Annotated in this window: 55 protein-coding genes and 2 riboswitches (1 of these 57 running past the window's edge); of the genes, 41 read left to right on the top strand and 14 right to left on the bottom strand. The window is 42.1% G+C overall.

Translation table 11 applies throughout. The features are described 5' to 3' along the window. Window positions 1-296: 296 nt before the first annotated feature. From ACFQ4X_RS15075 to ACFQ4X_RS15060, 4 genes are all read left to right on the top strand, one after another. Complete coding sequence (locus ACFQ4X_RS15075) at window positions 297-443, top strand: lmo0937 family membrane protein (protein ID WP_139343027.1); 147 nt, start codon at window positions 297-299, stop codon at window positions 441-443. A gap of 487 nt (window positions 444-930) precedes the next feature. Further along, the gene (locus ACFQ4X_RS15070) at window positions 931-2604 is read left to right on the top strand and encodes a M4 family metallopeptidase (RefSeq protein WP_379836487.1); all 1674 of its coding nucleotides are present in this window, start codon (window positions 931-933) and stop codon (window positions 2602-2604) included. A gap of 124 nt (window positions 2605-2728) precedes the next feature. Continuing rightward, window positions 2729-3442 (top strand): DUF421 domain-containing protein, encoded by a 714-nt coding sequence (locus ACFQ4X_RS15065; RefSeq protein WP_379836485.1) that lies wholly within the window; start codon window positions 2729-2731, stop codon window positions 3440-3442. 1 nt (window position 3443) lies between these two features. Continuing rightward, window positions 3444-4148 (top strand): YetF domain-containing protein, encoded by a 705-nt coding sequence (locus ACFQ4X_RS15060; protein WP_379836483.1) that lies wholly within the window; start codon window positions 3444-3446, stop codon window positions 4146-4148. Between the two features lie 33 nt (window positions 4149-4181). Here the strand turns inward: ACFQ4X_RS15060 and ACFQ4X_RS15055 are convergent, their stop codons facing one another. After that, complete coding sequence (locus tag ACFQ4X_RS15055; RefSeq protein ID WP_379836481.1) at window positions 4182-4796, bottom strand: RsiV family protein; 615 nt, start codon at window positions 4794-4796, stop codon at window positions 4182-4184. Window positions 4797-4995: 199 nt separating this feature from the next. On the opposite strand from ACFQ4X_RS15055, the gene spoIID reads away from it, so the two are divergent. The 9 genes from spoIID to ACFQ4X_RS15010 all read left to right on the top strand — a co-directional run bounded on the left by spoIID (window position 4996) and on the right by ACFQ4X_RS15010 (window position 14416). Beyond that, window positions 4996-6021, top strand: coding sequence for a stage II sporulation protein D (gene spoIID / locus ACFQ4X_RS15050; protein WP_379836479.1), 1026 nt, complete (start codon window positions 4996-4998; stop codon window positions 6019-6021). 294 nt (window positions 6022-6315) lie between these two features. After that, on the top strand, window positions 6316-7275 hold the full coding sequence (locus ACFQ4X_RS15045; RefSeq protein ID WP_379836477.1) for a peptidoglycan DD-metalloendopeptidase family protein: 960 nt from the start codon (window positions 6316-6318) through the stop codon (window positions 7273-7275). Window positions 7276-7847: 572 nt separating this feature from the next. Continuing rightward, the gene (gene spoIIID / locus ACFQ4X_RS15040; protein ID WP_026677325.1) at window positions 7848-8114 is read left to right on the top strand and encodes a sporulation transcriptional regulator SpoIIID; all 267 of its coding nucleotides are present in this window, start codon (window positions 7848-7850) and stop codon (window positions 8112-8114) included. A gap of 194 nt (window positions 8115-8308) precedes the next feature. Further along, window positions 8309-9310 carry a rod shape-determining protein gene (locus ACFQ4X_RS15035; RefSeq protein WP_130293169.1) on the top strand — a complete coding sequence of 334 codons (1002 nt, stop codon included), beginning with the start codon at window positions 8309-8311 and terminating at the stop codon, window positions 9308-9310. A 369-nt stretch (window positions 9311-9679) separates the two neighbouring features. Then, window positions 9680-10501, top strand: coding sequence for a flagellar hook-basal body protein (locus ACFQ4X_RS15030; RefSeq protein WP_379836474.1), 822 nt, complete (start codon window positions 9680-9682; stop codon window positions 10499-10501). 11 nt (window positions 10502-10512) lie between these two features. Next, window positions 10513-11340, top strand: coding sequence for a flagellar hook-basal body protein (locus tag ACFQ4X_RS15025; RefSeq protein ID WP_379836472.1), 828 nt, complete (start codon window positions 10513-10515; stop codon window positions 11338-11340). A 15-nt stretch (window positions 11341-11355) separates the two neighbouring features. Next, complete coding sequence (locus ACFQ4X_RS15020; protein WP_379836470.1) at window positions 11356-11652, top strand: DNA-directed RNA polymerase subunit beta; 297 nt, start codon at window positions 11356-11358, stop codon at window positions 11650-11652. Between the two features lie 344 nt (window positions 11653-11996). Beyond that, complete coding sequence (gene fabZ / locus ACFQ4X_RS15015) at window positions 11997-12422, top strand: 3-hydroxyacyl-ACP dehydratase FabZ (protein WP_066244840.1); 426 nt, start codon at window positions 11997-11999, stop codon at window positions 12420-12422. Between the two features lie 275 nt (window positions 12423-12697). Next, window positions 12698-14416 (top strand): methyl-accepting chemotaxis protein, encoded by a 1719-nt coding sequence (locus tag ACFQ4X_RS15010; RefSeq protein ID WP_379836467.1) that lies wholly within the window; start codon window positions 12698-12700, stop codon window positions 14414-14416. A 127-nt stretch (window positions 14417-14543) separates the two neighbouring features. Here the strand turns inward: ACFQ4X_RS15010 and ACFQ4X_RS15005 are convergent, their stop codons facing one another. After that, window positions 14544-15578: a class I SAM-dependent methyltransferase gene (locus ACFQ4X_RS15005; RefSeq protein ID WP_379836465.1), complete on the bottom strand. Its 1035-nt coding sequence runs from the start codon at window positions 15576-15578 to the stop codon at window positions 14544-14546. 124 nt (window positions 15579-15702) lie between these two features. Between ACFQ4X_RS15005 and ACFQ4X_RS15000 the strand changes: the two genes are divergently transcribed. From ACFQ4X_RS15000 to ACFQ4X_RS14990, 3 genes are all read left to right on the top strand, one after another. Then, entirely contained in the window at window positions 15703-16299 is a 597-nt protein-coding gene (locus ACFQ4X_RS15000) for an SGNH/GDSL hydrolase family protein (protein WP_379836463.1), read from the top strand. A gap of 20 nt (window positions 16300-16319) precedes the next feature. Further along, window positions 16320-16796, top strand: a complete 477-nt coding sequence (locus ACFQ4X_RS14995; protein ID WP_379836461.1) for a GNAT family N-acetyltransferase — start codon at window positions 16320-16322, stop codon at window positions 16794-16796. Between the two features lie 174 nt (window positions 16797-16970). Then, entirely contained in the window at window positions 16971-17174 is a 204-nt protein-coding gene (locus ACFQ4X_RS14990; protein WP_379836459.1) for a hypothetical protein, read from the top strand. Window positions 17175-17402: 228 nt separating this feature from the next. Here the strand turns inward: ACFQ4X_RS14990 and ACFQ4X_RS14985 are convergent, their stop codons facing one another. Then, the gene (locus ACFQ4X_RS14985; protein ID WP_379836457.1) at window positions 17403-18596 is read right to left on the bottom strand and encodes a DUF5667 domain-containing protein; all 1194 of its coding nucleotides are present in this window, start codon (window positions 18594-18596) and stop codon (window positions 17403-17405) included. 82 nt (window positions 18597-18678) lie between these two features. After that, window positions 18679-18764: riboswitch (cyclic di-GMP riboswitch) on the bottom strand. Between the two features lie 286 nt (window positions 18765-19050). On the opposite strand from ACFQ4X_RS14985, the gene ACFQ4X_RS14980 reads away from it, so the two are divergent. The 3 genes from ACFQ4X_RS14980 to ACFQ4X_RS14970 all read left to right on the top strand — a co-directional run bounded on the left by ACFQ4X_RS14980 (window position 19051) and on the right by ACFQ4X_RS14970 (window position 24988). Next, complete coding sequence (locus ACFQ4X_RS14980) at window positions 19051-23346, top strand: alpha-amylase family glycosyl hydrolase (protein ID WP_379837182.1); 4296 nt, start codon at window positions 19051-19053, stop codon at window positions 23344-23346. Window positions 23347-23479: 133 nt separating this feature from the next. Continuing rightward, window positions 23480-24379: a stalk domain-containing protein gene (locus tag ACFQ4X_RS14975; protein WP_379836455.1), complete on the top strand. Its 900-nt coding sequence runs from the start codon at window positions 23480-23482 to the stop codon at window positions 24377-24379. Window positions 24380-24469: 90 nt separating this feature from the next. Next, window positions 24470-24988, top strand: a complete 519-nt coding sequence (locus tag ACFQ4X_RS14970; RefSeq protein WP_379836453.1) for a DUF6843 domain-containing protein — start codon at window positions 24470-24472, stop codon at window positions 24986-24988. 52 nt (window positions 24989-25040) lie between these two features. On the opposite strand, the gene ACFQ4X_RS14965 is transcribed toward ACFQ4X_RS14970, so the two are convergent. After that, window positions 25041-25310 carry a hypothetical protein gene (locus ACFQ4X_RS14965; protein ID WP_379836451.1) on the bottom strand — a complete coding sequence of 90 codons (270 nt, stop codon included), beginning with the start codon at window positions 25308-25310 and terminating at the stop codon, window positions 25041-25043. A gap of 198 nt (window positions 25311-25508) precedes the next feature. Here ACFQ4X_RS14965 and ACFQ4X_RS14960 point away from each other — a divergent pair, with 198 nt between their 5' ends. Both ACFQ4X_RS14960 and ACFQ4X_RS14955 read left to right on the top strand, forming a co-directional pair. Beyond that, window positions 25509-26807, top strand: a complete 1299-nt coding sequence (locus ACFQ4X_RS14960) for a YjiH family protein (protein WP_379836449.1) — start codon at window positions 25509-25511, stop codon at window positions 26805-26807. A 166-nt stretch (window positions 26808-26973) separates the two neighbouring features. After that, window positions 26974-29295, top strand: coding sequence for an Ig-like domain-containing protein (locus ACFQ4X_RS14955; RefSeq protein ID WP_379836447.1), 2322 nt, complete (start codon window positions 26974-26976; stop codon window positions 29293-29295). Window positions 29296-29352: 57 nt separating this feature from the next. Here the strand turns inward: ACFQ4X_RS14955 and ACFQ4X_RS14950 are convergent, their stop codons facing one another. Next, a complete protein-coding gene (locus ACFQ4X_RS14950; RefSeq protein WP_379836445.1) occupies window positions 29353-30282 on the bottom strand; it encodes a DMT family transporter in 930 nt (309 codons plus the stop codon). A 126-nt stretch (window positions 30283-30408) separates the two neighbouring features. Here ACFQ4X_RS14950 and ACFQ4X_RS14945 point away from each other — a divergent pair, with 126 nt between their 5' ends. From ACFQ4X_RS14945 to ACFQ4X_RS14935, 3 genes are all read left to right on the top strand, one after another. Further along, on the top strand, window positions 30409-31413 hold the full coding sequence (locus tag ACFQ4X_RS14945) for a DMT family transporter (protein ID WP_379836443.1): 1005 nt from the start codon (window positions 30409-30411) through the stop codon (window positions 31411-31413). A 141-nt stretch (window positions 31414-31554) separates the two neighbouring features. Beyond that, window positions 31555-32505, top strand: coding sequence for an ABC transporter ATP-binding protein (locus tag ACFQ4X_RS14940; protein ID WP_379836441.1), 951 nt, complete (start codon window positions 31555-31557; stop codon window positions 32503-32505). Next, on the top strand, window positions 32477-33436 hold the full coding sequence (locus tag ACFQ4X_RS14935; protein WP_379836439.1) for an ABC transporter permease: 960 nt from the start codon (window positions 32477-32479) through the stop codon (window positions 33434-33436). The genes ACFQ4X_RS14940 and ACFQ4X_RS14935 overlap by 29 nt, the downstream gene beginning before the upstream one ends. Window positions 33437-33726: 290 nt before the next feature. On the opposite strand, the gene aceA is transcribed toward ACFQ4X_RS14935, so the two are convergent. From aceA to yhfH, 3 genes are all read right to left on the bottom strand, one after another. Then, a complete protein-coding gene (gene aceA, locus ACFQ4X_RS14930) occupies window positions 33727-35013 on the bottom strand; it encodes an isocitrate lyase (protein ID WP_379836436.1) in 1287 nt (428 codons plus the stop codon). A gap of 43 nt (window positions 35014-35056) precedes the next feature. Next, entirely contained in the window at window positions 35057-36658 is a 1602-nt protein-coding gene (gene aceB / locus ACFQ4X_RS14925; protein ID WP_379836434.1) for a malate synthase A, read from the bottom strand. A 71-nt stretch (window positions 36659-36729) separates the two neighbouring features. Beyond that, window positions 36730-36861 (bottom strand): protein YhfH, encoded by a 132-nt coding sequence (gene yhfH, locus ACFQ4X_RS14920; RefSeq protein ID WP_077360517.1) that lies wholly within the window; start codon window positions 36859-36861, stop codon window positions 36730-36732. A 277-nt stretch (window positions 36862-37138) separates the two neighbouring features. Here yhfH and ACFQ4X_RS14915 point away from each other — a divergent pair, with 277 nt between their 5' ends. The 12 genes from ACFQ4X_RS14915 (at window position 37139) to ACFQ4X_RS14860 (ending at window position 48836) form a co-directional block, all read left to right on the top strand. After that, window positions 37139-37588 (top strand): Lrp/AsnC family transcriptional regulator, encoded by a 450-nt coding sequence (locus tag ACFQ4X_RS14915; RefSeq protein WP_066293718.1) that lies wholly within the window; start codon window positions 37139-37141, stop codon window positions 37586-37588. Between the two features lie 496 nt (window positions 37589-38084). Beyond that, window positions 38085-39026 (top strand): nickel ABC transporter permease, encoded by a 942-nt coding sequence (gene nikB / locus ACFQ4X_RS14910; RefSeq protein ID WP_379836431.1) that lies wholly within the window; start codon window positions 38085-38087, stop codon window positions 39024-39026. Between the two features lie 18 nt (window positions 39027-39044). Beyond that, window positions 39045-39941 carry an ABC transporter permease gene (locus ACFQ4X_RS14905; protein WP_379836429.1) on the top strand — a complete coding sequence of 299 codons (897 nt, stop codon included), beginning with the start codon at window positions 39045-39047 and terminating at the stop codon, window positions 39939-39941. Between the two features lie 16 nt (window positions 39942-39957). Further along, complete coding sequence (locus ACFQ4X_RS14900; RefSeq protein ID WP_379836427.1) at window positions 39958-41487, top strand: glutathione ABC transporter substrate-binding protein; 1530 nt, start codon at window positions 39958-39960, stop codon at window positions 41485-41487. A gap of 8 nt (window positions 41488-41495) precedes the next feature. Continuing rightward, window positions 41496-42500, top strand: a complete 1005-nt coding sequence (locus ACFQ4X_RS14895; protein WP_379836425.1) for an ABC transporter ATP-binding protein — start codon at window positions 41496-41498, stop codon at window positions 42498-42500. Continuing rightward, window positions 42472-43446, top strand: a complete 975-nt coding sequence (locus ACFQ4X_RS14890; RefSeq protein ID WP_379836423.1) for an ABC transporter ATP-binding protein — start codon at window positions 42472-42474, stop codon at window positions 43444-43446. The genes ACFQ4X_RS14895 and ACFQ4X_RS14890 overlap by 29 nt, the downstream gene beginning before the upstream one ends. 5 nt (window positions 43447-43451) lie before the next feature. Next, the gene (locus tag ACFQ4X_RS14885; protein WP_379836421.1) at window positions 43452-45104 is read left to right on the top strand and encodes a gamma-glutamyltransferase family protein; all 1653 of its coding nucleotides are present in this window, start codon (window positions 43452-43454) and stop codon (window positions 45102-45104) included. A 42-nt stretch (window positions 45105-45146) separates the two neighbouring features. Beyond that, entirely contained in the window at window positions 45147-45728 is a 582-nt protein-coding gene (locus ACFQ4X_RS14880; RefSeq protein ID WP_379836419.1) for a chromate transporter, read from the top strand. Further along, the gene (locus ACFQ4X_RS14875; RefSeq protein WP_379836417.1) at window positions 45725-46255 is read left to right on the top strand and encodes a chromate transporter; all 531 of its coding nucleotides are present in this window, start codon (window positions 45725-45727) and stop codon (window positions 46253-46255) included. Before ACFQ4X_RS14880 ends, ACFQ4X_RS14875 begins: the two co-directional genes overlap by 4 nt. Before the next feature lie 320 nt (window positions 46256-46575). Continuing rightward, window positions 46576-47538: a DMT family transporter gene (locus tag ACFQ4X_RS14870; protein WP_379836415.1), complete on the top strand. Its 963-nt coding sequence runs from the start codon at window positions 46576-46578 to the stop codon at window positions 47536-47538. Window positions 47539-47649: 111 nt separating this feature from the next. Continuing rightward, on the top strand, window positions 47650-47907 hold the full coding sequence (locus ACFQ4X_RS14865) for a hypothetical protein (protein WP_379836413.1): 258 nt from the start codon (window positions 47650-47652) through the stop codon (window positions 47905-47907). A gap of 59 nt (window positions 47908-47966) precedes the next feature. Further along, window positions 47967-48836: an AraC family transcriptional regulator gene (locus ACFQ4X_RS14860; RefSeq protein WP_379836411.1), complete on the top strand. Its 870-nt coding sequence runs from the start codon at window positions 47967-47969 to the stop codon at window positions 48834-48836. A gap of 42 nt (window positions 48837-48878) precedes the next feature. Here ACFQ4X_RS14860 and ACFQ4X_RS14855 read toward each other — a convergent pair whose 3' ends face one another. The 3 genes from ACFQ4X_RS14855 to ACFQ4X_RS14845 form a co-directional block, all read right to left on the bottom strand. After that, window positions 48879-49574, bottom strand: coding sequence for an OmpA/MotB family protein (locus tag ACFQ4X_RS14855; protein ID WP_379836409.1), 696 nt, complete (start codon window positions 49572-49574; stop codon window positions 48879-48881). A gap of 5 nt (window positions 49575-49579) precedes the next feature. Continuing rightward, window positions 49580-51199 carry a hypothetical protein gene (locus ACFQ4X_RS14850; RefSeq protein WP_379836407.1) on the bottom strand — a complete coding sequence of 540 codons (1620 nt, stop codon included), beginning with the start codon at window positions 51197-51199 and terminating at the stop codon, window positions 49580-49582. A 164-nt stretch (window positions 51200-51363) separates the two neighbouring features. Then, window positions 51364-52035 (bottom strand): DUF975 family protein, encoded by a 672-nt coding sequence (locus tag ACFQ4X_RS14845; protein WP_379836405.1) that lies wholly within the window; start codon window positions 52033-52035, stop codon window positions 51364-51366. Window positions 52036-52189: 154 nt separating this feature from the next. Between ACFQ4X_RS14845 and ACFQ4X_RS14840 the strand changes: the two genes are divergently transcribed. After that, the gene (locus ACFQ4X_RS14840; RefSeq protein ID WP_379836403.1) at window positions 52190-52606 is read left to right on the top strand and encodes a thiol-disulfide oxidoreductase DCC family protein; all 417 of its coding nucleotides are present in this window, start codon (window positions 52190-52192) and stop codon (window positions 52604-52606) included. Between the two features lie 74 nt (window positions 52607-52680). Next, window positions 52681-53628 (top strand): nucleoside hydrolase, encoded by a 948-nt coding sequence (locus tag ACFQ4X_RS14835; protein ID WP_379836401.1) that lies wholly within the window; start codon window positions 52681-52683, stop codon window positions 53626-53628. Between the two features lie 4 nt (window positions 53629-53632). Here ACFQ4X_RS14835 and ACFQ4X_RS14830 read toward each other — a convergent pair whose 3' ends face one another. The 3 genes from ACFQ4X_RS14830 to ACFQ4X_RS14820 all read right to left on the bottom strand — a co-directional run bounded on the left by ACFQ4X_RS14830 (window position 53633) and on the right by ACFQ4X_RS14820 (window position 55109). Beyond that, window positions 53633-54070, bottom strand: a complete 438-nt coding sequence (locus ACFQ4X_RS14830) for a hypothetical protein (protein ID WP_379836399.1) — start codon at window positions 54068-54070, stop codon at window positions 53633-53635. A 127-nt stretch (window positions 54071-54197) separates the two neighbouring features. Continuing rightward, entirely contained in the window at window positions 54198-54368 is a 171-nt protein-coding gene (locus tag ACFQ4X_RS14825; RefSeq protein ID WP_083207883.1) for an aspartyl-phosphate phosphatase Spo0E family protein, read from the bottom strand. Between the two features lie 234 nt (window positions 54369-54602). After that, complete coding sequence (locus ACFQ4X_RS14820; RefSeq protein WP_379836397.1) at window positions 54603-55109, bottom strand: transposase; 507 nt, start codon at window positions 55107-55109, stop codon at window positions 54603-54605. 484 nt (window positions 55110-55593) lie between these two features. Here ACFQ4X_RS14820 and ACFQ4X_RS14815 point away from each other — a divergent pair, with 484 nt between their 5' ends. From ACFQ4X_RS14815 to ACFQ4X_RS14805, 3 genes are all read left to right on the top strand, one after another. Then, complete coding sequence (locus tag ACFQ4X_RS14815; protein ID WP_379836395.1) at window positions 55594-55881, top strand: YhdT family protein; 288 nt, start codon at window positions 55594-55596, stop codon at window positions 55879-55881. Further along, window positions 55878-57317, top strand: coding sequence for a sodium/pantothenate symporter (gene panF / locus ACFQ4X_RS14810; RefSeq protein ID WP_379836393.1), 1440 nt, complete (start codon window positions 55878-55880; stop codon window positions 57315-57317). The genes ACFQ4X_RS14815 and panF overlap by 4 nt, the downstream gene beginning before the upstream one ends. A 144-nt stretch (window positions 57318-57461) precedes the next feature. Continuing rightward, window positions 57462-57544, top strand: a riboswitch (cyclic di-GMP riboswitch). A 35-nt stretch (window positions 57545-57579) separates the two neighbouring features. Beyond that, on the top strand, window positions 57580-57671 hold the beginning of the coding sequence (locus tag ACFQ4X_RS14805; RefSeq protein ID WP_379836391.1) for a hypothetical protein. 400 nt of this gene lie beyond the right edge of the window; only the first 92 of its 492 coding nucleotides appear in the window; its start codon is at window positions 57580-57582; its stop codon lies beyond the right edge, outside the window.

Genomic DNA, 57671 nt, shown 5'->3' with positions numbered 1-57671 from the left:
GCCCATTCGTCGCTTTGCGTCATTGAATGGTCTCACCTGTCCCACTCATCCTGCAGGACAAGGAAGGCTTCGACAGCGTTACATCGCACGAAGAAAATGTGATTTTCATTTTCGAGGAGTCTCGCCCTTTCGCTCCAATTAACTTTTTCAATGAAGCATTTCTTAAGATCACTCTGTAGCAACATTCTTTTTTAGAAAAGAGCCTTTCATTTTTATTGTAAAAGCGTTTATAACAACGATGGTTCGGGAAATCTATAACTAGTTGCAAGAATACAATTTGAAAGGATGTCGAACTCATGCTTTGGACAATAGCCGCAATTTTATTAGTATTATGGCTGCTAGGTTTTCTTTTCGACGTCGCAGGCGGAATCATACATATTCTTCTCGTCATCGCTGTGATCGTCTTCCTATTGAACTTCTTTAAAGGCAGAAAAATGAAATAGCTGTTTGAAATGAAAAAGCTGGCCATGATGGCTGGCTTTTTTGTTTTAAGTGAGGTGTTAATAGCAGAATTAAGAGTATTTCGTGAAAAGCTGATCGCAAACAGTACATAATGTACTGTTTGCGATCAGTTTTTAATTTTTATTGGAATAAAAAAGGTTACATAGTGGGGTATGCGTGAAAATAAGATCTTTGTGCGTGAAACGAAGGAGGTTCGGCGTGGAACTTGGTGATTCCGTGAAACTGCACCTTGTTTGCGTGAAAACCTCTGCTTCTCGCGTGAACGTGTAACAGGTAAAAAACACGTACCGTGAAAAGTACTAAACAAAGCAACAAGGTAGTTCAAATATCCCATTTTTATAAAAATAAGCTTTCAACTGGTACATTATAATCAAAATTTTTTAAATAGTTTGAAAATAAAATAAATAATGGTAATATAAATCCACTGGCTTCAAAAAAATTACATAAGGCAAAGGGGATTGAACAGGGATGAACAATAAGAAATTAGCAGCATGGGGTTTAGCGCTGGGGTTGGCAGTGAGTCCGTTAGCAGGAGGACAAGCATCAGCAGATTCACCGGTTAACGTTTTATCGACAAAGCAATTTAATAGTTTAACGGGTACGCCATCATTCGTATCAGGTAAATTGTCTGAGGCTTCAAGCAAATCAGCTAAAGATGTGGTTCTTTCATATATTCAAAAAGAATCCCAGACTTTCAAACTCGGAAGCCAAAAAGCTGATGAAGCTTTCTCGGTAAAATCAGTAACAAAAGATGAGCTAGGGCGCCAAATGGTTCGCCTTCAGCAAACATATAAAGGAGTACCGGTTTGGGGCTCTACACAAGTAGCGCATGTGAACGATAAAGGTGAACTTCTTGTATTCTCTGGAACCGTGGTTCCGAATCTGCAGGACAAGCCAGGACTAGGGTTTGGGAAAAAGATTACTGCTTCCAAAGCAGTTGAAGCAGCAGTTTCAGATTTAGGCTTCACACCTGAATATGAAGCAGATCCAACTTCAGATTTGGTGGTTTACACACAAGGTGACGAAGCAGCTTACGCTTATCTCGTAAACCTAAACTTCTTATCTCCTGAACCAGGCAACTACAATTACTTTGTAGATGCAAAAACAGGAAAGATTCTTAACTCTTACAATGATTTAGATGAAGCGAACGGCGATCACAAAGCTCCTCCTGGAGGCGGTGGAAGTACATTAGTTGGAACAAATGCTGTAGGTTCTGGAACTGGTGTCCTTGGTGACACGAAGTCGCTAAACACATTATTATCAAACGGAACGTACTACCTGCAAGATAACACAAGAGGAGGCGGCGTATTTACGTACGATGCAAAGAATCGCCAGCAGCTTCCTGGTAGCCTTTGGGCGGATGCGGATAACCAGTTCAATGCTACATATGATCGAGCAGCTGTAGATGCTCATGCTTATGCAGGAGCAACGTACGATTATTATAAAGAAGTATTTAACCGCAACTCATATGACAATAATGGGGCAGCGCTTAAATCATCTGTCCACTACGGCCGCAACTACAACAATGCATTCTGGAACGGTCAGCAGATGGTATATGGAGATGGTGATGGAACAACATTCGTTTCACTTTCAGGCGGACTGGATGTTGTAGCGCATGAATTGACACATGCTGTTACAGACTTCTCATCTGATTTAATCTATCAAAATGAGTCAGGTGCTCTAAACGAAGCGATGTCAGATATCTTCGGAACGCTTGTGGAGCATCATGAAAATAACAACCCGGATTACGAGATCGGTGAAGACATCTACACACCAGGCACGAATGGTGACGCGCTTCGTTCCATGAGTGATCCGACGAAGTACAATGATCCTGACCACTATTCTGTTCGCTACACAGGAACAGGAGATAACGGCGGTGTACACATCAACAGTGGAATCATCAACAAAGCAGCATACTTGCTGGCAGTTGGCGGAACGCATTATGGTGTAACGGTTCCTGCCATCGGAAACGATAAAGTGGGAGCAATCTACTACAGAGCGAACACGGTTTACTTAACGGCTTCTTCTAACTTCAGCCAAGCGAGAGCGGCTCTTGTTCAAGCGGCAGCTGATCTATACGGTGCAACATCAGCTGAAGTGAATGCTGTTAAGAAATCTTACGATGCAGTCGGTGTAAACTAAATAACCGCAAAACCCTGATCTTCCACGTGAGGATCAGGGTTTTTTTATCGTGATCAATAATAAATGAAAGATTGGGAAGTTTAACATATATAGAAGAATCCATTGTTTTCTAGAAGGAAGATGAATGATGAACATTAAAGATGTTTTATTTCAAGCAGAGGATTTAAGCATAATTGAACAATTCTTTAGAACTTCCTTGCTGTATTTTTTATTATTTGCGTCAGATAAAGCAATGGGTTTTAAGCAGAATGCCATTACGACTCCTTATAATTTCATCATGGCAGCTGGAATTAGCCACATCTCGGCAACCCGTATCGTTGTTCCTGATTCGCGGCCGATCGATGCTTTTGCAATTATCATTGTTTATACGATCTTCATGCTGGTTCTTACCTATTTCGGTTATCTTAAATTTCCATCCATCGTTTCACAAACTCCAACTATTATCGTGAAGAACGGTAAAATCATTAAGAAAAATTTAAAGAAAACAAGGCTTACGCTTGATAATGTGTTTTCAATTTTAAGAGTTAAAGATTCTTTTAACCTTGAAAAAGTAAAATATTTAGTGGCGGAAACAACAGGAGATTTTAGTGTTGCGATTGACAGCAAAGAGCAGCCTGTTACAAAGTCTTCTATGGGAATACCCACAACTCCAAATGAGTTGTCTCAGCTTCTAATCTATGAAGGTAAAGTGGATAAGCGGGTGCTGGAGAAAAATAATCTAGACAGCGAGTGGATAGACCAGCAGCTAAAATTGCTTAATATTACCGCTATAAAGGATGTTTTTGTGGGGATTCTTACACCCGGGAAAACACTATACATAAACAAACAGGAGGATTAACATGCCTCAAGTTTTTGGTGAATTAAAAGACATCACATTAATGGGTTACGTGTTTAGAGCAATCCTTGTAGGGATGATCGTCTTTTTGGTTGGAAGGTTTGTGTCAAAAAGGTCCTTCAGCCAGATGACTACCTTTGACTTTGCACTGATCTGGATACTAGGGGCGCTTACTGTTTCTCCTTTATTAGATGGAGAGGTAACCTTTACACGGACGATCACCCCCATTTTAACGCTATTCTTTTGGCATACCCTTTTGAGTATGATCTCCTTAAAGAGCACATCTTTTGCCCATTTTTTTAACGGAAAGCCTCTCCTGCTTATTGATGACGGGAGAATCGTAAGGAAACATCTGAAAAGACACTTTATGAATATTGATCTCTTACTGGCAGAGCTTAGAATCAGGAAAGTATTTAACATTTCAGAAGTCAGGTATTGCATGCTGGAGCCGAACGGTCAGTTAAGCATCATGAAATACAGTGCTCATGATCCCGTTACACCATCGGATGTAGAAGCTGCTGCTCCCCCTATCGAAATTCCTTTAGTGGTAATAAATGATGGAAAACTATTTGAAGAAAATCTGAAAAAAGCAGAAGTGGACCTCACGTGGTTAAAAGAAAACTTGAAGACTCATCAAGTGGACAATATCGATTCTGTTTATCTGGCGACTGTAGATCAAAACAAAAAGTTATATGTATCGAAAAAATAAAGCAGGGTATCCAATGTCGGATACCCTCTCGTTCTACAGACTATTCACTGCCAGCTTTCCAAGCGGTCCGTTCTCATTAATAATATCCTGCAGATCGAACACCGAATTAACGAACATCGGAAAGCCAAATGCATAAGCGGTTAGGTCATACAGCTGGAAGTAGATGACGAGTGCTTTATCAGCAATGTAGTAATCTTGGTTCGGGCTGATGGTTTTGAATGGTTCAAGCGTAACGATCTGCTGCTGTTTAATTTGCTCTTTTATAATCCGGTTCAAAACTTGCACGTAGTTACTGCCTGGTTTGAAGAGATCTTTTAGTTGATATGTCCGTCCTGTTGTCAGGTCCCATGTTTGTGATTTAATATACGTCATCCCGTGTGCCGCCATTGGGGTGTAGCCGTAATTCAAAAATCCGATGCTAAGAATGTTCTTTTCGTTTGTTTTCACAGCGAATTCTCCGTACATACGGGGGCGTGCTTCAGGATTTTGCATTTGCTGGAGCTCTTGGTTGATCTGAATGATCTGCTGATTTACTTGCTGCTGGATGCGAGGGTTGATTCTGCCTTCGATCTGCGGGTAATAAATTCTCATCTGGCCAGGGGAATACGTATGTGTCCTGACGAGAACGGGAGGCTCGAAATTGTTCATGCCGCTCACCCTTTCATTGGGTCTCAGTATAATTTATGCAGCGGGCAGCTGTTGCAGACGGCTTGAAAACAAAACTTGTAAACCTAACAGAACGAGCACATTTGAATTGTAAAAATACTAGTTTTCATGTTCTAAAGGCTCAACCTTTTGTATAAGTTGTATGGTAGAAAACAAAATAGGAGGGCATTGAAACGTGAATGTGAAAATCAAGCCACTGATCTGGATTCTAGCAATTTTTGTTGCCGTAATCGTCCTGCTTCCCGCCATACTCGTGCTACCATTTTCGTCGGAGCCCCCTGAATGGAAAGAAGAGAATCAGGCAAGGCCGTCTGAGAGAATGCTAGCTTTGGAAATTCCGCACTCGGACATCGTCGTCCCTGTATTTCGCACATCAAAGGATACAGTCGAGAACATCCCGTTAGAAGAGTATGTGGCAGGAGTAGTAGCCTCTGAGATGCCGGCAGAGTTTGAGCTCGAGGCACTGAAAGCACAAGCATTAACCGCTAGAACGTTTATTGTAAAAGCTATGCTAAACCCCGGAAAAGATGATAGTTTACCAGAGGGGGCCGTCGTAACCGACACGATCATGCACCAGGTGTACAAAGGGAACGATGAACTGGAGGCACTTTGGGGAGACGATTTCAACGAAAAACTCGCAAAGATCGTAGAAGCTGTCACGGAGACAAAAGGGCAGATCTTAACGTATGAAGGAGAGCCGATCCAGGCAAGCTTCTTCTCCACAAGCAATGGATTTACCGTTAATTCAGAAGATTATTGGAAAAATAAATACCCGTACTTAAGAAGTGTAGAAAGCCCATGGGATAAGAAGTCGCCGAAGTATGTGCAGACTGTTCAGCTGCAAGTTAGAACCGTTGAGGAGAAACTGGGTGTTTCGATCAAAAAGGACGGCAAGGTTGGCAAGGTTATCGCAACAACGAGCGGAAAACGAATTGGTAAGTTCGCGATCGGGAAAAAAGAGTTTACTGGAAAAGAAATACGAGAGAAGCTGGAGCTCAGGTCAACTGATTTTCAAATGGAGAAAAAGGGCAAGCAGATCACCATCACCACAAAAGGCTATGGCCATGGAGTGGGGCTCAGCCAGTACGGAGCGAATGGAATGGCGGAGGAAGGCAAGTCGTATAAGGAAATCGTGAACTATTATTATAAGGGGATTGAAATTACAGATTACAAGCCTCTTGCTGACAAAGGGCTTGCCCTAAAGTGAATTGTGTGAGAATTGTAAGGGGTCTGTCCCGGGACAGACCCCTTCTATATAGAGAACCGCATTGTGTCATAAGACATGGTGCGGTTTTTTACTGCACTATTTCCTATATAACTTGTATCGGAGTCGATAAAACGACGTAGAAACAAGTTTAGGTTAATAGTATAAATTCAACTAAGTCTGATTGGAAAAGAATCAGCTAGTTTCATTAATGTCGAAAGAAACTTTCAAAAAAATTTCGCACTAAAGTATATATTTTCAGAATTCTGTTCAAACTTGTTGCTGAGGTGATGAAAAATGAAAGAAGAAGAAAAACAAACCAAAAAAACAGTACCGATGAAAGGTAAGAATGCTATGAAAAAACGTTGGGTTTATCCTGCAGTGTATCTTAGTTTTGCAGCAGTCATTTTAACATCTGTTCTATGGTATCAAAACGATGCGAAAAATACGGAGAATAATAATACTCCAGAAAGCGCATTAGAAGACGATGGAACAGCAGTACCAGTTTCACTTACAAAAGAAGTATTCCAAATGCCAGTCGCTGACCCTGAAGCCATTGAAGTAGTGAAGGATTTCTTTAGTTCAGACGCTACAGCCCAAGAGCAAGAAGCAGCACTAGTATTCTATAACAATATCTACTACCAAAATCGCGGTATCGATCTAGCAACAGAAGATGGTAAAGCGTTCGATGTAACCGCTGCACTAAGTGGTAATGTTGTAAAAGTTGCAAAAGACCCTGCACTAGGCTTTGTTGTAGAAGTTGAACATGACAAAGGTGTTGTAACACACTACTCATCATTAGCCTCTGTATCTGTTAAGCAAGGCGACCAAGTGAAACAAGGAGCAGTTCTTGGACAAGCTGGCGAAAATGCTTATGATAAAGACGCAAAAGTTCACGCACACTTCGAAGTCCGCAAAGATGGAGAAGCAGTGGATCCGGTAATGGCTTGGGATCAATCCGTAGCACAGCTAGCAAGCGCTGTTGAAGATTCTCGTAAAGAGATGAAGAAAGCAGAAGAGCAAAAAGCAGCTGAAGAAAAGAAAGCGGCAGAAGAGCAAAAGCCTGCTGAAGAAAAAAAGCCAGCAGCACCAAAAGCCGACGATAAAGGCGGCAAAGACACTAAAGGCACAAAAGACGGTAAAGACGGCAAAGATGCCAACGGTGAACAAGAATCATCATCTCAATCTGCAGAAGACACTGATGCTCCAGCAGAATCAGATGAAACATCAGCAGATGATTCAGGTGCAAACGAATAATTTTAAAATGGAAGCTGTCCTGAGCAAATCGGGGCAGCTTTTTCGTTTTTTAAAGAAATAATGAAGATTTTGCTCGGCAAAATGGACGATTTGAAAAGGTTTGAGCGAACAAGAGGATTCCTGAGCGGTAGTAAAGGTGTTTTGAGCGCAGCGTGAAGATTCTGAGCGTAGATCGGGAATTTTGAGCGAAAGTAAGGTCAGCTTGAGCGAACGTGTAACAGAAAAAAGAACACGTACCGTAAAACTTAAAATCCCCACCAGTTTTCTCAGCCAAACCTCCTTTCACCGATGGATTTTTCAACTGTTTATGGAGGTTTTTTCACAAAAATGGACATTTCCCCTTGTCCCAGTTGAGATTTAGGCATATAACGAAAACTTGGTTAATAAGATGTTACAAAACCTACAATAATTCAATTGAGGGTGAGCGGTGAGAAATCGTACTATGGCTGCGGTGGAAAAAGGGGAAGGGAAGCTATACTTATAAGCCGAAGATGACAACGAAACTTGTCACGTAGCTTGTTCATAGAAGTCTCTATCGCATCTCTCACATCCATTTTAGGGAGGCGAGTGGTGTGCACGATTACATCAAAGAGCGAACCATCAAGATAGGACGGTATATCGTGGAGACAAGAAAAACAGTCCGCATGATCGCAAAAGAATTCGGGGTTTCCAAAAGCACGGTGCATAAAGACCTTACCGAGCGGCTGCCTGAAATTAATCCGGATCTTGCAAATAACGTAAAAGAAATCCTCGAATACCACAAGTCCATCCGCCACTTGCGGGGTGGAGAAGCGACGCGCGTCAAATATAAAAAAGGCGCAGAGGAAGTTGTTCAATAAGTCTACGAATGATAGGGATGTAACATGACACCAAAATCATTATGTGCCTATAGGTCTGATGTCCAATAATTAATTTTTGACAATATTTCACCTTGTTCGACAAACTTGTGATATAATGATAAATTGGATAGAACTTCGATTTTTTACTAAAAATGTCATTATATTGTATGGATGTTTAACAGGGAGGATATAACATGTTTTCAAGGGACGTTGGAATTGACCTTGGTACCGCTAATGTATTGATCTATGTAAAAGGAAAAGGGATTGTGCTTGACGAACCATCCGTCGTTGCGATCGACACGAATACCGGAAAAGCACTCGCTGTTGGAGAAGAAGCCCGCCGCATGGTAGGCCGTACACCAGGCAACATCGTAGCAATTCGTCCGCTGAAAGACGGCGTAATTGCTGACTTTGAAGTAACTGAGCAAATGCTGAAACACTTTATTAATAAAATAAAAGTGAAGGGCGTGTTTGCTAAGCCAAGAATCTTGATCTGTACACCAACGAACATTACGTCCGTAGAGCAAAAAGCCATTAGAGAAGCTGCACAAAAATGCGGCGCTAAGCATATTTTTCTTGAAGAAGAGCCGAAAGTGGCTGCAATTGGGGCGGGGATGGATATCTTCCAGCCAAGCGGCAATATGGTTGTTGACATCGGTGGTGGCACAACTGACGTTGCGGTCTTGAGCATGGGCGATATTGTCACCTCCTCTTCTATTAAAATGGCTGGGGACAAGTTCGATACAGAAATTCTTCAGTACATAAAGAAAGAGTACAAGCTATTGATCGGTGAGCGCACAGCTGAAAACATCAAGCTAAACGTTGCGACGGTTTATCCTGGCGCGCGTGATGAAGAGCTTGAAATCCGCGGCCGTGACATGGTATCCGGCTTGCCGCGTACCATTACCGTTCACTCAAAAGAAATTCAAAAAGCGTTGATGGAGCCTGTGATGGTAATCGTCCAGGCAGCGAAAAGCGTGCTTGAGAAGACGCCGCCAGAATTATCTGCTGACATCATCGACCGTGGCATTATGCTGACAGGCGGAGGAGCACTTCTTCATGGAATCGACCAGCTGTTTGCAGAAGAATTGAAGGTTCCAGTACTGGTTGCCGAAGAGCCAATGAAAGCCGTAGCAAACGGAACAGGCTTAATGCTTGAACATATGGATAAGATTGCGAAAAGAAAAGTGTTTTAATAAAGGAAATGCCGCCCTGGTGGGTGGCATTTTTGGTTTTTAGGTTAGTAAAGAAGTTTGGCGAGTGCCAAGCAACCTGATTTAAAATGATGTTTAGCCAGTTATGATCCTTCAGCTTAATTTATGATCCTTCAAAATTTTTTATGGTCCTTCAACTTGATTTATGAGCCTTCAAAAATTTTTATGATCCTTCAAATTCGTTTATAGGCTTTTCGACAAAACGGTCGCTATGAATCTTCTGGTACAAATTCCTCATTTTAAAAAGGAATCCGTCATTTTTCGCAGAATCTTATTAAGAAATGTAAAAATCTGTCGATATGATCGATGAGACATTTTGTGTCCAGATTACGATTACAGGAGGAATACTCCGTGTTAAGAGGCTTTTATAATGCTGCAGCAGGAATGCTGGCACAGCAGCGCAAACAAGAAATTTTAACGAATAATATGGCGAATGCCAATACGCCTGGATATAAAGCGGACAACGCAAGTCTGCGCACGTTCCCAACGATGCTTCTTCAGCATATGGGGCAAACCGAGATCAACGGTAATAAAATTCCGAACAACCACCCGGTAGGAATACTTTCTACCGGAGTATATGTGCAAGAGACGACTCCAAACTTCATGCAAGGAGATCTCCGCGAGACAGGAATCAAAACGGATCTTGCTCTTTTACAAGGACAAGTACCGGCTGATCCTGAAACGGGACTGCCAGGCGGACTATTTTTCCGGTTGAACGTAAACGGACAAGAGCGTTTTACACGAAACGGCCATTTCTCAGTTGATGCAGAGGGCAGTTTAGTAACGCCTGAAGGACATTATGTTCTTGGAACGGATGGAGAACGAATCACGGTAACAAGCGACAACTTTACATTGAACAAGGACGGCCAGGTGATTGATAACGGTGCGGTCGCAGGACAGATTGATGTTGCCTATGTGGCGAATCCTAACAATCTGGTAAAAGAAGGATCAGGACTTTTCAGACTAGATGGAGAAGCGGCTAGCGCAATTGGCAATCCGGCAATCACGTATAACCTGCAGCAAGGGTTTGTTGAACGCTCTAACGTGAACACAGAACAGACGATGACGGAGATGCTGACGGCATACCGTGCATTTGAAGCGAATCAAAAAGTGCTTCAAGCCTATGACCGTACGATGGAAAAAGCCGCAAATGAAATTGGCCGAATCGGCTAGGGGGATCACGCATGAACCAGTCTATGATTTCAGCAGCAGTGACGATGGGACAGCTTCAGCACAAGCTGGATACCATTTCAAATAACATGGCGAACAGCACGACGAACGGCTACAAACGCCGGGAAGCACAATTTTCTGATCTGCTTTTTCAGCAGATGGAGAGTAAGGCTCTAAACCCTACAGAAGATGGGCGATTGACTCCGAACGGTATCCGGCTCGGCAGCGGCGCGCGTATTTCTTCGACAGCGGTTAGTTTAGAATCAGGAACATTGCAGCAAACGGGACGCTTGCTGGATGTGGCACTTACGCAGCCAGGGTTGTTTTTTCAGATTCAAACGACGGATAACAATGGCGGAGAAGTTGTTCAATATACTCGTGACGGTGCGTTTTATTTATCGCCGTCTGCAGGAAACCCTGATGAGATGGAACTCGTTACGTCAGAAGGGAATCGTGTGATAGGTGTGAACGGCCCGATCACGATTCCTAGTGACCATAATAAAATTACCATTGGACAAAACGGCCAAGTTTCGGTAACGTTAAATAATGGAGCGGTTGTTGAATCAGGACAGCTAGCACTTGCGAATATTATTCGTCCGCAGCTGATGCTTGCAGTCGGACATAATTTCCAAGCGCCACAAGGCATTCCATTAAATCAAGTTATTGAGGAAATAGAAGCTGGAGCAGGCAACTTTGTTCACCAGGGAGTATTGGAATCTTCCAACGTGAACATTTCTACCGAGATGACCGAACTGATTCAAACACAACGTTCATATCAATTTAACGCGCGTTCTCTTACAATTGCTGACCAGATGATGGGGTTGGTAAACGGGCTTCGCTAAATGGGGTAGGTTTGTATGACAACGAATGAAATGCATGAGCAAGAGTTAAATAAAAAAGAAAATCAAAAAACACAGCGATATCAAGAGAAAAAGAGTTCTTCTAAGGAAGAAAAGAAGAAGCTGATTCACCGTGGTACAAAGAGAAGCTTTCCGATATGGCTTCGACTTTTGCTGCTGATCTGCGGGATCGTTGTTTGTTTTGCTATCGGTACAATGGTTGGCTATGGTGTGCTCGGTGACGGAAAGCCGATGAATGTCTTTGAGAAGGAAACATGGACGCACATTATCGACCTTGTAGAAAAAGAGAAGTAAAGATATAATAATAAAACAATGGCAGGATTAAAGGGTCATTGTTTTTCTTTTGATAAAAATTAGTACCAGGTAACAATACCAAGTATAATAAAAGAAAGATAATATAAAAGGCTGTTCGTAAACTTTGTTGTATTGGAAGCAGTTGATTTCCGCTCCAGGATGCTCGCTTTCCGCGGGGCGTGCGGTGAGCCTCCTCGCGCTTTGCGCCTTTAGGAGTCTCACCTGTCCCGCTGATCCCGCAGGAGTCTCGCATCTTGCGCTCCAATCAACTTGTCAAAGAAGTATTTACGTAAAAATTACAATCTTTTAGAAAAGAACCAGAAAAAAGAAAGGTGATGTAGATCATGTTAACCATCGAAGAAATTAAAGAAATTATCCCGCATCGTTATCCATTTTTATTAATTGACCGCATCCTAGAAGTAGACGAAGGACAGCGTGCAGTCGGTATCAAAAATGTAACAGCGAATGAAGAATTTTTTAACGGCCACTTTCCAGAGTACCCAGTAATGCCAGGCGTGTTAATCGTCGAAGCTCTTGCTCAAGTAGGAGCAGTAGCTATGCTAAAAAAAGAAGAAAACCGCGGGAAGCTTGCATTTTTTGCTGGCATCGATAACTGCCGCTTTAAAAAGCAAGTCGTACCAGGCGACCAGCTTCGTCTAGAAGTTGAGATGACACGAGTACGCGGTTCGATCGGTAAAGGCAAAGGAATCGCAACGGTTGATGGACAGGTAGCATGCGAAGTAGAAATCACCTTCGCTTTAGGCAAATAAAGGGGTCTGACCCCAGACAAATACAAAACCCCCCTTTTTGTATTTGTGAAAAAGACACTCAAAAAAGGAGAACTCAGGATTCTATCCGAATCCATGAGTTCTCCTTTACTATTGAAAGTCAGTAAACTTTTCTTTTTACAAAATTTCCTCAGCACACTGCCAATAAAATCATTTTAATCCTTTTTCAAAAAAGTATTCATTTACCATCATAACCAAATAAAGTAAAATTAAGGGGTGAGTCTATTAACTAGCTAGATACAGGGAGAGAAATGCAGATGGGTAAGAGCATCAAAGTTAGAATGCTATTAGTATTTTCAGGGTTGGTTTTGCTTACAGGATTGTTAATTGGTTATTTTTCTAATCAATCATCTGAGGCATTAATAAAAGAAACGGTTAGTAACCAGTCTGAGGGGATTGTTAAGAGAGCCGTACAACTTATAAATACTGAAGAATATGAGAAGGTTTTGAAAGATGGGGAAACAGATTACTACTGGGAATTGCGAAGTCAATTAAATGATATTAGGGAAACAAATGGACTTACCTATTTATATACAATGAAAAAAGCTAAAGCAGAAGAGGGGTATACCTATTCTTATATTGTAGATGGAATGCCCGCAAACTCCGAGGATGCATCTGAAATTGGTGAAGAAGAAAAGGGTATAGAAGATTATCCTGCTATTAAACAGGCATTTAAAACAGGAAAATTAGCAATCGAAATGACTAATACAGAAGAATATGGTGCTATCATATCAGTGTATTTACCAATCAAAAAGAAATCTGGTGAAGTTATTGGGATTGTAGGTTCTGATCAGGATATTTCAAGTGTATATAAAGCGATTTCAGCAAATAAATTGAAGATGGCATTAATCGTTGCAGGGATATTAATTATTGGAATTCTAATTACAGTCATCGTAACGGTCTCTATTACAAGACCAATTCAAATACTTTCTAGAAATGCTGAGGAAATCGGCCGTGGGAATCTTACTGTAAAAATTGATTCAAAAAGAAAAGATGAAATTGGAAGGCTTACAAATTCTTTTAACAAAATGCTGCAGGACTTAAGAGGTATTATCCAGACAATCAACCAATATTCTTTGGCTTTAAACACAACATCAACTGCTCTTTCATTACAGGCAGAAGAAACCAAAGCGGCCAGTAAACAGATAGCCATTACCATGGAAGAGCTTTCAGCAGGATCAACAGCTCAACACCAAACTTTGAAAGAAAGTGTAACTGTAGTCGAAGAAATGACTAAGGGTGTTCAGCATATTGCGGGAGCAGCCGCCCAATCATCGGAGTTTTCTGTTCGTACACTTACAGAAGCGGGACATGGAAATAAAAAGCTGAAAGAAGCAATTCAACAGATGGAGAACATATCAAAGTCAGTCCATCGTTCTTCGTCATCCATTATGACATTGAAAGGACACTCTAAAGAAATTTCAAACATAATCGAAATTATAGACGGAATTTCATCACAAACGAATCTTCTTGCCTTGAATGCTGCGATTGAATCAGCACGTGCAGGGGAGTATGGGAGAGGCTTTGCAGTGGTAGCTGATGAAGTGAGAAAGCTGGCTGAGGAATCCTCCAATTCAACAGAGACGATCAGAGAGTTGATTTCCAGGATAAATCACGATACGAACCGTACATCAGAAGACATGGGTATTGTTTTAAGCGAGGTTAAAGTTGGTCTGGAATCAATTTTTGAAACAGAGAAAGTTTTCAACTCTATTTTAAATTCCGTTGAAGGGGTTGTAAGTCAAGTTCAAGAAGTTACTTCGACATCTGAGGAAATGTCCGCTTCAGCAGAAGAAGTTGCTGCATCTGCTTTGGAAACGGCGAATATTGCAGAACTTGCAGCAGCTGGTACAAGAGATGCTGCTTCTATAACATACAGACAGGATAATCATATTAAAAGTATGTCTCAGTCAATTGGACAGCTTAATGAAATGTCAGAGAAACTAAAAGAACTAACGGGGAATTTTAAACTATAAGCTAAGTGAAGGGCTGGTTCAATAATTTTTGAGCCAGCCCCAATTTGTTTGATGCAGCTTTTTATTTATTGCACGTTATAATACCATCTCTATGCATCTGCTTTCCTCCAGCCATCACTCTAATTTCTTATTTCGCCTTCGCCACAATCCCGTTATGCACTTTTATATAGCCGTGCTTCATAATATCCAGTCCGTTCTCGTACAGATAAAGCCCCATCTGCTCTAACGTCATGAGCTCCCGGTACGTATGGTTCATTACATCCGCCATGATCTCGTAATAAAGCTTGGACCGAAGCTGGGCTCGGGGTGTTGTCATCACAATATAGCCACCCGGCTTTAAGAACTTCCGGTGCCACTCCACAACCTCAGCCTTCATAGAATCAGGGAAGTGCTCAAGTAAACCGACACTCAGCACAATATCAAACTCCGCTCCAAAGGAAAGATTGCGAATGTCATCCACCACATACGATATGTTAAAATCGTCTTTAAAATAAACTTTTTCTCCGCCTGTACTAGGATTTTTCCCTAAGAACGGATAGGATTCAGGGAACTCTGCATACCTCGCATCCCGGCAGAACGCATCATAATCGACCATAACTACTTCACCGCCTGGATACATTGCAGAAAGCTGCATCGCTTCATAACCTTCAGCCGCACCTAAAAATAAAATGCGTGGCTTTTGAACATCCAGCCCTTCAAACAACGCACGTTTTCCGCGAGGATCCCAAATGCCATCCTGTACCCTGTGAACATAATTCCATAAATGAATGCGCAAATAATCTCCGAGCGCTACTTTTACTTCAGAAGGTTTGAAGCTTTTTAAACTATGAAAAAAAGCACCTTTTTTTTCGTGGATTTCAGCAGGAACATCCTTCGAAAACCACTCATGAAAAGACTGGTTGAACATCGTCCAAGAGGTATGAACAGGCAAGGTCTCGCCATGCTCCTTCTCCCAATCCAGTTTATCCTTTGAAAACGAAGTTACTTCATACGGCTTCCCGATGTCATTCCAAGAAACGGTCGACCAGTCATTCACCGTATTTACTTTTACAAACTTCTCATATTCTTTCTGATTTTTATATTGCCGCAAATCCATACGATATGACGGCATCTTTTCCGTTTGACCTAATGTAACTGGGCGATGAACAGCAGTTTCAATCATGTTCTGCCTCCTGTAAAAAGGATTTTCTATATGTATTCCAAAACGGCTGTCCAAAATCCTTTAAATCATGTTTTTTTCGCCCACATGGTAAAATAAGAGAAACAAATCGGAGGGGGAAACAGCCTTGAAAATTATTTTTATCGGTGACAGCATCACAGCTTCTAATAAAAATACAGATCCTGAAAGACTGGGGAACGGCTATGTTCGCATGATTAAAGAAGTGCTGCCAGAGGATGTAAAGGTTATCAACAAAGGCGTCAACGGGCACCGTGTTACAGACCTTGCTTTCCGGTGGGAGCGGGATGTCATTGATTTAGAGCCTGATCTTTTAACGATTTCCATTGGAATCAACGATGTGTGGAGACAGCTGGATAGCCCAGACCTTTCTCAAGTGGATGTTTCTAAATTTGAAGAAGTTTATCGTGAACTGTTGTCACAGCTTCCCGTCACCACAAAACTCATACTCATGGAACCGACGATCATAAAAGAGAACCCGCAATCTCAAGGAAATCAGATACTGATTCCGTATGTAGAAGTCGTTCGCAAGCTAGCCGTGGAGTTTGATGCAGTGCTCGTCCCAACACATGACATTTTTATCAGCCATCTAACAAAAAAACCTGACGTTTCATTAACAACAGACGGTGTACATATGAGAAAAAAAGGGGACGAACTGATGGCAAAAGCTTGGCTAAAAGCAGCAGAATCATTGATTGATCTATAAAATTGACAGGGGTTATGAATATGGGGAACGTTGCACTCACTTTTTTTGAAGAAATTCATCGTGAAGCTCTTAATGCCTTTTATCTAATAGAAGACCAAAAAAAATTTACCGCCATGCCAAGTGATGCCTTGGAACAATGTGAAGAAGATCCTAGCCGAAACCCAGTGGTTATCATGGTATCAGACGTGCCAGTAGGCTTTTTTGTTCTGCATGCAGGTGAGAATATCCGTGATTTTACCGCAAATCCTCATGCCATGGTAATCCGTGCCCTCTCAATCAATCAGTCAGAGCAGGGAAAAGGATATGCGAAAGAAGCGATGCTGCAGCTGCCAGCATTCGTTTCAACCCATTTTCCTGAAATCAATGAATTAATTTTATCGGTAAACTTTAAAAATGAACCTGCCAAAAAGCTGTACGAAAAAGCAGGATTTCAAGATCGCGGTCAGATCAAACATGGACCGGTCGGGCCTCAATATGTGCTGCATTATGATGTATAAAGTCGATTAATATTAAGCCAATATAAAGATGGTTTAGGAAGTGTAAAGTCTCCGTTATGACTTGGTAAATTCCGTCTTTTCGGGTTTTTTTCGTGATATATTCTGAGCAGGGACAAACAAATCCCATACTCATGCAAAAAATCATAATGAAAATCCGAAGGGAGCAATTTTAAGATGAGCAAAACGTTTATGGCGAAAATCGGAGCATCTCTTTTGGCAATTATGTTAATCACTGCATGTAACAACCAGGACGACAACACGGAAGAAGAAACAAACACGGAACAAACTGAAAATCAAGATGAAGAAACATCAACAGAAGAAGGTTCTACTGAAGAAACTTCAACAGATGAGGAATCAACTGAGGAGTCAGCTGAATAAGATATAAAAACGGACCAGGCCTCTACCTTCCAGAGAGGACCTGGTGTTTATTTTTTTGGAGGGAGCGGGGTTCCGGAAATGAAACCTCGTGTCGAAAATCGTGTATATATTAATTAGCATGCGATTATTCATTTTAACGTGCGATTCTAGGTCGCTAACGTGTGATTTTATAAAACAACGTGCGATTATGTGTAAAATCCCTGCCAAAAGCTTCGGCAGGGTTCATTATTATTCTTTGTTTTTGCCTTTATTCTCTTTATCTTTACCTTTTTCTTCGTCTCCACGGTCATTTTTACGATCATCATTCCCTTTTTCTTCTTTATGATCATCATTTTTTCCGCGATCTTCGTTTTTAGCTTCCTCTTTTTTAGGCTGCTCTTTCTTTGATTCTTCTTTCTTCGGCTGTTCCTTTACTGGAGGAGCTTCTTTCTTCACATCTTCTTTCTTAGGATGTTCTTTTTTGGGCTGCTCTTTTTTAGGAGCAGGAACAACAGGCTGCTGCTTTGTTTTCTTCTCTTTTACAGGTACTGCTGTTACTGAAGCAGTGTTTTCATCAGATTCTGTTGTGTCGCCAGTTGGCTCTTCCGCTTCTGGCTCCTCAGCTTCTGGCTCTTGTGCTTCAGGTGTTTCAGTTGAAGAATCTTCTTCCTCAGTAGACTCGTCATCTTCTTTATTCTGCTTCTTCTCATGTTTTGCTATTTTCTTTTCAAGCTTTCCGAAGGCTTTTGCAATATTTTTCGAAAGTGCTTCTTGCGCTTTTGGGTTATCAATCTTTTCAAGAGCAGTCATTAAAGCTACGATATTTTGAAAAAACTTTTTCTCAAGCTCAGTGGCAGTGTCTTCTTCCTCTTCAGCAGCTGCATCCTCTTCTGCAGCTTCTTCGTCAACAGTTGTTTCGTCTTCTGTGCCTTCTTCAGCAGGTGTCTCTTCAGCTGCACCATCTTCGGTTACATCTTCAGCTGTTTCTTCTCCAGAAGCTTCTTCCTCTATTTCAACAGCTTCTTCTTGCTGAGCGATCGCTTCTTCTAAAAGCTTTGTTGCGCCTTCTACATCACCATCTTGTAAAAGAACATTCGCTTCTTTAGTACGTTCAGCTGCAAAATCAGCCAAAAGTTTCGCTTCTTCATAGTCATCTGTCGTTACAGCCAGCTGGATTTTCTCCATCATGATTTTTACAAAATAAAAGAAATCTCCTGGTACTAAGTCTGGTGCTTCTTCTTCCGATGGTTCTTCATCAGCGGGCTCTTCGGATTCAGCAGGTTCCTCATCCTCTGGTGTTGTCGTCTCAGTTGTTTCCTCTGTTTGCGTTTCTTCAGCGGGTTCTTCAACTGGTGTTGCAGCACCTGTGTTAGCCAAAACGGAAGGCCCAAACCCAGTTGTTGCAAGTCCTAACGCTAAAAATGAACTTAAAATCTTCTTCACTTCATTCTCCCTTTCTTATTTAAAGAATTGGAAAACAATAAAAAGACACACTCATGCCGTTTGGCGGAGTGTGCTCCGAAAAAACGGCAGCTGGCTGGCATTGCACGGTGTGCAGAAGCCCCTTTAGCTTTGCGTCGCTACGTTTCCATAGGTTTGCCTTTATCCTTTTACGTTTCCAGTGTGCGTAATTCATGCTTTATATCGGTTAGAAGTGATTTAGTTATAAAGGTTTTAAGGAAAAATGAGAATATTTACCTATTTATTTACAGCCTTATCAGCCGAATGACGCATTTTCCAAAATAAGAAAACATGGGATAATAATTGAAATGAAAGCGCTAACTTAAATGCATTTGTGCAAACGCTTTCACTTATTTGCACAACATTTTAAAAAGGGGGATACAAAGTGAGGAAGAAACAATCGCGTTACGCAGTTTCATGGCTTTTATTATTTACAATGATTTTGCAAACGTTTGCATCTGCACTGCTCATACAGCCAGCGAAAACGACAGCTGAAGAAAGAACGGTGACACTTGTTGGGAGCCTGCAAGACGAACTTGGCGGATCTGGCGAGTGGAATCCAGCTGATCCTGCAACAAAGATGGAGCTGCAGCCAAATGGAAAGTACAAGCTTACAGGAACATTGCCTGCAGGCAGCTATGAATACAAGATCGCTATCAACGGTTCTTGGGATGAGAACTATGGCGTTGATGGAAAAGCGGGTGGTGACAACTACAAACTTACTCTCGATTCTGAAAAAGAGGTAACGTTTATGTATGACGACACGACGCATAAAGTTACAATTCCTGAGCCCCTTCCAACGGAACAGACTCCGCGTATCGTCGGCGACATCCAGCCTGATATTGGTGCTGGCGGCAACTGGTCACCAGGAGAATCCACTGCACTTTTACAAGATGAAGATTTAGACAACATTTACACATATACAACTCAAGTGCCAAAAGGAAAGCACGAGTTTAAAATTGTTCTCGGAAACAGCTGGGATGCGCCTGCATATCCAGGCGGCAACTTTGTATTAAACGTTATAAAAGACGCCGTAATTACGTTCTTTTATAACCATGACACAAAAGAAGTGTACACGAATTATGATCCGGGGTTGCCGGACGGAAGCGTGAACGGGGACAAGCTTTACCATGATACGTGGAACGAAGCATTCCGTGCACCATTTGGAGCAATCAAGGCGGGTGAAGAAGTAACACTTCGTCTTCAAACGAAAAAAGGCGATCTTACTGGCGCCAAATTATACTTACGAAACTACAACTCTGGCAGCACGACTGTAAAAGATATGGAGAACGCCGGATGGACAACCATTAATGGTGAAGAGATCGAGCTTTGGGAAGCTACGGTTACACCTGAAGAAAAAGGCATTTACGGATATAAATTTACGGCACGTGATGGAGATGCTGTAAAAGAATACGGTGAGGACACTGGGGAAGGCGGAAAAGGTGCGGTTGCTGACACAAACGCTGGTCTTTTCCAAATGACCGTTTACGATCCTTCTTATAAAACGCCAGACTGGATGAAAGAGTCTGTCGTTTATCAGATTTTCCCTGACCGTTTTTTCAATGGCAACAAAAAGAACGATACAGCAAAAACAACAGCGCGCGGTGAAGAACCAATAGAACATCAAGAGTGGAGTGAGCTTCCGGACAACCCGCGTCAAGCTGAAACAGAAGGATACGAAGGTGACGAGATCTGGTCAAACGATTTCTTTGGCGGTGACATTGCCGGTGTTCAGAAGAAGCTGGATTACATTCAGTCCCTTGGCGTGAACACTCTCTACCTGAACCCGATCGCGCATGCTGCATCGAACCACAAATACGATGCGACAGACTACAAGGCGCTCGATCCGATGTTTGGAACACCTGAAGAATTTAAAGCTTTTACAAAAGAACTGAAAAAACGCAAGATGCACCTGATCTTAGACGGCGTGTTCAACCACGTTGGCGATGACTCGATCTATTTTGACCGTTACGGAAAATACGATACGGTTGGTGCTTACGAGTATTGGGCGAGCATCTATGACCTTATGAACGAGCAAGGCTTAACAGAAGAAGAAGCGAAGGAACAAACAGAAGAAAAGTTTACAGAGGACGGCCAAAAGTTCAGTTCATACGGCTTCCACAACTGGTTTAACATTGAGAATGATAAAGCGAATGGCGTTTATAAATACCAGGCGTGGTGGGGCTTCGATTCACTTCCGGAGATCAAATCCATTCCTGGAGAAGCAGTAGACTATGATTCTGAACTCAACAACAAACCGTTCGCAGACTACATCATGTATGATGAAGATTCTGCGGCAAAATCTTGGCTGGACCGTGGTGCATCAGGCTGGCGCTTGGATGTAGCGAACGAAGTAGATACTGAGTTTTGGAGAGAGTTCCGTGACGAACTAAAAGAAGGCAAGAAGGATGATCCGCTGATCCTTGGCGAAATCTGGGATGATGCTTCCGAATACTTCCTCGGCGATCTTTACGACTCTGTTATGAACTACCGTTTCCGCGGTGCGATGATTGATTACCTGAAAAACGGAAACGCAAAGGGTGCTGAAAATCAGCTGAACGCTGTTTTTGAAGATTACCCGCAAGAAGCATTCTACGCGCTAATGAACTTAATGGGGTCGCACGATACACCACGTGCTGCTTTCGTCCTTGGAAATGGCACAGATTCTTATGAGCGTGCTGAACTGGATCCGAATTATAACCACGAACTTGGCGTAAAGCGTCTTAAGCTTGCGGCGATTTTACAGATGGGTTATGCCGGAGCGCCGACCGTTTATTACGGAGATGAAGCTGGCGTTACAGGCTCTAAAGATCCCGATGACCGCAGAACATATCCGTGGGGATCAGAAGATAAAGATCTTGTGAAGCATTATCAAGCAATCGGAAAGGTACGTGCTGACTATCATAATCTGTTCAGCTATGGCGAGTTAAATCACTTATACGCTGAAAAAGATGTACTGGCTTATACACGTATTGATAAGAAAAATGCAGCGGTAGTGATCACAAACCGCGGCAGTGAAGAAAAAACAGTTGAGCTAGATGTGAAGAAGCTGATCGTAAACAACGTGAAGCTGACAGATCAGCTCGATAAAACATACAAAGCAAGCGTGAAAGACGGCAAGCTGACAGTAACCGTTCCAGCGATGAGCGGACGCATGCTCGTCTCAGACAAGGGACAGAACTTAAAGAGTCCTGAAGCTGTAACGAACGTGAAAGCAACGGAAGCTAGCCACTCAGTTTCCCTGACTTGGGAAGGCGACGCTAGAAGTTATGCAGTCTACCAAACGACAATCTCTGGTGCTTTTTATGAAAAGGTAGCAGAAACAAATGATAATTCTATCAAAATTGATGGCTTAGATAACGGCCGCAAGTACTATTTCGCGGTTGTTGCAATCAACAAAGACAATAACGAATCTGTAAAAACAGAATCGGATGCAGCAATCCCGCATGTTGCTTTAAAAGATGGAAACTATGAGATTGCAAACGTAACAGAGCTGCAAAACGGTGTGATCGATCTTTCCAAAGTACAAAATGTTTCAGCTGATATTTTTATAAAAGGTGAAACAGAGAGTGATTTAGCGGAAGGTCTGCAAGCCGAACTTCAAGTGAAGGAACCAGGCAAGGACACGTGGACTTCACATCAAGCAAGCTACACAACGCAAAATGGCGAGTTCAACAGTTTCAGCGGTTCATTCCTGCCGTTTAACGAAGGAACGTACGAATACCGTTATGCGTTCTCGACAGATCTAGGAAGAACATGGGTAACGAGTGAAGCGAAATCCGTAACGTTCACAAAAGGTGACGACACAACAGCTCCGGCATCTTCTGTTACACTGGAGCAGCCGGCTCAAGAGTCTGGCCAAGTGAACCTAAAGTGGTCTGTTGAAGGAGCGAACGAGCCATACTTGTTCACCATTGTCCGAGACGGTGAAGTGATTGATCAAATCCTGGATACGAACGCAACCACATACAAAGACTTGAACGTAACAAACGGCAAATCGTATTCATACGAAGTGCACATCTACGACAAAGCAGGTAACAGCGTGAAGTCGAACGCAGTAACTGTAACGCCTGACCTTGTTATGGTAAAAGTAACGATGAAAGTGAACGCACCAGCGTATACACCACAGGGCGTGGACATTACGATGCCGGGCAGCAAAAACGGCTGGAACACAGGTGCGTGGAAGATGACGCGCGGCGGTGCTGTAACGAACGATTATGAATACACGTTCGAAGCGCAAGAAGGTGAAGTAATCACGTACAAGTACGCGAAGAACAGCTCGTGGGATCAAGAAGGGCTTGCTGACCACACACCAGCTAACCCGAACGATGATGACGTGAGCTACTACGGCTATGGTGCTCCAGGAACGGATCTGAGCTTTGTTGTCACGAATCAAGGCGGCAACGAGATGGTCGTTCAAGATAAGATCCTGCGCTGGATCGACATGCCGGTAGTCGTGACATCTCATACAGACGGCCAAATCGTAACCTCTGACACGATCACGTTAAAAGGTAATGCGATTAAAGAAGGCGTGATGACGATCAACGGTGAAACAATCACGATTAATGAGGACATGACGTTCTCACATACAGTTAACTTGACTGGTGGAGAGAACAAGTTGAACATCCACATCGAGCCATCAGAAGAAAACAAATCTGAGATCTTTAAAAACGATGGCGGGGCAATTAGCAAGAACACGAAAGATATTACATTAACCATTAATAAAAACTAGTAAAAGAGATGCTACTGGACTAGAGTTCCGGCGGCATCTTTTTTCATTACATTTTCTTTACTATTCTAGTTTTGAGCATTTTTGGAAGTGTAAATATGCTATATTCATATATGATTTTAGAGGGGGGAAGACTATGAAGTTTTTAGGGAGTCTATTAGCTGTAAGTCTATTTTTCTTAGGGCTCTACAGCACAGACGCAGCTGCAGAATCTTTTAACGTTAAGATCGGAAATGAGAGTGTAGTTTTTCCTGACGCAAAACCTATTGTTCAAAATAATAGATTGTTAGTTCCGTTGAGACCGGTTTTTGAATCTATGAATGCCGATGTGAAGTGGAATCCTGACACAAACGCTGTTACCTCACAGCTATCGAAATATGGTACAACAGCTAAACTAGCATTAAACACACAATCACCTTTTTTAGAAAAGCAATATAGCAATAAATACTACATTCAGCAATCTGACGTTAAGCCGGTTGTCATCAATAATCGTACATACATACCGCTTCGTTTAGTTGGAGAAGCATACGGATATGACGTGCTCTGGAATGGCAGTACGAATACAGCAACTTATAAAGAAACAGGTTCACTTCATTTAGCAGATCCAACTTATAAAACACATTTGTCTACTGCATCAATCAGTAAGCAAAACGTTTATGAGCTTGAAACTTTCTTTTCCGTGAACAAATACCGTTCAAGTTATGGTAAGAAAGAGTTAGCTTTGAACCCAACATTAAGTAATGTGGCGAGAGAAAAATCACGTGACATGCTTGTGAAAAATTATTTTGACCACACATCACCAACATACGGATCGCCTTTTGATATGATGAAGCAGTTTGGCATTTCGTACACTTCTGCAGGTGAAAACATTGCCGCAGGGTATACGACAACAAGTGCCGTTATGACAGGGTGGATGAACAGTCCGGGTCACAAGGCAAACATTTTAAGTGATAATTTTACACAAATCGGTGTTGGTTATATTAATGGAACGACTGGTTATAAAACATATTGGACGCAGATGTTTATCAGACCGTAAATAATAGGTGATCATTTAGCAGCACTGCTACAAGCAGTGCTGTTTTTATTTATAAGAATGGTAGAATTAACATAGAGGAGATGCGGGGAATTGAAGAAAAAACTATCTTTATTAATCATAATTGCATTTTTAGTTGGCTGTGTACCATTTAAGGAAGAAACCACAGACAATATTTTTTTAATCCCAGAAGGATTTGATGGGGCTATTTTGGTATTTTACAATGTTCCTAAAGAGTCGAAATTTAAAAAAGAAGATGGATTTTCTGTTATTCCAGTTGAACTTAAGGTATCCGAAGCTTTAGCAGGAACAGATATGGCAGTTTACGGTGCAGCTTTTACTTCTGAGTCAGAAAAGCCAGGTTCGCTAACGGTTAATGATAAATACTTCTATGTTAATGAAAATGGTAAGCGCACAAAAGTAAAAGAGGGATGTGCCAGTTATAGCGGTGGTGGAGGTTTTTCGGGAGATCGTGAAGGTGGAATAACTTATGAAGTTACCTATATCACCACTACGGGTTGTGGGGAATCCTTTTACCTGAATGGTAAAGAAAAACATGATATTCAGCACAACGAAGTCAGTAAAGAATGGAATTCATATTTTGGAGATTAAAAACACCCCAAATACAAATATTGGGGTGTCTTTGACCTTAATAGGCTCTTCATTATTTTTTATATTTCTCCAAAACCGACTCTGTAACTGACTTCACATCACCATTACTCTTTTTCGCCTCAGCATACCTCTCATAATCTTCAGCTGAAACCTCTAACAAAAAGCTCTTCGGGAAAATATAAGGCTTTCCTTGGTCCTGTTCATCCATGTTGTTCAGCACTTCAAGTTCATCTTCGTTTTCCTTGTTGCGGTCAGGGTCATAAACAAACATCTTCCCATACTCTTCTTCCACACTTTTATTCACGTTGATAAAATACTTCATTCAAAACACTCCTGTTTTTTGATTATGTAAATGTTATTCCCTAGACACGTAATAATCAGACATGAAAAGGTACAGAACGGGAAAATAACTTATGAAAATTGTACAAGCAGGACTCGGCATAATTCGAACTTTGTCCCGATAAGATGTAGAGAGGGCCTGGCACGGCGGGCTTATCAAACGGAAAGGGAGTTGAAAGAAATGAAAACTGCAGGTTCCTGGTCTCATTCCTTAAAATTTCTTTTGTTCAGTGCAGTTGGTATTTTCATGTTCTTCATTCCGATTACGGTCAAAGGAAAGTCGTCTATTCCGCTGGATCACCTTGTGACGTGGGTAAGAGATACAGCAGGTGAAGCGGTTCCGCTCTATGCATTGCTCGTCATTCTTCTAGGGGCTGTTTATCCGTTCTACACGAAAACGTGGAACAAAGACCGAGTAACAACCACGTTCTCGATATTAAAAGTTGTGGGATTAATCGCGGCTGTTCTTCTTTATTTTGAATGGGGTCCTGGCTGGTTAAGCGACCCGAACATGGGGCCGTTTTTATTTGAAAAACTTGTGATTCCAGTAGGGTTACTGGTTCCAATCGGAGCGGTGTTCTTAGCGTTTATTGTAGGTTATGGTTTGATGGAGTTCATCGGAGTGCTCGTTCAAAAAATAATGCGTCCGATCTGGAAAACGCCGGGCAGGTCTGCGGTAGATGCCGTTGCCTCATTTGTCGGCAGTTATTCCATCGCTCTTCTCATCACAAACCGCGTTTTTAAAGAAGGAAAGTATACGGTAAAAGAAGCGACCATTATCGCGACAGGGTTCTCTACCGTTTCTGCAACGTTCATGATCGTTGTGGCAAACACGCTCGGTCTGATGGAAATGTGGAACACGTACTTCTGGACGACACTTGTCGTGACATTCCTCGTAACTGCGATCACTGTTCGAATCCGTCCTTTAAGCCGAATGGATGATACGTACTACAGGGGCGAAGGTCATCCGGAGGAAGTGGTAAGCGAGAAATATCTGCAAACCGCGTGGAGAAACGCGATGGATTCATCACAGAATGCTCCTGCATTTTTGACCAATATCTGGTCCAACTTAAAAGACGGATTCGTGATGGCGATGAGTATATTGCCATCCATTATGAGCGTCGGTTTGATTGGCCTTTTGTTAGCAGAATACACGCCTGTATTTGACTGGATTGGCTACGTGTTCTATCCAATCACATGGGCGCTTCAGCTTCCGGATGCGATGCTTGCAGCGAAAGCGGCGTCAATCGGAGTAGCTGAGATGTTCCTGCCGGCATTGCTTGTTGCTGAAGCGGCACTTGTAACGAAATTCGTAATCGGAGTTGTTTCTGTAGCTTCTATCTTATTCTTCTCAGCAAGTATTCCATGTGTGTTGTCTACAGAAATTCCGGTGAGTTTGCCGAAGCTTGTGCTGATCTGGTTTCAGCGTACGGTGTTGGCGTTAATCTTAACCACACCACTGGCTTATCTGCTTCTATAAAAAATAGATTCGTAAGGGTGCTGCTGAGTGTTTGAGCAGCACCTTTTTTATGTTGTTTAGTAATCTAGTACTATTTTCTAAAATTATCAAAATATATCTTTATTTTTCCAGTAATTATTGTATGATAATGAAGCAGTGATATGAATGGAATGGGGAGAAGAAAGAGTTGAAAAGGAAATTCAGTTCATTATTTTTAATGGCAGTATTAATGTTTAGTATTTTTCCTTTTACTAGTTTTGCAAACGAAGACTATCCGACTTATGAAAGTTTATCGGTAAGTCCGCAAGAAGCGAAAATAAACGAACAGGTCTGGTTTGATCTTTACGCACCGGATTCGGCTTATTTTATGCTAGAAGCACGCCTTACGTATTTATCTCCGCAGGGGGAAGAGCATGTAATCGAATTAGCTGGTCCGGATCATTGGACAGGCCAGTTTACAGCCACTTCATTTGACGAAGTTGGAACATGGCAGCTTCAAAGTATTTATTTATATGATGACAGCTACAACAGCAGTACTTTTACGCGCGAACAAATCGATCAGCCTGAGAATTATGATTTTACGATATTGAATGAAGTGAAAGAAATCGATGTAACAGCTCCGACTGTGGATGCTATTACTTTTGAAAAAGAGCAAGTTCAAGCAGGCGATTTTACAAAAATTACAGTTTCAGCGAGTGATGATACAGGAGTAGAGTGGATTACACTCGGCTTATACAATACAGCAGGTCGCGGCTACGATTACGTGACTGACTTTGTAAAAACAGAAGATGGAATGTTTGAAGCAACTTGGTGGGTTCCGCAATACACAGACCCAGGAGAGTGGAAAGTAGACTGGGTTTATGCGGGTGATGCGGTAGGAAATCAGTACAACTGGGATGACTATATGGGTGACTACCCAGCGTCCTTTGACACCATTCAAGTGTTAAACGACAATCCGGACAATACGGCACCAACGGTTTCCAGCATTCAATTTTCAAACGGGGTTGTTGAGGCAGGGCAAGAAAATACACTTCAGCTTGAAGCAGAAGATGATTTGTCTGGAATCAACTATCTTTCAGTTGAACTGAGAAATGAATTTGGACAAAGACTTTTTATAGACGGGATCTATCGAAGTGAAGATGGTTACTGGACGAGCAACTTTGTTGTTCCTTCTTATATAAAAAATTCAACGTATAAAGTTTGGAATGTGTACACACAGGACAACGCAGGAAATGTGGATCATCAGTTTTATGAAGAAGAGTATCCGGCTGAGTTTGGTACATTTGAAGTCGTAAATGCAAATGAAGATACAAATGCACCAGTCGTTCAATCTGTAACGTTTGAAAAAGATTCAATGGTGACAGAAGATACGAACGTAGTAAGAGTAGCCGCAACGGATGATAATACCGGTATTGAAAGCATTGAAATCTTTATGAAGAGTCCAACAGGTAAAGGACTGACGAGTTCATACCTTTATCCGGATGAAGAAGGTAACTTTATGGGAGAGTTCTCTATTCCGCCATACACAGAACCAGGTGAGTGGAGAGTTTCTCAGATCATCGCGAGAGACTTTGCAGGGAACATTTTAGATGAAACATATAAAGCTGAAAATTATCCAGAATCATTTGGAACATTTAACGTGGAAAACACTGAATTTGATTTTACGCCGCCTACAATTAATAAAGTGATCTTCCAAACACCGGAAGTGAAAGGCAGCGAAGAAGCTGAATTAACGATTTACGCAGAAGATTCTCAAACGGTTCCAGCATTTGTTGAAGTTGAACTGGTGAGCCCGAGCGGTCAGCAAGTCTTGACAGGCAACACCGACTATTTAGATGAGAGCGGATTGATGCATATTACAGTTCCGGTTCCTGGTGATGCAGAACACGGAGTGTGGCTTGTTAAACAAGTGAAGATCATTGACATCGCTGGAAACGAAGCGGTTTACACTTACAGCGCTGATGACTACCCGGCTGATTTTGGCAAGTTGTTTGTGAATAACGATACCGTTGCACCGAATGCGCCATTAGTTGATGAAGTTAGTGATAGGGATACAATGGTAAAAGGAACAGCGGAACCACTTTCGACAATTGCTATATTAGTAGACGGTGAATTGCTGGCAGATGGGCAAGCGGCTGAAGATGGGACGTTTACAGCTGAAATTCCAGTTCAAAAAGCTGGAACTGTACTGGAGGTAACGTCTACTGATGCAGCTGGCAACCAATCGGAAGTGGCAACTGTAACCGTAGCAGACAAAACAGCTCCTGAAGCACCAGTTGTGACGACAGTGACAAAGGAAACTGTTGCTGGAACGGCAGAGGCTGGATCGATCGTGTATGTAAAAGATGCTGACGGGAATGTAATGGCTTCCGCTTCAGCAGACGAAAAAGGAAACTTCCTAGTAAAGATTGAAAAACAGAAAAATCATGCTGCTATTTATGTAAGTGCAACTGATTTAGCTGGGAATGAAAGTGAAAAAGTTGAGATTATAGTAAAAGAAGCACGATAAATAATAAAAAACCAGCGGGAGTGAGAGTGCTCCTGCTGGTTTTTCTGTTTTAACTAATTATTTTGATATCCCGTACTGTTCTTTCCTTCTGATCCGCCGTGCTCGAATCTCCTCAACAGCACCACATCCTAATAGAACCCCTGAAATGATAAGCAAAAAGCCTAATATGTGCTGAAATCCGATTTTTTCATTTAAGAATAATGAGGCACCGACTAGTGCGAAGAATGGATTTAAGTTAATAAAGATGGATGCTTCGGATGCTCCAATTTTACCGATTGCCTCGTTATAAAGCATGTGTCCCACCGCTGTTGCAATACAGGCAGAAGCAAAGTAGACCAGCCAAAGCGAAACCGTTGAATTTTCAACAACTCCCGCAAATCCTGCAGGCTCTTCAAATAGTCCGATCACGATCAAGAACAGCGAACCGATGACCATCATATAACCTGTCATCAAACGGGGATCGAGCGTGTGCGCCACGCGTTTGATCAAGATGAAACTTACAGCTTGAGTGAGCACGGATAAAAGAATATAAGCATCTCCGAACGAAATCCCCGTAACCTCACTGCCTTCAAGGACGATGAAAGCAACTCCGGTGAACCCTAACAACAGACCAATTCCGCGCAGCGGTGTTAAAGGTGTACCGATAAAAAGGATAGCCAGAATTGTCGTAAGAAGCGGTGACATTCCCATTATTAATCCGCCGTTTGTTGCTGTTGTACCTGTTAATCCGATCGACAAGTAATAGTGATGGGCAACAACATTAAAAATTGAGGCGACAAAAACGTACCAGAATTCCTTTTTGGTCAGCCATCGGACTTTTTTTATTAAAAATAGAAGCAGAAATACGGTTAATCCAGCTGTTAATACGCGGATGCCTGTGATGGTAACAGGCAAAAAGTTCGTAACGAGAATTTTGGTCGCCGTTACGTTCAAACCCCACGCGATCATAACAAAGAATAATATCAAATACGTTCGGTATGGTTTCATCATGTCATCTTCTTTCTTCTGCTTTTACTTAACGAAGTAAAGTATTAAAATGATTTTAGTTTCAATTGTACCTTATTGGAAGAATTTTTAAAGAGAAAAAGCTTGGAATTATAAGATTAAGGCGAAATGACTAATTTTACTGGAGATAAGCAGAACTTTTACTGCTCTTATTCAGAACTTGCTATAGTAAGAGAAACATTCAGAAAAGCGGTGAGATCAACGATGAAAAAAGTGAATCCATATGTACTGCTTGTTGTGGCTACTTTAATATGGGGAGGAAATTTCGTGATCGGACGTGCGATTACGAGCAGTTTGCCGCCCGTTTCACTGTCCTTTTTGCGCTGGTGCACAGCATTCCTTATCTTTCTGCCGTTTGTATGGCCGTTGCTTAAAAAGGAATGGCCAATAGTTAAGAAAAAGTGGCACATTGTACTGCTTATGGCGGTCACTGGGGTGGCCGGATTCAACACGCTCTTATACATTGCTCTTCATTACACGACTTCTATAAACGCATCCCTTGTTAATACTTCAACACCAATTATTATCTATATGCTGTCCTTTTTCATGCTGGGTGAACGGTTGAACCGCAACCAGATTATCGGAACCGTGCTTTCATTGGCGGGGCTGCTTATTATTATTTCTCAAGGCTCACTTAATGTCTTGCTGAAGTTTTCATTTAACGCAGGTGATCTGATTGTGATATTAGCAGTTATCTGCTGGAGCATTTATTCACTATTGGTAAAACAAAATGCTGGAAAATTACCAGGATATAGTACCTTTTCTGTGTCGATGGTTCTTGGTATATTTATTCTGCTTCCTTTCTTTATACAGGAGGCGAGAACGACTGAAATCGTATGGTCGGCAGGTTCCATATTGACGATCCTTTATACAGGTGTTTTTGCCTCTATTGTTGCATTTATGTCATGGAACACAGCAGTAGAACGAGTCGGACCGAATAAAGCAGGAATTTTTCTTAACTTGATTCCGGTGTTTGCGGCGATTTTTGCTGTACTATTTATCGATGAAAAACTTGCCTGGTACCAAGCGTTAGGCGGAGTATTTGTGATATTCGGTGTCTATATCTCAACTCGTTTGACTAAGATAGAACAGCAGCGGAAAAAGACCGCATAGGTATATGGGGGTAGGGATCTGACCCCTACCCCCACCCCTATCCATTAAATTGGATTATTTTACAAATTTATGAAACTATTTTCCTTTCATGATCGTATCTAGTATTGCAGGATATGTTAGAGGGATAGGATAGGAGGAGCTATGGCTATACACACGCTAGAACTTAAAAATTTGACGAAAAAGATTAAGAACAAGACAATCGTTGATGATTTATCTTTCTCTGTCAGAGAAGGTGAGATCTTTGGATTGCTCGGACCTAATGGTGCTGGGAAGACCACGACGATCCGTATGATTGTAGGACTTATTTCGATCACGGACGGTGATGTTTTTATAAATGGCACCAATGTTCGGGGAAACTATGAAAAAGCGATGGAGCAAGTTGGGGCGATCGTTGAAAACCCTCAGCTCTATGATTTTATGTCAGGCTACAAAAACTTGATGCAGTATGCGCGAATCATGACTAGTGTTACGAAGGAAAGAATCGATGAAGTGATTAAGCTCGTAGACTTGGAGTATGCGATTCACGACAAAGTAAAAACATATTCACTTGGAATGAGGCAGCGTCTTGGTGTCGCGCAGGCACTTTTACATAAGCCGAACGTGTTGATCTTAGACGAGCCTACAAACGGACTTGATCCACAAGGAATCTATGATTTGAGAAACTATTTGCGTCTGCTTGCGAACAACGGGACGTCCGTTATCGTTTCTTCTCATATGCTTGCTGAGATGCAGATGATGTGCGACCGCGTTGCGATTATTCAGCATGGAAAGCTTGTTCGAATTGATGAAATCACCAACCAGGAAGATGAAGCAGATGTAAAAGTTCATTTCCAGATTGAGGGTGATTTAACACAAGCAAAACAAGTTCTTTCTGACATGAATCCTGAGCTAGCTGTGGCGGAAAGCGGGAACGAACTGATTGTTCAAACTTCGAATGTAAAATCCATTGCAGAGATAAACAAACAGCTTGTTCTTGCAGGTGTTCTCGTTATTGGTATTCAACGCAAAACGAAGACGCTTGAAGAGCGATTCCTAGAGATGACAAAGAAAGGGGGCGATCTGAATGAAGTGGCTGTCCCTGTTAACGAATGAATGGATTAAGATCTTTAGCAGAATCAGAACGTGGATTTTTATCGCACTTCCTATTTTAATAATTATCGGTGTCGCGGTTTACGATAAAGTGACGACTGATGCTGAAGTGAACGAAAACTGGAAGCAAGAACTCTCTCAGCAAATGGAAGACGATAAAAAGGCGCTAGAAGATGCAAAGAAGGATGGCGGCGATGATTTCTATGTCGACATGCTCGAAAGCAATATTAAGCAGAACGAGTACGCCATTGAAAACGACATTTCGCCTTATGAAAAAACAACGTGGAAGTACATGAAAGAAATGGCTCCGATCTCATCCTTAATCGGATTATTTGTAATCGTTGTTGCAAGTGATATCGTTTCAAGCGAGTTTTCAAAAGGAACGATTAAAATGCTGCTGATTCGCCCGTACAGCAGGTGGAAGATTTTATTATCGAAGTTCCTCGCAACGCTAGGCTTTGCGTTTGTCATGTGGCTTGTAGTTATTGCGACAACTTGGCTCGTAGGCGGTTTCGCATATGGATTTGGCGGCATTGATCAGTCGTACTTGGTCGTTACAGATAATCAGGAAGTACGAGAACGAACAGTTGTAGAATATGTATTTGCGAACATCGGTGTAGAATTTATTGAATTAACTGCACTAGTCGCATTATCGTTCATGATCTCCACACTCTTCATGAGTAACTCTGTCGCGATTGGTGTTGCGATGTTTACGATGTTTGCAGGGAACACGATCGTTATGCTCCTCGCGAACAAAGATTGGATCATTTACACACTGTTTGCAAACATGGACCTCAGTACATTGATCGATGGGCAAAACCAGCTGATTAAAGATCTGACGCTGCCGTTTTCCATCAGTATGCTCGCGATTTATACAGCAGTGATGCTCGCCATCACATTCACCGTCTTTCAAAAGCGCGATGTGAAGGCTTAATAGTAAAATCGTAGGGGACAGACCCGGGTCTGTCCCCCTAATTTTTAAGAGGCAAATAGGTACTTTGAGCGTAAAAGAGAAACTTTGAGCGAAACTAAAGGCATTTTGAGCGTAGCGGAATAATATTGAGCGTAACTCAGCTTTTTTGAGCGTAGCCTAATGATTTTGAGCGTACGTGTAACAGATATAAGAACACGTACCGTAAAAACACCCTAAAAGGACAGGAGATACCGAATCTCCTGTCCTTTCTTTATATTTCTCCTATCCATTTATTCTCTCTATATAACGAGTTAAGCTTCCTGTGACTGAAACTGATCTTCTTCCGTCGATCCTTTTAATGCTGTTGTAGAAGCAGTACCACCGGAAACGAGCTGTGTTACTTCATCAAAGTAGCCTGTTCCAACCTCACGCTGGTGGCGTGTTGCTGTATAACCGTCGACTTCACTATCAAACTCGCGCTGCTGCAGCTCAGAATATGCTCCCATTCCACGAGCTTTGTAGCCTTTTGCCAATTCAAACATGCTGTGATTCAGCGCGTGGAAGCCAGCCAATGTTACGAACTGGAACTTGTAGCCCATTGCGGCCAGCTGCTGCTGGAACGTTTCAATCGTCGCATCATCCAGCTTCTTTTTCCAGTTGAACGATGGGGAGCAGTTGTAAGCTAATAGTTTGCCAGGGAACTGTTCATGAATCGCATCTGCAAACTTTTGAGCCTGTTCTAAGTTTGGTTCAGATGTCTCACACCAGATTAAATCAGCATATGGTGCATAAGCTAAACCGCGTGCGATCGCTTGATCCAGACCAGCTTTTGTACGGTAAAATCCTTCAGCTGTACGCTCACCAGTAATGAACTCCTGGTCAACCGGATCGATATCGCTCGTGATCAAGTCAGCTGCATCAGCATCTGTACGGGCGATAAGTACAGTCGGAACACCCATCACGTCAGCTGCCAAACGAGCCGAAATCAAATTCTTAACCGCCGTTTGTGTAGGAAGCAATACTTTCCCGCCTAGATGTCCACATTTTTTCTCAGAAGACAACTGATCTTCAAAGTGAACAGCGGAAGCGCCAGATTCGATCATGCCTTTCATTAATTCGAACACATTCAGCTGCCCGCCAAACCCGGCTTCAGCATCCGCTATAATTGGCAAGAAGTAATCCACTTCATTCCCGCCTTCTAAATGCTGAATCTGATCCGCACGCTGAAGAGCAGAGTTAATACGTTTTACCACGTGTGGCACAGAGTTCGCAGGATACAAACTTTGGTCCGGATACATGTTTCCAGAAAGGTTGGCGTCTGCTGCGACCTGCCAACCGCTTAAGTATACGGCTTTCAGACCTGCCTTAGCCTGTTGAACCGCCTGATTTCCCGTTAAAGCCCCTAAAGCGTTTACATATGTTTTATTTTGAAGCATGTTCCAGAATTTTTCGGCACCATGTTTTGCAAGGGTATGTTCAATATCGATCGATCCGCGTAAACGGATAACCTCTTCAGCTGTATAAGGGCGGCTCACACCTTGCCAGCGCTCCTCATTTTTCCACATTTCCTTAAGCTTCTCCACACGTGAATTACTCATTAGTCCCTCTCCTTATTGTCTTATTTTTTAGTAAACAATCACGTTATAAAATGTCATAGCCTCTGTTAGTCAGGAAATCTTGAAACTCATCTTCACGAATTAGTTCATCAAACAGCACGACAGCTTCCATAAACCGGCCGTTATTGAATGAATCCTCACTCATTTGCTGCTTCAACTTTTGGACCTCTTCTAACTTTAGCTGCTCTACCAGTTCGAATGTAACTTTACGGCCATCGCTTAAAACACCTTTCGGATGGCGAATCCATTGCCACACTTGTGCCCGTGAAATCTCAGCCGTAGCCGCATCTTCCATCAGGTGATTGATTGGCGCTGCGCCTTTTCCTCTCAGCCATGAAGCGATGTATTGAATGCCGACACTTATGTTGACGCGCAAGCCTTCTTCCGTAATTTCACCTTCTGGTACAGCCACTAAATCGTCAGCCGTTACAACAACATCTTCACGTTTGCGGTCAATCTGATTTGGCTGCGGCATAATTCGGTCGAACACTTCCTTAGCAACAGGTACGAGTCCTGGATGGGCAACCCATGTTCCGTCATGGCCATCAGTAGCCTCGCGTTCTTTGTCGGCCCGCACTTTTTCAAATGCAGCCGCATTTGCTTTTTCATCATATTTAATCGGAATTTGTGCAGCCATCCCGCCAATTGCAGGTGCATTCCGTTTGTGGCACGTCTTAATCGCAAGAAGAGAATACGATCTCATGAATGGTACAGTCATCGTAACAAGTGAACGGTCAGGCAAAATTACGTGCGGCTGATTGCGGAACTTCTTAATATAGCTGAAAATATAATCCCAGCGTCCGCAGTTCACGCCTGCCGAATGATCGCGCAATTCATATAAAATCTCATCCATCTCAAATGCCGCAACGATGGTTTCAATTAGTACAGTCGCTTTAATCGTACCCCTAGGAATACCCAGCTGTTCCTGCGCGTAGATGAACACATCATTCCAGAGCCGCGCTTCTAAGTGACTTTCCATCTTAGGAAGATAAAAATAAGGACCAGAACCGTTTTCGATCAGCGTTTTTGCATTGTGATAAAAATAAAGTCCAAAATCTACTAAACTGCCAGACATTAGTTCACCGTCGACAACAATATGTTTTTCTTCTAAATGCCAGCCGCGGGGACGAACGATTAGTACAGCTGGATTTGGCCCAAGTTCGTATTTTTTCCCGTTTGGCCCTTCAAAAGAAATCGTCCGGTTGACCGCGTCCTTAAGATTAATCTGACCCTCAATTGTATTTTCCCAAGTCGGTGAGTTGGAGTCTTCTAAGTCAGCCATGAAAACTTTTGCGCCGGAATTCAGAGCATTGATGATCATCTTCCGGTCAACAGGTCCTGTAATTTCAACCCGGCGGTCTTGAAGATCCTGAGGAAGTGGAGCGATCGTCCAATTGCTGTTGCGGATATGCTCTGTTTCACTCAGAAAGGTGGGGAATACCCCAGAATCAATTTCCTTTTGCTTAATCTTTCGCTTTTCCAGAAGTTCTTTTCGCGTTGAATTAAACTGCAGATGAAGCGATTTTAAGAAGAGAATTGCACCAGGTGTTAAGATCTTTTCATATTCGGGCGGGGTATTTCCTGTTACATGAAGGCTTGACGTATCAATTTTCACTTTTAGCGACATTCCTTTCTGATTATGTTATTGAACAGACGGAACCGATATCTTTTGTTATATAACAGTATGTGTAAAAAAATTTACCTTTCGTGTTTTCCGATACAGCGTTCGCACTCATAAAGGTAAGATTCATGCTGCTCCTCGATCACACATCCACACTCTGTACAAGTTTTCTTTGGAATATTGAAGTGAAGCTCAAGATAGTTTTTCATTTTAAATTCCTCCTGTTTTTTTGTTTGATTTGATTATAATGCATTGTATTATAACAGATTATATTTTGCAACAACTGTTTTATAACATTTTTCGGTTTTTTCGCAAAATAAGTCATCTGCCCTAGTTTTTTATTGGCTTTTATCCATATTTTTATAAAAAATAGAGACTTAAAAACTGTTGTAGTACAGTGAATGAATCAGAAATTGGGAGCTCTATTTGAATTTTTAGAAAATAACGCTTACAATGAACTCATTCAAAGTAAACGTGGTGATTTTATTGAAAATAGATGATACAGATCGAAAAATATTAGAGTTGCTGACTCAAGATGGAAGAATGTCTTATGCAGAGATCGGTAAAGAGCTGAATCTTTCCCGAGTTTCTGTTCGGGAGCGCGTGAACCAGATGAGAAAAGCAGGAGTTATTGAAAAGTTCAGCGTCGTCATTGATTCAGAAGCTGCAGGTAAAACAGTCTCAGCGTTTTTCGAAGTAGACTGTGAACCGGCATACCTCGTAAAAGTAGCGGAAAAGCTCGTGAATAATCCAAGTGTAGCCAGCTGCTATCAGATGACAGGGCCGAGTACCTTACATATGCACGTATTAGTGGAAGACTTTCCTTCATTGGAGAAATTCATAAACAATGAACTCTATGGAATCAAAGGCATTTCCAGAGTGGAATCACATATTCTATTAAGAAGATTCAAGAGCAGATCTGGATTAAAACTATAATAAAAGAATGATAGAAAAAGGTGAGGCTGCATGCCAGTAGTTTAGGCGTGCGGCCTTTCTTTTTTTAGCCTTCATTTGTCGGAAAGTCTATAAATGAAGAATTACGGCCTGGAAATAAATTTTACAGCCTAGAAAAATAAATTACGGCCTATAATTAAAAATTACAGCTTAAAATCAAAGATTAAGGCCTGGAAACCAATCGACCGGCTTCATACCACCTATCAAATCCCTCGGAACTTTCTTTTATAAGTAAAAATAACTACATTTTACGTTCTACTAGGACAAAATTCCGCACACTCTATCAAAATTTGTAAGAACATAGTCGTGATTTTATTTTGTTTATAAAAACGTATAGAAAATATTCTGAATATATTTTATAATCAGAAACAATATTAAAACCGTTTGTTAATTCAAATTACGATTTCGATTAACAAACGGAATGTAAATGTACGTAATGCAATCGAAAAGTTAAAAAAAGGGGAGAGGTGAAGAGGAAATGGCAGGCTTGATTGTAAGGCGGGTTTTCCAGCTAGTGCTTTTGTTAATAGGCATTTCATTTATCGTTTTCATGAGCATGCACATTGCACCTGGAGATCCTGCGAGTATCATAGGCGGACCAACCGCAACCCAGGAAGATGTAGAGGCAATAAGAGAAAACCTTGGTTTGAACCAACCATTGCTTACCCAATATTTTGATTACTTACGAGGTATCTTTACAGGGGACTTAGGATTCTCCTATCAAACGAAACAAGCAGTGTCAGAAGCAATCATCGATCGGTTTCCAAACACACTGAATCTAGCGATCGCAAGTATTATCGTTGCAATCGTAATCGGAGTAACAACAGGCATTATATCTGCATTAAAACATAACACATGGTTTGACGGATTAAGCACTGTCATCGCATTAGGAGGCATCTCCATACCTAACTTTTGGCTGGGCGCTATATTGATCCTTATTTTCGCCGTCAACCTGCAGTGGTTTCCTGTAGGGGGACTTACCGAACCGTTCTGGACGATCGAAGGAATGAAACAGCTTGCACTTCCAGCCACAACACTTGGTACAGGTTCAGCTGCTATGATCGCTCGAATGAGCCGGTCAGCGATGCTCGAAGTCATCCGGGCAGATTATGTAAGAACAGCCAGAGCAAAAGGCGTTCGCGAAAAAACAGTAATCATGATGCACTGTCTAAGAAATGCCATGATACCAGTCATTACGGTAATCGGCCTAAACTTCGGATTCCTGCTTGGAGGCACTATCATTACAGAATCTGTTTTTGCCATTAATGGGGTAGGAAGGCTCATGATTGAATCGATCGCCGCTCGTGACTTTCCGATGGTACAAGGTTCGGTTCTTCTCGTAGCGACACTTTTCGTTTTAGTAAACCTTATTGTCGATATCGTGTATGCCTTTATCGATCCGAGAATCAGTTACGAATAAAAGTGAAGGGGGGATAACATGTCAACGGAAGTGGTTACACAGCAATTGCCAGCACATAAGAAAAAGAAAGAATTTGCCCTGTTAAAAACGTGGAAACGATTGATCAAAAATAAAATGGCGATTGTTGGACTAGCGATCATCGCTTTACAACTATTTATGGCTCTTGCGGCGCCAGTAATCGTTGGGGTAGATCCGAACAAGCAGAACTTGGAACTGAGTGAATTGCCGATTGGAACAGAAGGCCACTGGCTAGGAACGGATAATTACGGCCGGGATATTTGGAGCAGAATCGTATACGGGGCAAGAATCTCGTTGCTTGTCGGGATCGGCGCGGTAAGTCTAGGACTGATTGGCGGCGTGATCCTCGGACTCCTATCTGGTTATTACAGAAGACTAGACGGCATCATTATGAGATTTGTAGATTTAATGTTTGCCTTCCCAGGTATTCTACTAGCCATGTTAGTTATCGCCATCTTAGGGACAAGCCTTGTGAATGTCGTCATTGCGATCAGTATTTGGTCCATTCCAACTTGTGCAAGGATTGTAAGAGGAAGTGTTCTCTCTATCAAAAAACAAGAATACATCATTGCTATGAAATCTCTTGGTGCCAGCGATCTTCGTATCATGTTCAAGCATGTACTGCCAAACTGTGCAGCGCCTATCATCGTTTTTGCCACAATGAGAATGGCAACAGCGATTCTATCAACCGCATCATTAAGTTTCCTAGGATTAGGTGCACAGCCTCCAACTCCTGAATGGGGAGCGATGATTGCTGCAGGACAAGAGTATATGTGGACATCGCCTCATATGATCGTCGTTCCCGGTATAGCGATCATGCTCGTTGTATTTGCATTTAATGTAGTCGGCGACGCTCTTCGCGACGCTTTAGATCAAGGAATGAGTTTGGATAAATAAAAGGGGGAGATTACAAATGGGAAAAAAGTGGTTTACTAGCTTGCTAACGGTTCTTTTTGTATTGTCTTTGGCTTTAACGGGTTGCAGCAGCAGTTCTTCATCAGGCGGAAGTGCTGGTGATGCTGATCAAGAGCTAACCTATGCAACAACCTCGAAAGTTGTAGGGCTTTCTCCAATTCTTACGAATGATTCTGTATCATCTACTGTTATCGAGCAAATCTATGAAACGCTATTTGTCCGCGACAGCAAAGGTGAAATTGTTCCTCACCTTGCAGAATCCTATGAAAATCCTGATGAAAATACATGGGTAATCAAGCTAAAGAAAGATATTAAATTCCATGATGGAACACCTTTTAATGCAGAATCGGTGAAATACACGTTCGATAAGCTAAAAGATCCTGCAACTGCTGCACCGCGTGCCTCTCTTTTAGCACCTGTTTCATCTATCGAAGTTCAGGACGAGCATACCGTCGTTTTAAAAACAGAAAAGCCGTACGGTCCGATGCTTGCTGCTCTAACGCACTCAAATGCTGCCATCGTTTCACCGACAGCTGACAAAAAACAAGATCTTATGAAAGACCCTGTTGGAACAGGACCGTTCAAGTTTTCTGAAAAAGTAAACGGTGATGACATTGTACTCGTGAAGAATGAAGATTACTGGCAAAAGCCTGCTAAGCTGGAGAAGATTACGTTTACGGTTGTTCCAGAGGTATCAACAGCCATATCTATGCTGCAGACTGGAAAAGTTCAATTGATTGACGCGTTAGCACCTGAACTTATGCCGCGCTTAGAAAAAATTAAGAACGTTGAAACACAAACAGTAGATGGAACACCGGTTTATTATCTGGCATTCAACATGGAAAAAGCGCCAATGAACGATCTGAAATTCAGACAGGCTGTATCACATGCGATCAACCGTGAAGGCTATCTGAAAAAACTGAACGGACTAGGCGTTTACTCCAACACCTTCATTGGCCCAGAAGTATTCGGACATCCGAAAGACGATAAAGGACCTAAGTTTGATCAAGAAAAAGCAAAAGAACTCGTTAAAGCGAGCGGGTTTGATAAAAAAGAAGTCAAGATGCTTGTGGCGAACACAGCATCATACATGAACATGGCAGAAGTCATTCAAGCTCAATTAAAAGAAGTCGGTATTCCAGCCAAGATCGAAACACTTGAATGGGGTACATATCTCGATGTATCCAAGACAGGTGACTTTGATATCACGATTGCCGGCTGGTCGAATGTAACAGGTGACGGAAGTGAACTATTGTTCCCGCGTCTGCATTCAGCGAACATTGATGCAACAAACTTAAGCCGTTATAAAGATGCTGAACTAGACAAGCTGATCGAACAATCTCGCTCTGTTGTCGATCAGGAACAGCGCCACGAGATTTTAACAAAAGCGGATGAATACGTCATGACACAGCTGCCGGTACTGCCGATCTACCATGGGATCGCATCAGCTGCTTTCGATAAATCTGTTAAAGGCTTTAAGATGGAACCTACAGGACAGTGGTCACTATACAGCGTTCATAGAGAGTAGGGATAACGATGAAAGATACTGTGTTAGAAGTGACAAATCTAGTAACAAAGTTTAAGTCTGCGGACGGTCTTTTGCCAGCTGTCCGCGGCGCCTCTTTTTCATTAAAAAAAGGAGAAACGCTCTGCATCGTTGGAGAATCAGGCTGTGGTAAAAGTATCACAGCCCTTTCCATCATGGGGCTTCTGCCTTCAAACGGACGTATAACAGATGGTTCAATCTCGTTTAATAATAAGAACTTAGCTTCTATGTCTCCAAAAGAAATGCAGAAGCTGCGCGGAAATGATGTTTCTATGATTTTTCAGGAACCGATGACAGCTTTAAACCCTGTATTTACAGTTGGATTTCAGATTCGTGAACCTTTGATGATCCATCAGAAACTTTCCAAGAAACAAGCACATGCAAGAGGTATCGAGCTTTTGAAGATGGTAGGAATTCCGTCACCAGCAGAACGGATGAACCAATTTCCGCATGAATTAAGCGGTGGGATGAGACAGCGGGTCATGATCGCGATCGCTTTATCCTGTAATCCATCCTTGCTGATTGCAGATGAGCCGACAACCGCCCTTGATGTAACGATACAGGCGCAGATCATCGATTTGCTGAACGATCTGAAAGAACAGTTAGACATGAGCATGATCATGATTACGCATGACATGGGTGTTGTGGCTGAGATCGCTGACCGTGTCATCGTTATGTATGCAGGAGAAGTGATAGAAGAAGGACGGGTAGAAGAAATTTTTGAAAACCCGCAGCATCCATACACAAAAGGACTCTTGTCCTCTGTGCCAAATGTAGATGATCCTGATTTTGAACTGAAACCGATAGCGGGATCGATGCCGATGTTGAACGAAAAGATCAGCGGGTGCCGTTTTCATCCGCGTTGTCCGTATGCGTTTGAAAAGTGTTTCAGTGAATCACCAAAGACTTTTTCCGTAACAGATAAACAGAACGTACGATGCTGGCTGCAAGGGGAGGTAGGACAGAATGGCGGTAGACGAGCAAGTTCTCTATAGTGTAAAAAATGTAAAGAAGCACTTTCCCATAAAAGGCGGTTTGCTTCAACGAGTAAAAAGCCATGTGAAGGCAGTCGATGGAATTACCCTGGATATTTATAAAGGAGAAACCCTGGGTGTCGTCGGTGAGTCGGGCTGCGGAAAATCAACACTGGGGCGAACGATCCTTGGGCTTGAATCTCTCACAGAAGGAGAACTTGTCTTTAACGGGAATAACATCAGTAAGTACTCAGCACGCCAGTTAAAGCCGTTCAAAAAAGAGATGCAGATGATCTTTCAAGATCCGTACGCTTCTCTTAACCCAAAACAGCGGATTGGCGATGCTCTAGAGGAAGCCTTAATTATTCATACAGACCTTCCGGCACGGGAAAGAAGAGAGAAAGTGATCAAGCTTTTAAACGAAGTAGGTTTAAAAGAAGACCATTATGAGCGTTATCCGCATGAGTTCAGCGGTGGTCAGCGTCAGCGCATCGGCATCGCACGTGCGATCTCCATCAATCCTTCTTTTATCGTATGTGATGAACCCGTTTCCGCACTTGATGTTTCTGTACAGGCACAAGTTATTAAACTATTAAAAGATCTGCAGGAAAAGCACGCATTGACGTATTTGTTCGTTTCGCATGATTTGGGAGTCGTTCGTCACCTTTGTAACCGGGTGCTCGTCATGTATTTAGGACAGATGGTCGAACTAGCGCCTGTAAACAAGCTATATGAAAATCCGACACATCCTTATACGGAGGCGTTGTTGTCCGCCATTCCAAGGCCAGCTGTCGGACGAAAAAGAGAACGGATCCGTTTAACCGGTGATCTGCCGAGTCCTTCCAATCCGCCGACTGGCTGTCCGTTTCATACCCGTTGTCCCATCGCAAAAGATCATTGCGCAACAGAAAAACCGGCGTGGCGTCAAATTGATGACGGCCATTTTATCGCCTGTCATGAGAGGTGAAGAAGATGAATCAGACGAATCAAACATTACCGCATAAAAAACAAAACCTAACGTACAATGCACTGAACAACCCTTATTCTTCTCAGAGGATGACCGTTTACGCCAAAAAAGGCATGGTCGCAACGAGCCAGCCGCTAGCAGCACAGGCGGGACTTGATATTTTAAAAAAGGGCGGGAACGCGATTGATGCAGCCATCGCCACAGCCGCGTGTCTCACTGTTGTAGAACCGACATCAAACGGAATCGGGGGAGATGCTTTTGCACTCGTCTGGATGAACGGTGAACTGCATGGCTTGAATTCGAGCGGTCCTGCACCAAAAGGAATTTCCATTGAGGAAGTGAAGAAGGCTGGGTTTGACGCGATGCCAAAGTTTGGCTGGCTGCCCGTTACAGTTCCTGGCGCGCCGGCAGCATGGGCAGAGCTCTCCAGCCGGTTTGGAAAACTTTCATTAAAAGAAGTTCTCGAACCAGCTATTTCATATGCAGAAGAAGGCTACCCTCTTACACCGATCCTCGGAAAGTACTGGAAACGAGCTTATGAAACGTACAAGCGTGAATTAAAAGGTGATGAATTTGATAGCTGGTTCCAGACCTTTGCACCAGACGGGCGTGCTCCTGAAGTGGGTGAGATTTGGCGTTCGCCTGATCATGCACAGACTTTACGGGACATCGCAGAAACTAACGGCGAATCCTTTTATAGAGGAGCACTTGCACAAAAGATTGCCGAAGCTTCTGAAGTCCAAGGCGGATTTTTACGAAGTGAAGATCTAGCTTCTTTTTACCCTGAGTGGGTAGATCCCATTAAAGTGAACTATAGAGGATATGATGTGTGGGAGATTCCGCCGAACGGGCAAGGAATCGTTGCACTCATGGCATTGAATACGTTAAAAGGCTTTGATTTTACAGAAAAAGAATCAGCCGAAACGTACCATAAACAAATTGAAGCCATTAAACTCGGCTTTGCGGATGCAAAAAAATATGTAACTGATCGAACAAGAATGAGCGTCTCTGTTGAAGGGTTATTGTCTGAGGAGTATGCGGCAGTGAGACGTGAGTTGATCGGGGCTGAAGCCCTTCAGCCGGAACCAGGCATTCCGCCAAGTGGAGGAACGGTCTATTTAGCAACAGCAGATGACGAAGGGAACATGGTCTCATTTATCCAAAGCAATTACATGGGCTTCGGATCAGGCGTAGTTGTTCCAGGTACTGGCATCGGACTTCAGAACAGAGGCCATGATTTTTCATTAGACCCTAATCACGATAATGCACTGGAACCTGGTAAAAAAACGTATCATACGATCATCCCAGGATTTTTAACAAAAGACGGGGAAGCGGTCGGTCCGTTTGGTGTGATGGGTGGATATATGCAGCCTCAAGGCCACGTACAGGTCGTGATGAACACAGTAGATTTCCATTTAAACCCTCAAGCCTCACTGGATGCACCGCGCTGGCAGTGGATGGAGGATAAAAAAGTACTAGTTGAACGTTCATTGCCTGCTCATATTGCAGACGAACTTGCAAGAAAGGGGCACGATGTGCAGGTTGCGATGGATTCGGGGAACTTCGGCCGCGGACAGATCATATGGAGAGATCCAGATACAGGCGTGCTCGCCGGAGGAACAGAAGGAAGAACAGATGGCTCTATTGCTGCCTGGTAAAAAGACGAACCAAAACCAACCTAGAATAAAGGACTTGATAACATGACCTACCTTAATTTGTTCCTCGCCTTTTTCCGGTCAGGAATGCTTGGATATGGTGGAGGACCTTCTTCTATTCCCTTAGTCCATAAAGAAGTGGTCGGAAAATACAAATGGATGAACGATGAAGAGTTCGGAGATGTATTGGCGCTTGGAAACACGCTTCCAGGACCAATCGCAACCAAGATGGCAGGCTATATCGGATACCGTGTCGCCGGATTTCTCGGCCTCATTATCGCACTCCTGGCTACTATGCTCCCAACGATTATTCTCATGATTCTATTGTTGACATCTTTAAGAGATTATAAAGACCAACCATGGGTTCAAGGGATGACCAAAGGGGTTATACCGGTAGTTGCTGTCATGCTGGCCGTTTTAACTTGGCAGTTCGTTGATGCTTCGAAAAAGAGCCTTGGACTAAAAATCAGTTTGGTACACATATTTGCGGGTGTCTTGCTTTTGCAGTTTCTTGGCGTACATCCAGGCATCGTAATTGGATTATTACTCGCATATGCTTTATTTGGTCCAGTGAAAGAAAAGAAGGAAAACGTCGTACGTGTGCGGGAAGGAGAGAAAACAGGATGACATACTGGCACATCTTTCTCGCGTTTTTTATCCCAGGTATTTTAGGCTATGGCGGCGGTCCTGCTTCCATTCCCTTGATTGAAAATGAAGTGGTAGATCGTTACGAGTGGCTTTCGGTAACCGAATTTACAGAAGTATTGGCACTTGGTAACGCGCTTCCGGGACCAATCGCTACGAAAATGGCTGGCTATATCGGATTTCAGGAAGGCGGATGGCTTGGAGCATTGGTAGGTGTTTTTGCCACAGTTGCTCCCTCCCTTTTATTGATGGTAGCCTTTCTCGGACTCGTTTATAAATTTAAAGATTCCCCAAGAGTAAAGAACATGAGCACGTATGTAAAACCAACAATCGCTGTTTTGCTTGGAATAATGGCGTATCAATTCTTTTTCGAATCATTTACTGGTGTGGGCTGGATGCATACACTATTCTTGGCAGCAGTAAGCTTTTTATTGATGGAGAAGGTCAAAGTTTCTCCCGTGTTTGTTATTATTGGATCACTTGGATACGGAGCTGTTTTTTTAGCTTGATGGAAGGCGGAACCTGGATGAGGTTTCGTCTTTTTCAGTTTGGTGGCTTGAAGTTGTCGATCATTTTCGAAAATCGGATAAAATTTTTTATACGTGGATAAAATGCGGTTTACCATGGATAAAAATCGGGTTACCATGTAATAATCGTCCATCGAACTTTTTTGAAAAAAGATGAATAGAAATGTTAGTTTCAGGCGTTTTTCATAAGCCATTGCAGCAGTATTTTCTAAATACTGTATGATAAAATAGTTTCAATAAAATGGTACAGGCATTCTGGACAAAACAAATGAATACTTTTTAGGGAAGCGGGGGTCATTAGGATGAAACCGATATTGTTAGGTATTGCTGCCGCCTTTTTCTTCGGCGTCACATTTATATTGAACCGGTCGATGGACTTGAGCGGGGGAAGCTGGCACTGGAGTGCATCGCTTCGCTTTTTTTACATGGTTCCGTTATTGTGGATCATCGTTTGGATGCGTGGAAACGTAAAGCCAGTTTTTCAGGAACTAAGAGCACGTTTTGGAACATGGTTTTTATGGAGTTCGGTCGGATTCGTTCTTTTTTATGCGCCGATTACTTATGCAGCAGGTTTTGGAGAAGCATGGCTCGTCGCGGCAACTTGGCAGATTACGATTGTAGCTGGATCACTGCTCGTTCCGTTTTTTTATGAAGGGGAAGGAAAGAACAAAGGATCTCGGCAAAAAATTCCGTTTAAAGGTCTTGGCTTTTCTGTTCTCATATTAACAGGCGTTGGGCTTGTTCAAATTCAGGAAGCTGACGGGGTGAACGGAGCGGCTTGGCTGCATGTTGTTCTGCCGGTTCTCATTGCGGCAATCGCATATCCGCTCGGCAACCGAAAGATGATGATCGTTACGAACAAACGGCTTGATGCGTTTCAGCGGGCGTTCGGTATGACCATCGCATCGCTCCCATGGTGGATTGTTTTAGCTGTAGTAGGCTGGTTTCAAGGCGGGGCACCGACAACTGACCAGCTGTGGCAAAGTTTTTTAGTCGCGATCTCATCAGGTGTTATCGCAACAGTGCTGTTTTTTCAGGCTACTGACCTTTGCTCGAACAACCCTGTGAAACTAGCAGGTGTCGAAGCGACGCAATCAGCTGAAATTATTTTCGTACTGGCAGGCGAAATGTGGCTGTTATCGATCGCCACGCCAACAATGCTGTCATTATTTGGAGTTCTCGTTATTATGCTGGGCATGTTTTTACACAGTTATTACGGAAAAACAGAAGTTGTTCAAAAAAAATCTATCAATCTTGCAAAATGATGAATAAAAAAATGTGAGTTGGGAATATTAGTACTACCCCCCCTTTTATATAGTAACTTTTGAACAGCCGTTGCCCGTAGCAGCGGTTGTTTTTTGTGCAGAAAGGCATAGGTGCGTGAAACAGAAGGTGTTCTGCGTGAAAAGGAGACAATCTTGTGTGAAACGAGCTGTGTTTCGCGTGAGAGTGCCCCCATCCTGCGTGAAACGAGCCTACTTCTGCGTGAACGTGTAAGAAATAAAAGAACACGTACCGTGAATGGAAAACCGCAGCCAGTAAACCTTAAACCTAAACAGCACCAAAGCGGAAGATGGATGAACATCCATCTTTCTTTTCTTGATTCAGAGAAATCCGTTAGAATGGGTACATAGATTGTCGGGTAGTTAGCAAGTTTTCCAGCTATTCTTATTGGTGAAAGGAGGTTATTGATGTGGATTCGCTTAAACGTTTGAATGATGCGATTCAGTATTTGGAGGAAAACCTAGAGTATGAGATTGATATGAGGGAAGTAGCCAAACGCGCCTTTTGCTCGGAGTACCATTTTAAGAGGATGTTTTCTTTTCTCGCCGGTGTCCCGTTATCTGAATATGTCCGCCGGCGAAGGCTGTCGCTTGCGGCTTTCGAACTCGTGCATGGTGATGCAAAGATTATTGATGTAGCTATAAAATTTGGGTACAGCTCACCAGATGCTTTTACAAAAGCGTTTCAGCAGCTGCATGGCATTACACCAAGAGAAGCGAAGAAGAACGGTCATTCTTTGAAAGCTTATCCACGCATGACCTTCCAATTATCAATAAAAGGAGGAAGTGAAATGAACTATCGGATCGTTGAAAAAGACGCATTTCACATTGTGGGGATAAAGAAAAGAGTGCCGCTGATCTATGAGGGAGTAAATCCTGAAATTGCAGCTATGTGGCAGAGTTTGAATATGGATATGATCAATGAACTAAAAAATTTATCGAATGTGGAACCAAGAGGGCTGATCAGTGCATCCACTAATTTTTCGGAGAGATTTGCTGAAAACAGTGAGCTTGATCATTATATTGGTGCAGCGACAACGGAAGAATGTCCGGATCATTTAGAAAAACTTGAGGTTGCGGCCTCCACTTGGGCCGTTTTTGAGGCGGTTGGCCCTTTCCCAGAAACGCTTCAGAATGTATGGGGACGCATTTACTCTGAGTGGTTTCCTTCATCGTCTTATGAACAATCGGAAGGACCTGAGATTTTATGGAATGCAGACAAGGACACCACATCTCCAACATTTAAGAGTGAGATATGGATACCGGTCAAAAAGAAATAACTATAAAGAAAGCATCGGCTTAGGAACCGATGCTTTTTGTATTTATTGCTCCACAATCTCCTTCAGCTTGCTTTGCCATTTGTCGTCATCCAAGATAATTTGAAACGAGATCCGGCGGTTTTTTTGTAGGGCATCAGCTGAATTGCCTTCTGCAATCGGCTTATATTCACTGTACCCTGTTGCTGCCAAGTACTGCGCATACTCTCTTTTAGCGAGTTTCGGGTTCGCTTTTCCGAGATAGTCAACGACCGCAACCGCACGCTGAGTGGAGAGCGACCAGTTGTCATAAGGAACAGAGTCGGTGTGGCCTTCTATTAAAATGATGTAGAGATACTGGCTCATGTCTTTTTCCTCGATGATCGCGGCGAGTGCATCAGCTAACGGATCGAGAACTTGCTTTCCTTTTTCAGATATATCCGCACTCCCGGTGTCGAATAAAATGTTTCCTTCAACTGAAATCGTATTGTTCGGTCCGCGAATGATCTTATCTTTTCCGACATTCTCCTCAAGCTGCTTTTGGATGAGGTCAGAAATATGCTTTTTCACCTCTGCCACCTGACCGAGCTCACGCTTGATCTGGGCCTGGTCATAAGCGTTGTAGATGCTCTGCACATAAGCGAGAATGGCGATAAATACCATTACGAGCACCATCATGGCCATCATATCGGTAAAACTCGGCCAAAAAATTTCTTGCGTCTCCTGATCGTCGCTGTTGTAGTACGATTTACGTGCCTTCATACCGGTCACCGTCTCCTAAAATTCTGTTGCGAGATCTCAGGCATGCGTTCATCATCAACGTATTCAGGCTGGCGTGGAATCCTAGTCTCATAGACGACCTGATTCGACTGGTTCATGGCAGCTTGATAGATTCGCTGCATGAGGTGATACATGTCAGAAAGTGTGCGGTTGTTGTCGGTGATGCTGCGATTTAATCCTTGATGAAGATTTTCAAGCGTACGTGCGAGTTCACGCATATCATCATCACGGCTGTGCTGATTTTGCGAATTATTAAGAATGGAAGCGAGCTGACGGCTCTGGCTGTCCATAATGTTACGGACTTGATCGGTAAAATCACGCTTAATATGTTCGACCGCAGAAAAAAAGCTTTTTTCGAGCTGCCCGACACTTGACGCGAAGTCGGCTGACGCTCTTCCGTATTCACCTTGTTTTTCAGCATAACGGTAATGCCATTCATCCTGCTTTTGAGCGAGGCGGTTTTCTAAGGCATCATGCTGGTTTTGGTAGTGCTGAAGCTGTTCCTGCATGCCGCGAAGCACTGCCTGAGCATGTTCTTCGGATCGGCGTTGAGCTTCCTGCAGCATTTTATCGGAACGCTGGATAAGCTGTTCAAACTTTTGCTGACCTTGCGTATGTCGCTCGTTGCTTGTTTTAAGCTGCTGCTCGAACGAAGATATATTTTTGGCGAGCGCGTTAATGCTTGTATCGACTGTCTTTTGGATCGTGCCAAGCTCTTTTGTTGTTTCGTTAAAACGCTGGCCGAACTCATCGAGCTGGGTGGTGGAAGCGGCGAAACGTTCAGAATGCTGACGCTGCGCTTCGAAAATGCCGTTCACGTCTTCCATCGCTTTTTGCAGACCAGCTGTAAAATTAACCATCTGTGAAGCGAATTCTCCAAGTGTTTTATCAAAAGAAGACTCAACTCTGGCAGCCAGGCGGTCGAGCAGCCGTTCAACAGAATCCTGAGGCTTGTCGTTAATTAGCACACTGTTCACATGATGATCGAGATAGACCTCACAATCCGCTAAAAGCTTGTTTTGCATGTAGGAGAGGGAAGTTCCTTGTGAAAAAAATCCTGACTGAATCAGGTTGAGGAAAAGCGCAGCCCCAATCCCGGCGATACTAGTAAAAAAGGCAACACTCATGCCTTCAAACGGTGCGGTAAGTGATGAGATGATCGAGTTCAAAGTAAGATTCGAATCGGCTGGCTGTGTGCCAAGCGTCATTAATGTGTCTTGCATGGATAAAAGAGAAAGCGTAAGCCCGATGAAAGTTCCGAGAACACCAAGAATGATGGTGAAAGACGGAAGCTGATTTAGGAGCTTTTGGATGTTTCCGACAGGAACACGGAAAATGCCGAGCACAGGAATGCGTTCGTTATATAAATGTTTTTCAATAAGCGCTTGTGTGTTGAGCTGCGGTACACCGGCGAGATGGAACTGCTTGTAATCTGTTGTGACACGCTGAATCCAATGTGAGTAAGCCTGCTGCTCTGAATTCGTTTCAAGCTGCTGCAGTTCTTTGTTCCATTTACGGAAATGATAGGCAGTCTGTGTATATCCAACGATACCGAGAAACATAAGAAACCCAATGACCCCGACGACGATTAACGTAAGCTGATCCATAATGCCACCCCTTAGATGTCTTGTCTTCTTTACTGATAGATATGTCCTAGTTGCGGGAAATATTTAGGGAAATGGGGTCTGACCCCAAACAAATACAAAAACCCCGGAATTGTCCATCTCGAATGGACAATTCCGGGGTTTTCTTGATCGATGTTTTTATTTCTTTAAGCTACGACTTCATCTCTGCTCTGTTTTTTAACTAATTCATTATAAAATGCGGCATTTGATGCACTTAGGTAAGGAGATAGCCAGATAAAGCCGATCCCTAGCGTGATTAAGCTCAGGAAAATCCACCCGATAAAACTCAGCTGCAGGAGGAAGTACTTCCACTTATAACCGTGCATCAGCTTGCGGCTTCTTGTTATAGCGGCGTTAATCCCGATATCAGGGTTATCTTTTAACACAAAATACGTTTGTGAATAAGCAAAAGCTTTAATGACACCTGGAATTATTAAAAGAAGAAACCAAAAGAACAAATAAACCATCATAACGAGGTATGTTCCAAGGATTTTCAAGTACATGCTGATCTCTGAGAATGCTTGAAGGAGACCAGTTAACTTAATTTGTTCTCCTGCGCGAATGACGGATAAGAATGTCCATAAATATCCGATATATAAAGGCAGCAGTACTAATGTGATGACAAAAGTACTTGCGGCTGCACCATTAGTAACTTTAGTCTGATCAATCCAAGCTTCAAAGCCTCCGCTAAGATTTATTTCAATAATCAATGGAAATACGTAATAAATAGCACCAAAAAGCAGAGTAAATAACGCTGCTCGACCCCATTGTCCTTTTAACTTCTGTTTAGCTTCTTTCTTGAACGCTTTAATTTTCATTCCTCTTCACCTTTCCTTAACTCTCAGTTGATTATACTACTATATTATGGTGAAAAGTAGGAATTTATGGGTACATAAAAAGACTATAATTTTATTTAATGCCAGATTATAAGTAAAATAGAATTAGCTATTAAATAGACTGGAGGGGAAGCAAATGAAACATCTTGGACAAGAATGTCAACCTGTTCTTCTTTTTGACGGTGTCTGCAACCTCTGTAATTCTAGTGTACAATTCATATTAAAACACGAGAAGAACCAAAATCTAAAGTTCGCTGCCATCCAGTCTGAAGCAGGAGAGAAGCTGCTGACTCACTTTAGACTTGATCCAAACCAGACAAACTCCGTAATCCTGATTTCCGATAATCACGTATATACTGCATCTGACGCAGTGCTGGAATTATCGTATTATCTAAAGTTCCCATATAGCTCAGGAAAGATATTGATGGTAGTACCAAAGACCATTCGTGATTTCTTTTATAAAAAGGTAGCCCATAACCGGTACAAATGGTTTGGGAAGCGGGAAAGCTGTATGATACCGACACCACAGCTAAGAAAAAGGTTTTTAGAATAGTTTTTAATGACAAATTTCATAAAAAAACATACCTCTTAATAGGATAGAAGAAAAACCTAAAAGGGGTTTTTGTTATGGGGCAAAAAATCTTGTTCTTTGGGGATGTTGGAATAGATGACACCATAGCTTTGACTTACGGTTATTTAAATGAAGAAATCGATATAGTTGGCGTCGTTTCTGACTATGGAAATGTTTCTAGAGAGAAGACGATTGCTAATGTACATTATATTGCAAAAATGTTCAACTTTCCTGAAGAAGTAAAAATCATTGGTGGGGCTGAAGTTCCAATGACAGGTGAGCAGCCCACATTCTATCCTGAAGTACATGGAGAGTACGGATTAGGTCCTATCGAACCAGGAACATACGAAGGGGTTATTGAAAACTTTTTTGAGATTGTAAATTTAATCAATCAATATGAAAATGAACTGATAATCGTTAACGTTGGCAGACTTACCTCTCTTGCCACGATGTTTATTTTATTCCAATCCTTGATGAAAAAAGTGAAAGCTTACTATATTATGGGCGGGGCGTTCTGGGTACCGGGCAACGTTACTGCAGTTTCTGAAGCTAATTTTCATGGAGATCCTATCGCGGTAAGAATCGTTCTGACCTATGCTGAAAATGTAACCATAATCCCGTTGAATGTGACAGACCGCGCCTTAGTAACACCGGAAATGGTGAACTACATTGACTACAAAGGAAAAGCTCCTCTTATAAAACCGCTGCTGGATTTCTATTATAAGTTCTATAAAAATAACAACCCCAGCATTCAGGGAAGTCCGGTCCATGATGCGATAACACTGATGGCGAGTATACGCGAAAATATGTTTAGCTACAAAACGCTGCCGGTACATATTGTACTAAGAGATGAAATGATTGCAAGAGGGCAAAGTATTGCAGATATCAGGCCGTATATTCAGTTTGGCGAACAGGAGAAAAAGCACAGAATTGCGTTTGACTTTGACTATAATTACTTTTTCAATGACTTTATGAGTGTGATGACCGGTGAGGAATTTAAATAAGTGCTTAATATGTAATTTGTTTTAACTCAATTCTTTTGTTTTGAAAGAACACTTCTATATGCTCTGGAAATGATTGAGCTTGAAACTCTAGTAATAAGGTGTCCTTTACTTCAGAGTCATGAAGAGCATCTTGCTCATTTATATATATACGCATTGTATTGTTATTAACAGAGATTTCAGCAGTTGGAAAGCTGTATAGGTTCCTATTGTCGTTACGGTTAAAATATAAATATACTATTTTAGTAGATTTATTAGTATTCTTTGGTAGAAATAGATAACTCGTATTATTACTCTTCTTCAAATTGTTTATTTGGTGCTGAATATCACTAGATAATTCAGTTAGCTGCTTTTCTTTGGAATCTATTGAGTCAGGTTTCAATATGTAAATTCCTAAAAAAATGATTATAAAAACAGGTAGTATTATTAATAATTTTGTTTTCAAAGGATGATCTCCACTCAGTATTTAAGAATGTTGAATACATACAGAACAATAAAAAACCGGCTTCCTATCAATGCAGACACGGACTCCGGTAAAATTTGTAGATATATTAGTTATATTGTTGTGTTAATTAAGCACATTCTCTAATTTGATCAAGTTTGTTTAGCTTTTCATCAAGAATTTGACTTAACTGAACAAGTAACGGATCAGCAAGACTGTTAACTTTTTTACTTACCTCATACATGGTCGTGCGAATGGCGTCTATCTCTGTAGTTAAGACAAGAGCATTGCTTCGGCTCATGGTCCATTCCCCCTCAAATATAATAACCACTTCTGCTTCTGCACCATAAATATCGGTAAATCTTGTAATAATTATATACCATATTTTGTGTCTAGTCTATTATTTTTTTACACATATAGGGGGACAGACCCCAGACAAATACATTATAGCCGGTTTTGTCTTCGTTAGAAGGACATAACCGGCTTTTCCTTGCTATGACTGACTTTATTTTTAATAGAGTTGTATAAAATGAGGTTAAAGTTCTACTACCGGTGAGGTCCTGCTTTCTACATAATCACGATATTGAGGTTTTGAATACTGAAATTGTTCTAGAATCTTTGAGGTTTCCACGAAAGGACATACCGATTGGGTAACATAGTAACGGTAGCTGCTCCATGGATATTCAAGAGGAAACATGACGAGATCTGCTGCTACCGGATTCATGTGAATGTATCGGCTAGTGTCTAAAAGATAGGAACGATCTTCAATTAACTCTGCACCATATCTGCCTTGAAACACATGACCGGTAAGCTCATATTTTTTGTTGAAATACATTGCGTAAGTTTCGTTTAATTCTTTCATGAAATCTCCGGGTGGGGACTTGCTGCACTGAATTTGAAGATGAGTGTGGTTAGACATGAGGCAATAAGAGAATAAATCTACGGAATACTTTTTTACACAGTGACTTAAAATCTTGAGATAACGATGGAAATCCAAATGGGAATAGAAGAGAGGCTCCCTGCGATTTCCACGGGTAGTCACATGGTAAACAGCATCAGGGTACCAAATGCGCCGGTTTCTAGGAATTGATATCACCTCCTTTCGGGTTGTTCTTATATTTTACTACGAGTACTAGCAAAGTGGGAAATGGGGACTGTCCCCAAACAATTTATTTCCCTTAATGTTTTCGAGTAAAACACCTAAGAGAAAAGGAAAATACAAACGGTACCATTCTGTTTTAATATTAGAATGTTGATTTTCCCTTCACATTTTGTCGAGTGCTGTATTTTCTCCGCAGATTCTATCAAATTTCCCCGGAAATACTCATATGAATTCCCATCAATTTAGTCATAAAAGCGAGTACAAGTGTGCTGAAAGTGAACTCGTTATTGAAACTGAACAAGGAATCTAAATAACCTTATAGAAGTGTTTAATTAGTCGAAAGAACTCGACAAGAGTTTGTGAATTTGCCATAGTAATGAAGGAGCTTTTATTCATTTTTATGGTAAGTCCAGGAGGTTGAACAATGAAAAAAGGGAACGACTGGCGATACCGGATCTCTAATAAAGAAGCGATTATGGGTACGGTGCTTGCAATTCTGAATTTTGTTTGGTGGTATGCTTTTGCGTATGGACTAGGCGGCCGGCCGGTTAAGGAGTATACATACATACTAGGTTTTCCTGCATGGTTTTTTTATAGCTGTATCCTAGGATTTATCGTTTTTACAATTTTAGTTTTTATAATGGTGAAGTTTTTCTTTAAAGAAGTTCCATTTGACTCAGATGATAATGAAGGGGAGGGTGACTCTCGATGAACTGGGATGTGATTCTTCCTTTAGCTTTCTTTTTAGTACTTGTTTTTATAGTTGGTGTTTATACATCAAGGCACATTAAGAGCGGACCTTCTTTTTTGCAAGACTACTTTTTAGCTGGACGTGAGCTTGGCGGTTTTGTTCTTGCGATGACGATGGTCGCGACATACGGAAGTGCTTCGAGTTTTATTGGAGGTCCTGGTGCTGCTTATCAGCTTGGGCTTGGCTGGGTTCTTCTCGCGATGGCACAGCTTGTAACAGGTTATTTTACACTCGCTGTTTTAGGGAAAAAGTTTGCAATTGTAGCCCGAAAGATCAATGCTGTGACCCTTATTGACTTTCTTAAATCCCGATATGAAAGTAAGTGGGTTGTTATTTTATCAGCATTAAGCATTGTTATCTTCCTGTTTTCAGCCATGGCTGCGCAATGGGTTGGTGGAGGAAGGCTGATTGAATCTTTTACCGGCGTTTCTTACACGACAGCATTATTCATTTTCTCAGCATCTGTTTTAGTATACGTCATAGCGGGTGGATTCAGAGCAGTTGTTATTACAGATGCAATTCAAGGTGTAGTCATGGTGATTGGTACAGTAATCATACTAGCTGGAACTATCGTAGCTGGCGGAGGGATTGAAAATATCATAGGCGAATTGAGAGCGGAAAATCCTAACCTCATTACTCCGTTCGGATCAGATGGATCACTTACTCCATTATTTGTATCGTCATTTTGGATTTTGGTTGGTGTAGGTGTCGTCGGTTTGCCTCAAATATCGGTACGCGCTATGAGCTATCGGAATTCGAAAGCGATGCACCGCGCCATGATCATAGGAACGTTTGTGGTTGGATTTATCATGCTAGGGATGCATTTAGCTGGAGTATTTGGAAGAGTGATTTTACCGGGCATTGAAGTGCCTGATAAAGTTATGCCATTACTTGCACTAGAAGTACTGCCCGGTTGGTTAGCGGGTATCGTCCTTGCTGCACCACTTGCTGCGGTTATGTCTACCGTTGACTCCGTACTTTTACTAGTAAGTTCAGCAATCATCAAGGATGTTTATATCAATTACATAAAACCTGATGCTGAAGAGCGTTTGGTAAAACGATTAAGCTTTGGTATTACAGCAGTAGTCGGATTGAGTGTATTTGCGATGGCGATTAATCCGCCTGATCTGTTGATCTGGTTGAATCTTTTTGCATTTGGCGGTTTAGAAGCAGCTTTTATCTGGCCAATCATCATGGGGTTATATTGGAAGAGAGGGAATGCAAACGGAGCACTCGCTTCTATTGTTGTAGGAGTAGGTTCATATATGTGGCTGCATCTCAACTATCCGAATCTTTGGGGGATGCACACCGTAGTCATGCCGATCGTACTTTCTTTCTTTGCATACATTGTGGGGAGTTTCACAAAGGGGGACAGACCCCAGACAAATACATTTTAGGCGATATTGTCCACTTCAGATGGACGATATCGCTTTTCTTTTTTAATATACGTTTTCACTAAAATTTGTAATGTATGTAAAAATTAATAAATACCTATTTACAGTAATATCCTTTGGTGGTAATTTAATATCAGAATATAATTAAATAAGTGTGGAGCATTGAAGGTCATTCTGTATGTGGGCGCTTGGAGTGACTAGAGCTAGTAGCGCAACCGACCGCTTCTTTTATTCGTTCTACTAGATAAAGGAAGGGGTATTTTTTATGGAAATCTCAAGAAAAGAAAAGTTTGGTGCAAAGAAGAAGGCAACTAAGAAATGGCCGAAGGTGGTTTTGGCAACAACGTTTGCAATGAG

Source organism: Fictibacillus halophilus (assembly GCF_042680145.1).
Classification (GTDB): Bacteria; Bacillota; Bacilli; order Bacillales; family Fictibacillaceae; genus Fictibacillus; species Fictibacillus halophilus_A.
Note: the sequence above shows the minus strand (reverse complement) of the source record. Positions and strands in the feature narration are given on the sequence as shown.

What these genes read in the sequence shown, in the direction of transcription:
- ACFQ4X_RS14815 (WP_379836395.1), top strand. Translation starts at nt 55,594, where the DNA reads ATGAAAAAAGGGAACGACTGGCGATACCGGATCTCTAATAAAGAAGCG.
- ACFQ4X_RS14975 (WP_379836455.1), top strand. Translation starts at nt 23,480, where the DNA reads ATGAAGTTTTTAGGGAGTCTATTAGCTGTAAGTCTATTTTTCTTAGGG.
- ACFQ4X_RS14875 (WP_379836417.1), top strand. Translation starts at nt 45,725, where the DNA reads ATGACATACTGGCACATCTTTCTCGCGTTTTTTATCCCAGGTATTTTA.
- ACFQ4X_RS15060 (WP_379836483.1), top strand. Translation starts at nt 3,444, where the DNA reads ATGCCTCAAGTTTTTGGTGAATTAAAAGACATCACATTAATGGGTTAC.
- ACFQ4X_RS14870 (WP_379836415.1), top strand. Translation starts at nt 46,576, where the DNA reads ATGAAACCGATATTGTTAGGTATTGCTGCCGCCTTTTTCTTCGGCGTC.
- ACFQ4X_RS15070 (WP_379836487.1), top strand. Translation starts at nt 931, where the DNA reads ATGAACAATAAGAAATTAGCAGCATGGGGTTTAGCGCTGGGGTTGGCA.
- ACFQ4X_RS14825 (WP_083207883.1), bottom strand. Translation starts at nt 54,368, where the DNA reads ATGAGCCGAAGCAATGCTCTTGTCTTAACTACAGAGATAGACGCCATT.
- aceB (WP_379836434.1), bottom strand. Translation starts at nt 36,658, where the DNA reads ATGTCGCTAAAAGTGAAAATTGATACGTCAAGCCTTCATGTAACAGGA.
- ACFQ4X_RS14900 (WP_379836427.1), top strand. Translation starts at nt 39,958, where the DNA reads ATGGGAAAAAAGTGGTTTACTAGCTTGCTAACGGTTCTTTTTGTATTG.
- ACFQ4X_RS14935 (WP_379836439.1), top strand. Translation starts at nt 32,477, where the DNA reads ATGAAGTGGCTGTCCCTGTTAACGAATGAATGGATTAAGATCTTTAGC.
- nikB (WP_379836431.1), top strand. Translation starts at nt 38,085, where the DNA reads ATGGCAGGCTTGATTGTAAGGCGGGTTTTCCAGCTAGTGCTTTTGTTA.
- ACFQ4X_RS15055 (WP_379836481.1), bottom strand. Translation starts at nt 4,796, where the DNA reads ATGAACAATTTCGAGCCTCCCGTTCTCGTCAGGACACATACGTATTCC.
- ACFQ4X_RS14960 (WP_379836449.1), top strand. Translation starts at nt 25,509, where the DNA reads ATGAAAACTGCAGGTTCCTGGTCTCATTCCTTAAAATTTCTTTTGTTC.
- ACFQ4X_RS14835 (WP_379836401.1), top strand. Translation starts at nt 52,681, where the DNA reads ATGGGGCAAAAAATCTTGTTCTTTGGGGATGTTGGAATAGATGACACC.
- fabZ (WP_066244840.1), top strand. Translation starts at nt 11,997, where the DNA reads ATGTTAACCATCGAAGAAATTAAAGAAATTATCCCGCATCGTTATCCA.
- ACFQ4X_RS14855 (WP_379836409.1), bottom strand. Translation starts at nt 49,574, where the DNA reads ATGAAGGCACGTAAATCGTACTACAACAGCGACGATCAGGAGACGCAA.
- ACFQ4X_RS14995 (WP_379836461.1), top strand. Translation starts at nt 16,320, where the DNA reads ATGGGGAACGTTGCACTCACTTTTTTTGAAGAAATTCATCGTGAAGCT.
- ACFQ4X_RS14980 (WP_379837182.1), top strand. Translation starts at nt 19,051, where the DNA reads ATGATTTTGCAAACGTTTGCATCTGCACTGCTCATACAGCCAGCGAAA.
- panF (WP_379836393.1), top strand. Translation starts at nt 55,878, where the DNA reads ATGAACTGGGATGTGATTCTTCCTTTAGCTTTCTTTTTAGTACTTGTT.
- ACFQ4X_RS14880 (WP_379836419.1), top strand. Translation starts at nt 45,147, where the DNA reads ATGACCTACCTTAATTTGTTCCTCGCCTTTTTCCGGTCAGGAATGCTT.
- ACFQ4X_RS14990 (WP_379836459.1), top strand. Translation starts at nt 16,971, where the DNA reads ATGAGCAAAACGTTTATGGCGAAAATCGGAGCATCTCTTTTGGCAATT.
- ACFQ4X_RS15025 (WP_379836472.1), top strand. Translation starts at nt 10,513, where the DNA reads ATGAACCAGTCTATGATTTCAGCAGCAGTGACGATGGGACAGCTTCAG.
- ACFQ4X_RS14905 (WP_379836429.1), top strand. Translation starts at nt 39,045, where the DNA reads ATGTCAACGGAAGTGGTTACACAGCAATTGCCAGCACATAAGAAAAAG.
- ACFQ4X_RS15035 (WP_130293169.1), top strand. Translation starts at nt 8,309, where the DNA reads ATGTTTTCAAGGGACGTTGGAATTGACCTTGGTACCGCTAATGTATTG.
- ACFQ4X_RS15020 (WP_379836470.1), top strand. Translation starts at nt 11,356, where the DNA reads ATGACAACGAATGAAATGCATGAGCAAGAGTTAAATAAAAAAGAAAAT.
- ACFQ4X_RS14890 (WP_379836423.1), top strand. Translation starts at nt 42,472, where the DNA reads ATGGCGGTAGACGAGCAAGTTCTCTATAGTGTAAAAAATGTAAAGAAG.
- ACFQ4X_RS14950 (WP_379836445.1), bottom strand. Translation starts at nt 30,282, where the DNA reads ATGAAACCATACCGAACGTATTTGATATTATTCTTTGTTATGATCGCG.
- ACFQ4X_RS14845 (WP_379836405.1), bottom strand. Translation starts at nt 52,035, where the DNA reads ATGAAAATTAAAGCGTTCAAGAAAGAAGCTAAACAGAAGTTAAAAGGA.
- ACFQ4X_RS14850 (WP_379836407.1), bottom strand. Translation starts at nt 51,199, where the DNA reads ATGGATCAGCTTACGTTAATCGTCGTCGGGGTCATTGGGTTTCTTATG.
- ACFQ4X_RS14945 (WP_379836443.1), top strand. Translation starts at nt 30,409, where the DNA reads ATGACTAATTTTACTGGAGATAAGCAGAACTTTTACTGCTCTTATTCA.
- aceA (WP_379836436.1), bottom strand. Translation starts at nt 35,013, where the DNA reads ATGAGTAATTCACGTGTGGAGAAGCTTAAGGAAATGTGGAAAAATGAG.
- ACFQ4X_RS15005 (WP_379836465.1), bottom strand. Translation starts at nt 15,578, where the DNA reads ATGATTGAAACTGCTGTTCATCGCCCAGTTACATTAGGTCAAACGGAA.
- ACFQ4X_RS15075 (WP_139343027.1), top strand. Translation starts at nt 297, where the DNA reads ATGCTTTGGACAATAGCCGCAATTTTATTAGTATTATGGCTGCTAGGT.
- yhfH (WP_077360517.1), bottom strand. Translation starts at nt 36,861, where the DNA reads ATGAAAAACTATCTTGAGCTTCACTTCAATATTCCAAAGAAAACTTGT.
- ACFQ4X_RS14840 (WP_379836403.1), top strand. Translation starts at nt 52,190, where the DNA reads ATGAAACATCTTGGACAAGAATGTCAACCTGTTCTTCTTTTTGACGGT.
- ACFQ4X_RS14885 (WP_379836421.1), top strand. Translation starts at nt 43,452, where the DNA reads ATGAATCAGACGAATCAAACATTACCGCATAAAAAACAAAACCTAACG.
- ACFQ4X_RS14940 (WP_379836441.1), top strand. Translation starts at nt 31,555, where the DNA reads ATGGCTATACACACGCTAGAACTTAAAAATTTGACGAAAAAGATTAAG.
- ACFQ4X_RS15065 (WP_379836485.1), top strand. Translation starts at nt 2,729, where the DNA reads ATGATGAACATTAAAGATGTTTTATTTCAAGCAGAGGATTTAAGCATA.
- ACFQ4X_RS15045 (WP_379836477.1), top strand. Translation starts at nt 6,316, where the DNA reads ATGAAAGAAGAAGAAAAACAAACCAAAAAAACAGTACCGATGAAAGGT.
- ACFQ4X_RS14965 (WP_379836451.1), bottom strand. Translation starts at nt 25,310, where the DNA reads ATGAAGTATTTTATCAACGTGAATAAAAGTGTGGAAGAAGAGTATGGG.
- ACFQ4X_RS14895 (WP_379836425.1), top strand. Translation starts at nt 41,496, where the DNA reads ATGAAAGATACTGTGTTAGAAGTGACAAATCTAGTAACAAAGTTTAAG.
- ACFQ4X_RS15010 (WP_379836467.1), top strand. Translation starts at nt 12,698, where the DNA reads ATGGGTAAGAGCATCAAAGTTAGAATGCTATTAGTATTTTCAGGGTTG.